This window comes from Nocardia cerradoensis NBRC 101014 (assembly GCF_000308535.1).
GTDB lineage: Bacteria > Actinomycetota > Actinomycetes > Mycobacteriales > Mycobacteriaceae > Nocardia > Nocardia cerradoensis.
Map to the genome: position 1 here is coordinate 1 of NZ_BAFW01000029.1, position 57,671 is coordinate 57,671.

Annotated in this window: 46 protein-coding genes (1 of these 46 running past the window's edge); 35 read left to right on the forward strand and 11 right to left on the reverse strand. The window is 68.0% G+C overall.

Annotation, left to right across the window (positions count from 1 at the left end; translation table 11 throughout):
* On the reverse strand, positions 1-331 hold a 331-nt coding region (locus tag ON23_RS04050), incomplete at its 3' end, for an MTB12 C-terminal domain-containing protein (protein WP_039776471.1).
* A 217-nt stretch (positions 332-548) separates the two neighbouring features.
* Here ON23_RS04050 and ON23_RS04055 point away from each other — a divergent pair.
* The 8 genes from ON23_RS04055 (at position 549) to ON23_RS04090 (ending at position 16,961) form a co-directional block, all read left to right on the forward strand.
* Positions 549-1,838 (forward strand): SidA/IucD/PvdA family monooxygenase, encoded by a 1,290-nt coding sequence (locus ON23_RS04055; protein ID WP_039776472.1) that lies wholly within the window; start codon positions 549-551, stop codon positions 1,836-1,838.
* A gap of 56 nt (positions 1,839-1,894) precedes the next feature.
* The gene (locus ON23_RS04060) at positions 1,895-2,836 is read left to right on the forward strand and encodes a methionyl-tRNA formyltransferase (RefSeq protein ID WP_039776473.1); all 942 of its coding nucleotides are present in this window, start codon (positions 1,895-1,897) and stop codon (positions 2,834-2,836) included.
* Positions 2,833-5,973 carry a non-ribosomal peptide synthetase gene (locus ON23_RS04065; protein WP_051041962.1) on the forward strand — a complete coding sequence of 1,047 codons (3,141 nt, stop codon included), beginning with the start codon at positions 2,833-2,835 and terminating at the stop codon, positions 5,971-5,973. The genes ON23_RS04060 and ON23_RS04065 overlap by 4 nt, the downstream gene beginning before the upstream one ends.
* Before the next feature lie 62 nt (positions 5,974-6,035).
* The gene (locus ON23_RS04070) at positions 6,036-7,037 is read left to right on the forward strand and encodes an ABC transporter substrate-binding protein (RefSeq protein WP_051041963.1); all 1,002 of its coding nucleotides are present in this window, start codon (positions 6,036-6,038) and stop codon (positions 7,035-7,037) included.
* A 13-nt stretch (positions 7,038-7,050) separates the two neighbouring features.
* A complete protein-coding gene (locus ON23_RS04075) occupies positions 7,051-8,748 on the forward strand; it encodes a condensation domain-containing protein (RefSeq protein WP_083903688.1) in 1,698 nt (565 codons plus the stop codon).
* Complete coding sequence (locus ON23_RS04080; protein ID WP_063821218.1) at positions 8,745-13,310, forward strand: non-ribosomal peptide synthetase; 4,566 nt, start codon at positions 8,745-8,747, stop codon at positions 13,308-13,310. The genes ON23_RS04075 and ON23_RS04080 overlap by 4 nt, the downstream gene beginning before the upstream one ends.
* A gap of 22 nt (positions 13,311-13,332) precedes the next feature.
* The gene (locus tag ON23_RS04085) at positions 13,333-15,234 is read left to right on the forward strand and encodes an ABC transporter ATP-binding protein (protein ID WP_083903689.1); all 1,902 of its coding nucleotides are present in this window, start codon (positions 13,333-13,335) and stop codon (positions 15,232-15,234) included.
* Positions 15,231-16,961 carry an ABC transporter ATP-binding protein gene (locus ON23_RS04090; protein ID WP_039776476.1) on the forward strand — a complete coding sequence of 577 codons (1,731 nt, stop codon included), beginning with the start codon at positions 15,231-15,233 and terminating at the stop codon, positions 16,959-16,961. The genes ON23_RS04085 and ON23_RS04090 overlap by 4 nt, the downstream gene beginning before the upstream one ends.
* A gap of 55 nt (positions 16,962-17,016) precedes the next feature.
* Here the strand turns inward: ON23_RS04090 and ON23_RS37705 are convergent, their stop codons facing one another.
* From ON23_RS37705 to ON23_RS04110, 5 genes are read right to left on the reverse strand one after another with little or no spacing between them, the layout of a single operon-like run.
* On the reverse strand, positions 17,017-17,991 hold the full coding sequence (locus ON23_RS37705) for a hypothetical protein (protein WP_157170152.1): 975 nt from the start codon (positions 17,989-17,991) through the stop codon (positions 17,017-17,019).
* A 21-nt stretch (positions 17,992-18,012) separates the two neighbouring features.
* Positions 18,013-18,495 (reverse strand): hypothetical protein, encoded by a 483-nt coding sequence (locus ON23_RS04100; protein WP_039776478.1) that lies wholly within the window; start codon positions 18,493-18,495, stop codon positions 18,013-18,015.
* 48 nt (positions 18,496-18,543) lie between these two features.
* Positions 18,544-18,699 (reverse strand): hypothetical protein, encoded by a 156-nt coding sequence (locus tag ON23_RS37710; RefSeq protein WP_157170153.1) that lies wholly within the window; start codon positions 18,697-18,699, stop codon positions 18,544-18,546.
* Complete coding sequence (locus ON23_RS04105) at positions 18,696-18,941, reverse strand: hypothetical protein (RefSeq protein WP_039776479.1); 246 nt, start codon at positions 18,939-18,941, stop codon at positions 18,696-18,698. Before ON23_RS04105 ends, ON23_RS37710 begins: the two co-directional genes overlap by 4 nt.
* A 9-nt stretch (positions 18,942-18,950) precedes the next feature.
* Positions 18,951-19,490, reverse strand: coding sequence for a hypothetical protein (locus ON23_RS04110; protein WP_157170154.1), 540 nt, complete (start codon positions 19,488-19,490; stop codon positions 18,951-18,953).
* 303 nt (positions 19,491-19,793) lie between these two features.
* Between ON23_RS04110 and ON23_RS04115 the strand changes: the two genes are divergently transcribed.
* A complete protein-coding gene (locus tag ON23_RS04115) occupies positions 19,794-21,011 on the forward strand; it encodes a helix-turn-helix domain-containing protein (RefSeq protein WP_039776481.1) in 1,218 nt (405 codons plus the stop codon).
* A gap of 6 nt (positions 21,012-21,017) precedes the next feature.
* Here the strand turns inward: ON23_RS04115 and ON23_RS04120 are convergent, their stop codons facing one another.
* Positions 21,018-21,332 carry a putative quinol monooxygenase gene (locus tag ON23_RS04120; RefSeq protein ID WP_039776482.1) on the reverse strand — a complete coding sequence of 105 codons (315 nt, stop codon included), beginning with the start codon at positions 21,330-21,332 and terminating at the stop codon, positions 21,018-21,020.
* A gap of 161 nt (positions 21,333-21,493) precedes the next feature.
* Positions 21,494-22,192 (reverse strand): siderophore-interacting protein, encoded by a 699-nt coding sequence (locus tag ON23_RS04125; RefSeq protein WP_039776483.1) that lies wholly within the window; start codon positions 22,190-22,192, stop codon positions 21,494-21,496.
* Between the two features lie 145 nt (positions 22,193-22,337).
* On the opposite strand from ON23_RS04125, the gene ON23_RS04130 reads away from it, so the two are divergent.
* The 12 genes from ON23_RS04130 (at position 22,338) to ON23_RS04185 (ending at position 46,409) form a co-directional block, all read left to right on the forward strand.
* Positions 22,338-25,796 carry a non-ribosomal peptide synthetase gene (locus ON23_RS04130; protein WP_039776484.1) on the forward strand — a complete coding sequence of 1,153 codons (3,459 nt, stop codon included), beginning with the start codon at positions 22,338-22,340 and terminating at the stop codon, positions 25,794-25,796.
* A gap of 50 nt (positions 25,797-25,846) precedes the next feature.
* Entirely contained in the window at positions 25,847-32,020 is a 6,174-nt protein-coding gene (locus tag ON23_RS04135) for a non-ribosomal peptide synthetase (protein ID WP_039776486.1), read from the forward strand.
* A 23-nt stretch (positions 32,021-32,043) separates the two neighbouring features.
* On the forward strand, positions 32,044-32,796 hold the full coding sequence (locus tag ON23_RS04140; RefSeq protein WP_039776487.1) for a thioesterase II family protein: 753 nt from the start codon (positions 32,044-32,046) through the stop codon (positions 32,794-32,796).
* The gene (locus ON23_RS04145; RefSeq protein ID WP_039776488.1) at positions 32,793-34,091 is read left to right on the forward strand and encodes a beta-ketoacyl [acyl carrier protein] synthase domain-containing protein; all 1,299 of its coding nucleotides are present in this window, start codon (positions 32,793-32,795) and stop codon (positions 34,089-34,091) included. Before ON23_RS04140 ends, ON23_RS04145 begins: the two co-directional genes overlap by 4 nt.
* On the forward strand, positions 34,084-37,128 hold the full coding sequence (gene nbtC / locus ON23_RS04150; RefSeq protein ID WP_039776490.1) for a nocobactin polyketide synthase NbtC: 3,045 nt from the start codon (positions 34,084-34,086) through the stop codon (positions 37,126-37,128). The genes ON23_RS04145 and nbtC overlap by 8 nt, the downstream gene beginning before the upstream one ends.
* A gap of 76 nt (positions 37,129-37,204) precedes the next feature.
* Positions 37,205-38,182 (forward strand): ATP-binding cassette domain-containing protein, encoded by a 978-nt coding sequence (locus tag ON23_RS04155; RefSeq protein ID WP_244970184.1) that lies wholly within the window; start codon positions 37,205-37,207, stop codon positions 38,180-38,182.
* The gene (locus tag ON23_RS04160; protein ID WP_039776493.1) at positions 38,179-38,964 is read left to right on the forward strand and encodes an ABC transporter permease; all 786 of its coding nucleotides are present in this window, start codon (positions 38,179-38,181) and stop codon (positions 38,962-38,964) included. The genes ON23_RS04155 and ON23_RS04160 overlap by 4 nt, the downstream gene beginning before the upstream one ends.
* A complete protein-coding gene (locus tag ON23_RS04165; protein WP_244970183.1) occupies positions 38,961-39,770 on the forward strand; it encodes an ABC transporter permease in 810 nt (269 codons plus the stop codon). The genes ON23_RS04160 and ON23_RS04165 overlap by 4 nt, the downstream gene beginning before the upstream one ends.
* Positions 39,771-40,063: 293 nt before the next feature.
* Positions 40,064-41,245, forward strand: a complete 1,182-nt coding sequence (locus tag ON23_RS04170) for a lipase family protein (protein WP_157170155.1) — start codon at positions 40,064-40,066, stop codon at positions 41,243-41,245.
* Positions 41,246-41,294: 49 nt separating this feature from the next.
* Entirely contained in the window at positions 41,295-42,611 is a 1,317-nt protein-coding gene (locus ON23_RS04175) for a lipase family protein (protein WP_157170156.1), read from the forward strand.
* A gap of 268 nt (positions 42,612-42,879) precedes the next feature.
* A complete protein-coding gene (locus tag ON23_RS04180) occupies positions 42,880-44,034 on the forward strand; it encodes an alkane 1-monooxygenase (RefSeq protein WP_039776496.1) in 1,155 nt (384 codons plus the stop codon).
* Between the two features lie 266 nt (positions 44,035-44,300).
* A complete protein-coding gene (locus tag ON23_RS04185) occupies positions 44,301-46,409 on the forward strand; it encodes an amylo-alpha-1,6-glucosidase (RefSeq protein ID WP_039776497.1) in 2,109 nt (702 codons plus the stop codon).
* Positions 46,410-46,424: 15 nt separating this feature from the next.
* Here the strand turns inward: ON23_RS04185 and ON23_RS04190 are convergent, their stop codons facing one another.
* Entirely contained in the window at positions 46,425-48,467 is a 2,043-nt protein-coding gene (locus ON23_RS04190; RefSeq protein WP_306307100.1) for a M13 family metallopeptidase, read from the reverse strand.
* A gap of 404 nt (positions 48,468-48,871) precedes the next feature.
* On the opposite strand from ON23_RS04190, the gene rplN reads away from it, so the two are divergent.
* Genes rplN through ON23_RS04210 form a run of 4 tightly spaced genes read left to right on the forward strand, consistent with a single transcriptional unit; the run spans position 48,872 to position 50,312 of the window.
* Positions 48,872-49,240, forward strand: a complete 369-nt coding sequence (gene rplN / locus ON23_RS04195) for a 50S ribosomal protein L14 (protein WP_030513395.1) — start codon at positions 48,872-48,874, stop codon at positions 49,238-49,240.
* Between the two features lies 1 nt (position 49,241).
* Positions 49,242-49,556: a 50S ribosomal protein L24 gene (gene rplX / locus ON23_RS04200; RefSeq protein ID WP_036498213.1), complete on the forward strand. Its 315-nt coding sequence runs from the start codon at positions 49,242-49,244 to the stop codon at positions 49,554-49,556.
* Positions 49,557-49,558: 2 nt separating this feature from the next.
* Positions 49,559-50,122: a 50S ribosomal protein L5 gene (rplE, locus tag ON23_RS04205; protein WP_036498214.1), complete on the forward strand. Its 564-nt coding sequence runs from the start codon at positions 49,559-49,561 to the stop codon at positions 50,120-50,122.
* A gap of 4 nt (positions 50,123-50,126) precedes the next feature.
* Positions 50,127-50,312: a type Z 30S ribosomal protein S14 gene (locus ON23_RS04210; RefSeq protein ID WP_025347225.1), complete on the forward strand. Its 186-nt coding sequence runs from the start codon at positions 50,127-50,129 to the stop codon at positions 50,310-50,312.
* Positions 50,313-50,494: 182 nt separating this feature from the next.
* On the opposite strand, the gene ON23_RS04215 is transcribed toward ON23_RS04210, so the two are convergent.
* A complete protein-coding gene (locus tag ON23_RS04215; RefSeq protein WP_039776499.1) occupies positions 50,495-50,890 on the reverse strand; it encodes a winged helix-turn-helix transcriptional regulator in 396 nt (131 codons plus the stop codon).
* A gap of 62 nt (positions 50,891-50,952) precedes the next feature.
* Here ON23_RS04215 and ON23_RS04220 point away from each other — a divergent pair, with 62 nt between their 5' ends.
* The 10 genes from ON23_RS04220 to map all read left to right on the forward strand — a co-directional run bounded on the left by ON23_RS04220 (position 50,953) and on the right by map (position 57,580).
* Positions 50,953-51,789, forward strand: a complete 837-nt coding sequence (locus ON23_RS04220) for an NAD(P)H-binding protein (protein WP_039776500.1) — start codon at positions 50,953-50,955, stop codon at positions 51,787-51,789.
* Between the two features lie 229 nt (positions 51,790-52,018).
* A complete protein-coding gene (gene rpsH / locus ON23_RS04225) occupies positions 52,019-52,417 on the forward strand; it encodes a 30S ribosomal protein S8 (protein ID WP_030513400.1) in 399 nt (132 codons plus the stop codon).
* Between the two features lie 14 nt (positions 52,418-52,431).
* Complete coding sequence (gene rplF / locus ON23_RS04230; protein ID WP_030513401.1) at positions 52,432-52,971, forward strand: 50S ribosomal protein L6; 540 nt, start codon at positions 52,432-52,434, stop codon at positions 52,969-52,971.
* Positions 52,972-52,974: 3 nt separating this feature from the next.
* Complete coding sequence (gene rplR / locus ON23_RS04235; RefSeq protein ID WP_036498216.1) at positions 52,975-53,382, forward strand: 50S ribosomal protein L18; 408 nt, start codon at positions 52,975-52,977, stop codon at positions 53,380-53,382.
* A 49-nt stretch (positions 53,383-53,431) separates the two neighbouring features.
* Entirely contained in the window at positions 53,432-54,076 is a 645-nt protein-coding gene (rpsE, locus tag ON23_RS04240) for a 30S ribosomal protein S5 (protein ID WP_039776501.1), read from the forward strand.
* 1 nt (position 54,077) lies between these two features.
* On the forward strand, positions 54,078-54,263 hold the full coding sequence (gene rpmD, locus ON23_RS04245) for a 50S ribosomal protein L30 (RefSeq protein ID WP_030513404.1): 186 nt from the start codon (positions 54,078-54,080) through the stop codon (positions 54,261-54,263).
* Positions 54,260-54,706 (forward strand): 50S ribosomal protein L15, encoded by a 447-nt coding sequence (rplO, locus tag ON23_RS04250; protein ID WP_030513405.1) that lies wholly within the window; start codon positions 54,260-54,262, stop codon positions 54,704-54,706. The genes rpmD and rplO overlap by 4 nt, the downstream gene beginning before the upstream one ends.
* A gap of 194 nt (positions 54,707-54,900) precedes the next feature.
* Positions 54,901-56,220: a preprotein translocase subunit SecY gene (secY, locus tag ON23_RS04255; RefSeq protein ID WP_039776503.1), complete on the forward strand. Its 1,320-nt coding sequence runs from the start codon at positions 54,901-54,903 to the stop codon at positions 56,218-56,220.
* Positions 56,217-56,774 (forward strand): adenylate kinase, encoded by a 558-nt coding sequence (locus tag ON23_RS04260; RefSeq protein WP_039776504.1) that lies wholly within the window; start codon positions 56,217-56,219, stop codon positions 56,772-56,774. The genes secY and ON23_RS04260 overlap by 4 nt, the downstream gene beginning before the upstream one ends.
* 5 nt (positions 56,775-56,779) lie before the next feature.
* A complete protein-coding gene (gene map, locus ON23_RS04265; protein WP_036498219.1) occupies positions 56,780-57,580 on the forward strand; it encodes a type I methionyl aminopeptidase in 801 nt (266 codons plus the stop codon).
* A gap of 61 nt (positions 57,581-57,641) precedes the next feature.
* Here map and ON23_RS04270 read toward each other — a convergent pair whose 3' ends face one another.
* Positions 57,642-57,671: the 3' end of a hypothetical protein gene (locus ON23_RS04270; protein ID WP_039776505.1), read on the reverse strand. The gene runs 168 nt beyond the window's last position; the window shows 30 of its 198 coding nt (coding positions 169-198); its start codon lies beyond the right edge, outside the window; its stop codon occupies positions 57,642-57,644.

Below are 57,671 nucleotides of genomic sequence, written 5' to 3' on the forward strand. Positions count from 1 at the left end.
GGTTGTGGGTGAGGGTGTCGCCCTGCACGTTCACCGGAGCGACGGCCTGCCACTGGAATCCGGGCACCGAGGCCATCACGCCGCCGACCTGGTCGACCAGGCTCAGACCGGCCTCGCCGGCCTCCAGCTCGTTGGCGCGAGCGGACCGCGAACCGTTCGGGTCGAGCACCAACTGCAGCTTGCTCTGCAGCTCGCCGACGCCCGGAGCGGCGGCGTGCGCCGGGGCGGCGATCGGCGCGGCGACGGCCGGGGTCACGGAGGCGACGCCGCCGGCGAAGACCACGGCGGCCAGCGAAAACGCCGCAACGGCACGGGATTTGATCTTGATCATGGTCGTATCCGATCAGTTGTGGGACAGGAGTGCCGTGCCTCGCAATCGTTCCGCAAGGGCTGGCACCACCTAGCAATATAAGGTAAGCCTATGCAAAGGTAGGTAACACTCAGTCGACTTCGGGCGGATCCGCTCTTCCCGATATGTCGGATCTGCGCAGCTGAACGCCCCTGGCGACCGGCTGGGCGGTGGCTGGAATCACAGAACGGGAGTACCAGTGAAGACGCTTCTCGTGGTCGGAGCCGGGCCGAAAGCGATGGCAGTGGCGGCGAAGGCCCGGGTGCTGCGGGACCTGGGGTTACCCGCTCCGCGCGTGGTCGTGGTGGAACCGCATGCGGTGGGCGGTAATTGGCTGCCCAGCGGCGGATGGACCGACGGCCAGCACCGGCTCGGCACCAGCCCCGAAAAGGATGTCGGCTTCCCGTATCACTCCACCTGGGCGCGTGGCCACAACCGCGCGATCGACCAGGCGATGATCGCCTACAGTTGGACGTCGTTCCTGGTCGAGAACGGCACCTATGCCGAATGGGTCGACCGGGGCCGGCCCAGCCCGCATCACCACGTCTGGGCCAACTATCTGCAGTGGGTCGCCCGCAAGGCCGAGGTCGAGATGGTGATGGGCGCGGTGCGCCGGATTCGCCCGGCCGCCGACGGCTGGCTGGTCGCGGTGGCCGACGGTGCCGGCGTGGAGACCGAAATCGATTGCGACGGGCTGATGATCACCGGCCCGGGCGACAGCCGGCGCGCGCTGGCCGACCATCCGAAGGTGCTGAGCATCGCGGACTTCTGGGATCTCGCCGGTAAGCGCCGGCTGCCGGTCTCCTCGCGGGCGGCGGTGATCGGCGGCGGTGAGACCGCGGGGTCGGCGGTGGACGAACTGGTGCGCCACGACGTCCTCACCGTGTCGGTGATCTCGCCCGCGGCCACCATCTACACCCGCGGCGAAAGCTATTTCGAGAATGCGCTGTTCAGCGATCCGGCGAAGTGGCGGGCACTGAGCCTGCAGGAGCGTCGCGACGTCATTCGCCGCACCGATCGTGGCGTGTTCTCGGTGCGGGTGCAGGAGAATGTGCTGGGGGACAATCGCGTTCATCATCTCCAGGGACGCGTGGTGCGGGTGGCCGAGCGCGGCGAGGGGGTGGCCCTCACCTTGCGCAATGAGTTGCGCCCCGATCAGATGCACGCCTTCGATCTGGTGGTCGACGCCACCGGCGGCCAGCCGCTGTGGTTCCTGGACCTGTTCGATGCCGATGCCTCGGATCTGGTGGAGCTCGCGGTGGGCGGGCCCGTCACCCATGCGCGGCTGGAGGCGGCCATCGGCCACGATCTGGCGGTGTCCGGCCTCGACGCCAAGCTCTACCTGCCGAATCTCGCGGGGATGGCGCAGGGGCCCGGCTTCCCCAATCTCAGCTGCCTGGGCGAACTTTCGGATCGGGTGCTGGGTGAGGTGCCGGTGCGCCGGACCGCCGCGGTGGCGCGGATCGGGGCCGGGCAGCGCCCGGAATGATCACGCGGCTAACTGTAGGCTAGGCTACCCTTAGTTCGAGGGAAGAGGTTCGGTTCATGCGTATCGTGTCGTTCGGTTATCAGACCTGGGGTCGTAAAACGCTGCAGGCCCTGATCGATTCGGAACATGAGGTGGTGCTCGCGGTCACCCACCCCGCGAGTGAACACGCCTACAAGGGCATCTGGTCCGATTCGGTCGAGGAACTGGCGCGCGAACACGGCATTCCGGTCCACCTGACCGAGCGCGCGGATGCGGAGACGATCGATCTGGTCAAGCGCGCCGAACCCGACATCATCGTGGTCAACAGCTGGTACACCTGGATGCCGCCGGAGCTGTATCTGATGCCGCCGCACGGCACGCTGAATCTGCACGATTCGCTGCTGCCGAAGTTCACCGGCTTCTCGCCCGTGCTGTGGGCGCTGATCAGCGGCGAATCCGAATTCGGCCTGACCGTGCATCGGATGGACGAACAGCTCGACACCGGCGACATCCTCGTGCAGCGCTCGCTGCCGATCGGCCCGACCGCCACCGGAACCGAACTCGTCCTCGCCGGAATGGAACTGATTCCGGGCGCGCTCCGGGAGGCGCTCAGTGCGATCGAATCCGGCACCGCGGTCTGGCGGCCGCAGGACAAGGCCGAGCGCACCTATTTCCACAAGCGGTCCGAGCGCGACAGCCGCATCGACTGGCACTGGGACGCGGTGGATCTCGAGCGTTTCGTGCGCGCGCTGTCCGAGCCGTATCCGCGGGCGTTCTCCTACTACCGCGGCGAGAAGGTGGAGATCACCGCCGCCACCCTGTCGCAGGCCCGCTACGGCGGAACCCCCGGCCGAGTCGTCGTGCAGGAGGGTGGTGGCGTGGTGATCTGCGGGCCGGACGCACACCGCGGCGGCAATCTCGGCCTGGTCGTCACCCGGGTGCGCACCGCCGACGGCGCCGAGCACGACGGTGCCGAATTCTTCGCTCGCGGTGGTTATCTCACCGACGCCCCGCGATGACCGCGCTGTCGGCGCAGGAGCCGGCCACGGGGCAGCTGTCGGCGGCGCAGCGCCGGATCTGGTTCCTGCAGAACCGCGATCCGGAGGACACCACACTCAACTGCTGTGCGGTTCACCGCCTCGAGGGTGCGGTGGACGCCGTCCGGTTACGGGACGCGATCGCCGAAACCGTTGCGCGGCACCGGGTTCTGCGTACCGTATACACCCTCGACGAGGACGACGAGCCGCGGGCGGTGGTGCGTTCCGACGCGGCACCGACCTGGCAGGAGGTGGATCTGCGCGATCTCGCCGACGCCAGTCGCGAGCGCCGAGCCGAGGTGCTGATCCGCCGCGAGGCGGGGCGCCCCTTCGATCTCTCGTCCGAGACGCCGTTGCGCTGCCTGCTGATTCGCACGGGTGAACGGCAGTATGCCCTCACCCTCGTGGTGCATACGATCGCCTGGGACGACGACTCCTGGCAGATCTTCCTCGACGAGGTCGGTCAGCGCTACGACGCGGTTGCTCACACGCGGGCGTCCCACGACGACCGCCCGGTGCGCATCCGACGCGACGGCGCGCCCGTACCGGTAGCCGAGGCCGATCGCGCGTATTGGCGAAACGCCCTGTCGCCCTTGCCGCAACCGCTGGAGCTGCCCGGCCGTGTCGTCGCGACCGTGCCCTCGTTGCGCACCGGCCACGTCCGCGCCGGGCTCCCGGGCGACCTGGCCGCGCGGGTAACGGAGTTCGCGCACCGGCAGGGCACCACCCCGCTCGTGGTACTTCTCACCGCCTTCGACGCGCTGATCCACCGCTACACCGCCGCAACGGATTTCCTCGTCTGCGTGCCGGCCACTGTCCGGCATGCCGACGACACCGGAATCGGGTATTTCGGCAATACGCTGCTACTGCGTACGACGGTCGACCCGGCGGACCGCGTCCTCGACTGCCTGCGTGCGGTGAACGACCGCGCCGCAGCGGCTTTCGAGCACCGCGGCACACCGATAGATCAGGTCGTCGCCGACCTCAACCCGGAGCGGGGCAGTGGTCGCGACGGACTGGAGCAGCTGGCCCGCATCGAATTCGGCATCCGTCGCACCGCGGCGCTCTCCTTGGACGCCGCCGCGACCGCCGCGGTCGATGTCGGCAGCCCGACGACGCGGATGCCGCTGTCGCTCACCGTGATCACCACCGGCGACCTGCCCGAGCGGGTTGAAATCGCCTATCAGGCAAACGAATTCGACGCCCGCATCATCGAACAGTTCCTCACCCACTATGTGCGCGTGCTCGCGGCGGCGATCGCCGAACCCGAGCGTCGTATCGGCGAGCTGGATTTCTTCGGGGTTCGCGACCGCGAGGCAGTTCTGGAGCAGTCGCACGGTGAACTCGTCGCCGTCGCTCCCACCACGCTGGTCGATCTGTTCGAGCGCCGAGTGACAGCGAATCCCGAGGCGGTCGCACTCGTCGATGCCCGCGACGGAGATCGCGAACTGAGCTACGACCATCTCGACCGGCGCGCGAATCGCCTGGCGCATCACCTGATTCGGCAGGGTATCGGTACCGAGGACGTGGTGGCGCTGCGGCTGAACACCTCGGTGGAGTTCGTGGTCGCCGTCCTCGCGGTGCTGAAGACCGGAGCGGCCTATCTGCCGATCGACCCGGCCTATCCCGCGGATCGGGTGGAATTCCTGCTCGCCGACGCGCGGCCGGCGCTGGTCCTCGATGCCGGCGATCTGCGCGCCGCCGAAGCGGCCGCCCGCACCTCACCTCAGCACGATCCACGCGACAGCGACCGGCTGCGCCCGCTGCGGCCCGGCAATCTCGCCTACGTCATCTACACCTCCGGCTCCACCGGAACCCCGAAGGGGGTCGGGGTCTCCCACGCCGCGATCGCCGAACACGTGGTGGGATTCTGTGCGCAGTGGGGTGTGGGCGCCGAGGATCGGCTGCTGCAATCCTCGTCGATCGGTTTCGACGCCTCGCTGCTCGACATCTTCGTGACCCTCACCCTCGGCGCCGGCCTGGTGATTCCGAAGGTGGACGCCTTCGACGACATACCCCATGTGGCGGAACTGATTTCGCGCTGCGGCGTGACCGTGCTGCATATGGTGCCCTCCATGCTCAGCACCCTGCTGATGCTTCCGGAGGTGAGCCAGTGGCGCGCGTTGCGCCATGTGCCGGTCGGCGGTGAGGCGCTCTACGGTGAGGTCGCCGACCGGTTCGCCGGCATCTTCGAGGCCGAACTCCGCAACCATTACGGGCCCACCGAGGCGGTCGTCTCGGCCACGCATCTCACCGTGGAGGGCCCGCAGGGAACCGGGATCGTGCCCATCGGCCGCCCCAACCGCAATGTCACCCTGTATCTGCTGGACGAGCGGCTGCAACTGGTGCCGACCGGCGTGGTGGGCGAAATCTACCTCGGCGGTGCGCAATTGGCGCGCGGCTATCTCGGCCGGGCCGCCGCCACGGCCGAACGTTTCGTGGCCGACCCGTTCGCGCCCGGGCAACGGCTCTATCGCACCGGAGATCTGGCGCGCCGCAACGGCAATGGCGAACTCGAATTCCTGGGCCGCGCCGACGAACAGGTCAAGGTGCGCGGCTACCGCATCGAACTCGCCGAGGTACAGGCCGCCGTCGCCGCCCATCCGGACGTCGCGCACTGCGTGGCCGCCGCGGTCGCCGACGAGACGCTCGGTACGGTACTCGCCGCCTACCTCGTGCCCGCGCGTAGCGAGAACGGCAGCGCCGCACCGGATGTGGACGCGGTGCGGGCACACGCCGCGGCGGTCCTGCCGCCGTACATGGTTCCGGGAGCCTTCGCGATCATCGACGAGATTCCGCTGACCGAACACGGAAAACTCGACCGCCGCGCGCTGCCGCTGCCACAGCGGTCGCCGGTGGAGTTGTATCGGGAGCCCAATACCGCGGTGGAGACGCGGATCGCGGAGTTGTTCGCGCGGATGTTCGGCCGCGAGCGGATCGGTGCCGAGGATTCGTTCTTCGAACTCGGCGGTCATTCCCTGCTGGCGGTGCGGCTGCTCGCCTGGATCCGAGCCGAATTCGGCGTGCGGATCGGCGTGCGCGCACTGTTCGGCACTCCGACCGTGGCCGGATTGGCGGCCCGGGTCGAGGCATCGACGACCAGTGTTAGCTTAGCCTAAGCTACGATCTCGAGAGGGCCGGGATCGCGAGTCGCCCGGAGCGAAGTACAAGGAGCTGTGCAATGAACCCAGGTCGAACATCCGCGGGCCGCGGTATGCGCGCACGCGGCGCGGTGCTGCGAACCACGTTGCTGGCGCTGATCCTGGGTCTGGTGACGGCCGTGGCCGCCTGCGGATCCGGTTCGGACGACGCCGATTCCGGTGGCGCCGTGACGATCCAGCACAGCATGGGCACCACCACCGTCGACGGCACGCCCAAGCGCGTGGTCACCCTCGGCCCGGCCTGGCTGGACGCGGCCGTCTCCCTCGGGGTCACCCCGGTCGGCTATCTGGTCCCCGGTGCCGGGGCCGGGATGACTGTGCCGTGGCTGCCGTCGTCGCTGCCGCAACAGTCCAAGGCTTTGAACATGGGCGGCGATGTCGTCGAGCAGATCGCGGCGCTCGAGCCCGATCTCATCGTGGCGCCGGGCTACATGATGGACAAGGCCATGTACGACAAGCTGTCCAAGCTGGCCCCGACCATCGGGCCGCTGTCCTCGGCGCAGATCGATCCGTGGGAAGACCAGGTTCAGGCCCTCGGCAAGGCGCTGCACAAGCAGGACCAGGCCGAGAAGGTGGTCGCCGATGTGCACGGCAAGGTCGACGCGGTCGCCGCGAAACATCCCGGCCTGAAGGGCAAGAGCTTCCTCACCTGCATGCTCACCACGCCCACCCAGCTGATGGTGCTGGCGGATCCGAAAGACGGTTCCGCGCAGGTGTTCACGCGGCTCGGGATGACGATGCCGGCGAAACTGGTCGCCGAGGCCCCCTCGGGCGGACGGCTGGCGCTCTCGCCGGAACGGCTCGGCGACCTGACCTCCGATCTGCTGGTGTGCGGCGCCGCTCCGGGCCTGCAGGAGAAGTTCACCCAGCTGCCCGGCTACGCGGATCTGCCGTCGGTGCGCCAGGGCGGCATCTCGTTCGTGGACATGATCACGATCAACGCCATCAACCAGCCGACCGCACTGTCGGTGCCGTATCTGCTGGACAAGCTCGAACCGACATTCTCGACCGTCGGCAAGTAAGGACTGAGTACCCATGTCTGATTCGCCCGTGCCGAATACGACCGCGCCGGCCGCGTCTGCGCCGGAAACCGCTGCGGCCGCGACCCAGTCGCGAACGGGCGGACGGGGCATCCCGTTGTCCCCGGCCCAGCAGGCCGCCCTGCTGCCGGAACGACTGCGCGGCGTCGCGGCGACGAATCTCTTTCTCGCCCTGGAGATCACCGGCGACATAGATCCGGCCGATCTGGACCGGGCCGCGGTCGCCGCGGTGAGCCGGCACGACATTCTGCGCACGGTCTACCCGGACGATCGCCGGATTCCGTACCAGCGTGTCGTCGACGCGCCCGACACGGTGGTCGAGACGGTCGAGACCGCGTCCGCGGACCTCGACGCCGCGCTGCGGTCCGATGCCGCGCACCGCATCGATCCGGTGCGCGAGCTGCCGATCCGGATCAGACTGCACCGCACCCCCGATCGAGACGTCCTGTCCCTCACCGCGCATCCGGTGGCCGCCGACGATCGCAGTCTCGAACTGCTGGTCGCGGAACTGCTCGAGGGATCGGTCGCCGAGCCGGTGGCACAGTACCGGGGCTACGCGATGGCGCAGATGAAGTCGCTGGTCGGCGATGCCGCCGCCGATCCCGACCTCGGGTACTGGCTGGATCGGCTGGCCGATCTGCCGGAGCGGGCGACCGTGGCGGTGGCCGGTGCTTCCGGCGCGCAACCGGGTCCGGCCGCCGCGACGCGCACGCTGCGGGTCCCGGCGGCTGCCTTCGGCGACCACGACGTCGAACTGTCCGTGGTCGCCGCGCTGGCCGCTGTGCTGGGCGCGGCGGGTCTCGGTGATGATGTGCCGATCGGTATCGCCGACGCGGGACGGGCTGGTGCACAAGAGGATTCGGCGCTAGGCGCCTACGCGAACCATCTGGTGCTGCGCATCGACACCGCAGCGGCGGCCACTCCGCGAGCGCTGCTGGCGCAGGTCGCGGAGCTCGCGGTGCCCGCGCGCGCCCATGCCGCGGCCCGGATCGAGCGGATCACGCATCAGCTGCGCGGTGCCGCCGCCGTCGCCGCGGGTGCGCCATTCCAGGCACTGGTCACCACCCGGACCGAGGTGACCGGCGCGAACGCACGCGAGATCGCCCGGCGAGTGGCGCGGCCACACGGAACCGATGTCGTCGCCGATGTCGTCACCGGAGCCGAGGAGGTGGCGGTGACCCTCGAATTCCCGGCGGCATTCGCCGGAAGCGCTGAATTCGACGCGCTCACAAGCGGGATCGAGCGATGGCTGCTGAATTTCGCTGCGGCCTCGGAGAATCCGCTGCGCGAGGTGGAGCTTCCGACGGTGTTCGAACGGGACGCGTTCTACCACGGTGGCACCGGCCTCGGCGGAGAGCCCAGCACGGATGCCGAACGGCTGATCGCCGATACCATACGCGAGGTGCTCGAACTGGATGCGGACGACGAGGTCGGCCGCGCCGACACCTTCTTCTCCCTGGGCGGTGACAGCATCGCCGCACTGCGCATGGTCACTCTGCTCGGTGAGCGAGGCTATGCGCTGGACGTGCAGAAGGTGTTCGAATTCCCGGCTGTGCACGAACTGGCCGCACAGCTGACCGAGGCCGAGGCGGCCCCGGCCGCCGAACAGACCGCCCCCGTCGCGCCGATGAGCGCTTCCGGTCTGGATCCGGCTGCACTGGCCGCACTCGGCAAGAAGTTCGCCGCACGGTGAGCGAGGTGGAGATTCTCGACGTCGTCGCGCTGTCGCCGCTGCAGCGCGGGCTGTATTCGGTCAGTTCGATGGCGCAGGGCATCGACCCCTACCTGGTCACCTTCGCGGTGCGCGTGGAGAATCTGGCCGATCCGGCGGCGCTGCGTGCGGCCTTCGACGGTGTCCTGCGGCGCTACCCGCATCTGGGTGCGGCGGTCCTGGCCGAGGATGTGCCGCATCCGGTGCTGGTCATCACCTCGGAGGGCCGAATCGGCTGGCGCGAGGTCGATCTGCGCTCGGCCCCCGACCCCGAGGCGGCGGCGCGGGATCTCTACTGGGAGGAAGCGCGCCGGCGGCTCGACCTGGACCGCGGTCCGCTGTTCCGGGTCGTCGCGGCGCGGGTCGGCGAGCACGAGTACGAAGTGGTGTGTACCGCACACCATATCGTCGTCGACGGCTGGTCGATTCCGCTTCTGTTCTCCGATCTGATCGCCCTGCACCGCGGGGAGGGCGCGGCGTTGCCCCCGGCTCCGCCGTTGCGGGAACATGCGGCCTGGCTGGCGAGTCGCGACACCGAGGCCTCGGCGCGGGCGTGGGCCGCGGCACTGGAGGGTCTGGCGCCGATGCCGATGCTCGGGCCGCCGGCCCCGGCGGATCTCGACCTGCCCGTCGTGGGCGAGGCGCGGGTGGACGCGGTGGGCACCGACCTGCTCCTGAACTGGGCGCGGGCCAACGGTCTCACCCTGAACACCGTGCTCCAAATGGCTTGGGCGCGTATCCTTTCCGGTCTGACCGGCCGCGACGACGTGGTCTTCGGCCAGACCACCTCGGGCCGCGATGCCTCGCTGCCGAACGCGGAGCGCCTGGTCGGCGCGCTGGTCACCACCATTCCGGTACGGGTGCGGATGGACGAACGCGCGCCCGCGCAGGTCGGCGCCGAACTGCAGCGCTCGGTGGCGCGGCTGCGGGCCCACGAATATCTGGGCATCGCGGAGATCACCCGCCACGCCGGAGCCGGCCAATTGTTCGACAGCCTGCTCGTCTTCGAGAACTCGCCGGTCGGCGCGGTCGCACCGCGCATGCCGATGGGCGGCGGCGCCACCATGACCGCACGCCGCGTCGATTCGCCGAGCCATTATCCGATCGCCGTCGTGCCCGTACTCGAACACGGCGAGCTGATCTGCCGTGTCGAAACCCGCCCCGACCTGATCACCACCTTCGACCCGGACCGAATGGCGCGCCGGTTGCTCGCCGTCGCCACCCGGATCGTGGCGGCGCGGCAGTGCAGTGCGGTCGATGTGCTGCTCGACGACGAGCCCGCCGCGCTGACGGCCGACTACGCCGGTGGCGCAAGGGTTTCCGATGCGCCGAGTTCTGCCGCACCCGCCACGGTTCCGGAGGCGTTGCTCAACGCTGCCGACGCGGCGGCCGATCGGATCGCGGTCGTCGATGCGGCGGGTGAGCAGACCTTCACCGAATTCAGTTCCGCGGTATGCACATTGGCCGCCGAGCTGGCTGCGGCGGGGATCGGTTCCGGTGACTCGGTGGCGGTCATGCTGCCCCGTGACCGCCGAGTCCTGCACGCTCCCTTCGCCATCGGCCTCGCCGGCGCCACGTGTGTGCACGTCGATCCGGCCACCCCGGCCGACCGCGTGGCGTATCTGCTGAGCACCAGCGGGGCGCGCATCGTCCTCGCCGACGCGGATCGCGCCGAGACGCTGGCCGAGGTCCGCGCGCAAGCGGTGGAATGCCGCCACGGGATCACGGACAGCGACGGCCGCCTCCTGTTCCCGGGCTCCGATTCGGTTTCGGCGGGCGGCCGTGGTGTGCCGCGAGTGACGGTTTCGGCCGAAACGGCGACTCCGGGCGTCGCGACGACGGATGAGGCCACGTCGCACGGGTCGCCACTGCCGGCATCGGACGGTGCCGCGGCGAACGGACGGACGGACTCCAGCGCGGAACGGAACCGCGAGTCCGTCAGCGCGTCGGACCCTGTGCCGCAACGGCATTCGGACGCGCCGTGCTATGTGGTGTTCACCTCCGGCACGACCGGCAGGCCCAAGGGGGTCGCGGTATCGCATCGCGCGCTGCTCAACCACTGGGGCAATCACGAGCGGCGGATCTTCGCGCCGATCGCCGCCGCCACCGGGCGCACGCTGCGCGTCGGGCACGGCTGGTCCACCGGATTCGATGCGGCGTGGCAGCCCACGGTCGCCCTGCTGAGCGGCCACACCGTGGTCCTGCTGGGTGACGAGGTTCGCACCGATGCCGAGCGCATCGTCGGGGCCATCGGCGAATTCGGGATCGACATCTTCGACACCTCGCCGTCCATGCTGAACCGGCTGATCGCCGCCGGACTGTTGCGCACCGATCCCGAGACCGGTGCCGAGCGCTGTCCGCTGGCCGTGCTCGCGCTGGGCGGCGAGGCGATCAGCCCGGACACCTGGCGGCGCCTGCAGGGCCTGGCGAGCACTCGGGTCATCAACTTCTACGGCCCGACCGAGGCGACCGTCGAGGCGCTGATGGCCGATGTGCACGACCACGCCGCGCCGACCATCGGCCGCCCGTTCGACGCGATGACCGCCGAGGTGCTCGATCACCGGTTGCGGCCGGTGCCGCCCGGCGGGCAGGGCGAGCTCTACCTTTCCGGACCGCAACTCGCGCTCGGCTATCTGGGGCGGCCCGCCACCACCGCGGCCGCCTTCGTCGCGGGCGAGGCGGGTGAAAGGCGGTATCGCACCGGCGATCTCGTGCGTCGAGCCGACGACGGCACCGTTGCCTACGAGGGTCGCGTCGACCGGCAGGTGAAGATCAACGGATACCGCGTCGAACCCGACGAGGTCAGTGTGGTGCTGCGAGAACTCGACGGCGTCCGCCACGCGGCGGCGCTGGCCTTCACCGAGAACGGGCGGACCCGGCTGGGCGCGCTGGTGGTCGGTGACGGCACCGTCGCACGGCTGCGTTCCGATCTGGCCCGGCGGCTGCCGCAGTTCCTGGTTCCCACCCGCATCGTGTTCGTCGACGAGATTCCGTTGAACCGCAACGACAAACTCGATGTGCACGTCGCGGCCGAACTGCTGGCCCGCCCGGACGGCGCAGGCGCCCGGGCCGAACCGCGCACCGCGACCGAACGCACCCTGCTGGCGCTGATCGAGGCGATGAGCGCAGGTTCGCGGATCGGCATCCTGGACAGCCTGGTGGACCTGGGGATCGACAGTATCGGCGTCATCGATCTGGTGTCGCGGCTGCGCGGCGCCGGCTACCGCGTCTCGGCGCGAGAAGTGCTCGCGGCGGCCGATCTTCGCGATCTCGCCGAGCGTCTGGACGAACCGTCCGAGGACGCCCGGGTCGATGCCGAGGTGACACCCGCGGGAACCGTACTTCCGCTCACTGCCCTGGCGCACGAGATCCTCGGCTACGGCGACTACCGCCGGCTCGCCCAATCGCAGGTGATCTCACTCGATCCGGAGATCACGCCCGAGGCGATCGTGCGCCGGCTCGAGGACTTGGCCACCGCCCATCCCACCCTCCGGTCTCGCCTGGAGGTCGGCGACGACGGGCGGCCGGTGCTGATCGCGCAGGACCGCTCTAGCGCGGCCGCGACGTTCGCCGTCGTGGCGCTGGACGAAAGCCGCAGTGCGGCAGAACATCTGGCGGCGACGGTGCAACGGCTGGATCCGGACGCCGGCCGGATGGTGGCCGCGACCCTGTTGCCCGGCGACCCGCCGCGACTGGTGCTGTCGATCCATCATCTGGCGGTGGACGTGGTGTCCTGGCTGATTCTCGTGGACGATCTGCGCCGGCTCGAACAGGGTGATGACGCGGTGAACGAGACCGGGGCCGAAGAGGTTTCGGATTCCGGCACCGACGACACCCGGCCCGGCATTCCGCCGACGCTGGGCACACCGCTCGGCGGCCGCTACACCGATCCGCGCAGCGATCGGGCCGGTAAGGCCGTCCAGCGCATCGTCGAACTGGGCCCCGACCACACCGAGGCGCTGCTCGCCCGGTGCGCGGACTCCGATGTGCCCCTGGACGATCTGTTACTCGCCGCGTGCGCGCGACTGGTCGCCGATACCGCGGATGACACCGGCCGCATCGCGGTGACCCGCGAATCGCACGGCCGCGACCCCGGCGACGACACCCGCCGCGTCGGCTGGTTCACCGTCGAGGAGACCGCATTGGTGCCGGCGGCCGAACTCGAGACCTGGACGCCGGCCACCGGCCGGGCACCGGTTCACGATCGGACCCTGCACGCGCGCGGGCAGATTCGCCTCAACCACCTGGGCCGCTTCGACGTGCTGCAGTTCGGCAGCGGCCCGTGGACGCCGGTGCCGCTGCCGGAGCTCACCGCCGAATTCGGTGCGGCCGGACATCCGGATCTGCCGCTGCGCTTCACCATCGACCTCAATACCGCGGTGGTGGCGAAGGAGGCGCGCCCCGTTCTGATCGCGCACATCGACGTGAACTCGGCGGTGCTGAACGAGGCCGAGGCCGACGCGCGCGCCGAGCGGTGGCGCACCATACTGTGTGATTTCGCCGCCGGAATGTCCGAATTCGGTGCACAGCGACAGGCAGGGTGACAGCTATGGGAGGGAAGGACTGATGACGGTTCAGACCGTGGATCCGGCCGAGCCGGAGGCGGCGCGGCAGGTGCCGCCGGCCACGCCCGACACACCGCTGGAACCCGACCGGGTCGCGCTGAAACAGCAGCGCCGCGCCGACGGCCTGGCCCGCAAACAGGTGCTCGCGCCGGTGAACGGCGCGCTGTCGCTGGCGAGCCTGGTCGTCGTGGTCTCCTCGATCTGTGCGGTGGTGCCGTTCATCCTGATCGTCGAGGCCTGCCGGGAACTGCTGTCCGCACCGATCGACGAGGGCCGGGTGTGGACGCTGGTGATCGCCGCGGTCGTGGTGCTGGTGCTGCGCGGACTGCTGCAGGCCGCGGCGCTGGTCTGGACCCACATGGTCGACGCGAAATTCCAGCTCACCCTGCGACAACTGCTGGCGGCCAAGCTGACCCGGGTGCCGCTGGGCTGGTTCACCGACCGCAGTTCCGGTGAGGTGAAGAAGTTCCTGCAGGACGATGTCGAGGCCCTGCACTATCTGGTCGCGCACGCGCGACTGGAATTCGTCGGTGCGGTGACGGTGCAACTGGTGGCGCTGGTCTATCTGTTCACCGTCGACTGGCGGCTGACGCTGATCCTGCTGGTGCCGCTGGTGCTCTACACCCGCGGGCTCGCGGCCATGATGGGGAAGGTGCATCAGGAACGCTTCGCCGTCTTCGACGCCAACGAACGCGCCATCGAACAGTCCATCATCGAATTCGTCGACGGCATCCAGGTGGTGCGGGCGTTCGGCCGGGCCCGCAAGGCGCACAGCACCTTCCAGCGCGCGGTCGACAACACCGCCGAGAGTCTGCTGGCGTGGAAGACGCCGATGACCAAACTGCAGTCGGCCGCCGAAATCCTGCTGACTCCGGCGCTGCTCATGCTGGTCGTGGTGGTGGCCGGGGTGGGCTTCGCCGATCTGGGCTGGACCGATCCGGTCGACATCCTGCCGTTCCTGCTGCTCGGCATCGGGCTGGGCAGTGCGCTGCTGGGCATCGGCTTCGGCGGGCAGGCGTTGCGCGCGGGCGGTGCCGCGGCGTTGCGCCTGCACCAGTTGCAGCAGACACCCGAACTCGAGGTGCGGGCCGACGGCGACGACGCTGCCGACGCGGCCGATGACGCTGCCGCCACGGGACTCGCGGTGCGGTTCGAACAGGTGAGTTTCGGCTATCGCGCCGATCGGACCGTCCTGCGCGAGGTCGACTTCGAACTCGCGCCCGGGTCCATCACCGCCCTGGTCGGCCCGAGCGGTTCCGGCAAGTCGACCCTGGCCCGGCTGCTGCCGCGCTTCTACGACGTGACCGCGGGCCGGATCACGATCGGCGGCAAGGATGTTCGCGAGTACTCCACCACGCAGCTCTACCGCACCGTGGGATTCGTCCTGCAGGACGTGCGGATGATTCGCGGCACCATCCGCGACAACATCGCGCTGGCCCGGCCCGACGCGGATGCGGATGCCGTCGAGCGAGCCGCACGCGCCGCCCAGATCCACGATCGGATTCTGGAACTACCGCGCGGCTACGACTCCGAAGTCGGTGTCGACGCGGTGCTGTCCGGTGGTGAGGCGCAGCGCCTGTCGATCGCTCGCACGCTGCTGGCCGATACCCCGGTGCTGGTGCTGGACGAGGCCACGGCCTTCGCCGACCCGGAATCCGAGGCCGCGGTCCAGGACGCGCTCGCCGTCCTGGTCGCCGGGCGCACGGTGCTGGTGATCGCGCATCGGCTGCACACCATCACCGGCGTCGACCGAATTCTGGTGCTGGACAACGGCGAACTCGCCGAAACCGGTGACCACGCGACGCTGTCGGTGGCCGGCGGGCTCTATCAGCGCCTCTGGGAACAGAATCAGGCGTCGGTGGACGTGCTGGGCGTTTCCGACTCCGAAGGAGAACTGCGGTGATCAGGAAGATCTTCGCCCTCGTTCCGCCGGAACTGCGCCGCTACGTGCCGCGCCATCTGGCCCTCATCGGCGCGGGCGCGCTGGGCCAGATCGCGGCCTATCTGCTGCTGATTCCGGTGCTGCAGGCGCTGTTCGACGGTGATTTCGGACGCGCGTGGCGCTGGACCGCGTGGCTGGCGCTCGCGGTGGTCGTCGCCTCGGTGTGCTCGTACCAGCAGTTGCTGGTGGGTTTGCGGATCGGCGTGGGCATGCTGCGCGGCGTGCAGACCCGGCTGGGTGATCATCTGAGCACGCTGCCGCTGGGCTGGTTCGCCACCGCCAACGCCGGATCCCTGTCCCGCATGGTGGTCGGCGGCGTGCGCGAAATCCTCAGCGTCGTCAACTATCTGCTCGCACCCGTGCTGACCGCGGTCCTGGTCCCGGTGGGCGTCGCGATCGGGGTCGCCTTCATCGACTGGCGGATCGCGCTGGTCATGCTGGTCAGCCTGCCGGTGCTGCTGCTGGTCAGCAGCTGGGCCAACAACAGCTACACCCGCGCCGACCGCAGGCTCGATGCCGCTGCGGCAGAAGCCAATTCGCGAGTCGTGGAGTTCGCGCAGGCGCAGCCCGTACTGCGGGCCTTCGGTGCGGTGGGCGCGGGCAACCGGGCACTCACCCGGGCACTGCGCGACCAGGAGGCCGCGTCCAAGCGCATGATCGTGGCCAGTGTGCCGGGGCTGATGGTGTTCGCGCTGTGCGTGCAGATCGTCTTCCTGATCGTGGTGTCGGTGGTGGTGGCCCGCGGGACCGGCGGCGACCTCTCCATCCCGGCCACGATCGCGCTGATCGCGGTGACCTCCCGGTTCATCGAACCGATCAACCGCGCCGCGCAGCTGAGCACCGCGATCCGCAGCGCCGGCGACGCCGCCGACCGGATCACGGACTTCCTGTCCGAGCACGATCTGGCCGAGGCCACCGAACCGGTGACCCCCGGTGCGCCCGAGATCGTCTTCAACGATGTCGAATTCGGTTACCGCGAGGGTGAAAAGGTCATCGACGGCGTCTCGTTCACCGTGCCGAGCGGCACCACCACGGCGATCGTGGGCCCCTCCGGCGGCGGTAAGACCACGCTGCTCAAGCTGGCCTCCCGGTTCTATGACGTCGGCTCCGGCAGCATCACCGTCGGCGGCCACGATGTGCGCCGGCAGCCCTCGGAAACCCTGCTGCGCCAGGTGTCGCTGGTGTTCCAGGACGTCTATCTGTTCGACGAGACCATCTCCGACAACATCCGCATCGGAAATCCGGACGCCACCGCCGAACAGGTGCGCCGGGCCGGGGAGATCGCCCGGGTGGACGAGATCGTCGACCGGCTGCCCGACGGCTGGGATTCGGCGGTGGGCGAGGGCGGCGCGGCGCTGTCCGGTGGTGAGCGCCAACGGGTGTCGATCGCCCGCGCGCTGCTCAAGGACGCGCCGATCGTGCTGCTCGACGAGGCGACCAGCGCCCTCGACCCGCACAGCGAGTCGGCGGTGGTGCGCGGCATTCACGAACTGACGCGGGACAAAACCGTCGTCGTGGTGGCGCATCGGCTCGACACCATCGCCCACGCCGATCAGATTCTGTTCGTGGAGGCGGGCCGGATCGTCGAACGGGGCACGCACGCCGAACTTCTCGAACTCGGCGGCCGCTATGCCGGGTTCTGGTCCGAGCGGTCCCGCGCGACCGGCTGGCATCTGGTGCCGGCCTGAGGTTTTCGCACCGGACCGGCGGCGGTCACGGATCGATACCGTGATCGCCGCCGCGCTACCGGTGTTCGCGCCCGCCGCGTCCACGTTCGTCCCGCATGCGTGCCCGCTCCTCCCGGCCGGCCCGGGTCTTCCCTGGGGATGGTGGTTGCCGATGCAGGTGTTCCAGGCCCGGTGTCGGGCGACTCCTGATCAGGAGCTCCGCCACGTCGGGAGGGAATCTCCCTCGTGTCTGCGCGTCGGCCAGGTCCCTCTCCCGCTGTTTTCGCTCCCGTTCGTCTCGCTCCAGTCGTGCACGCTCTTCTGCTTTGACGTTCTCCTGGTGGCGAGCCTGTTCGGCGGCGTCGGCTGCCTCGCGCGCCTGCTGCACCTGCGCGGCGTACGCGCTCAGCTCGTTCAATTCCGCGAGCGCGCGCGCTTCGCGTAATTCACGCGCTTCCTGGGCCGCACGCTCTTCGCGTTTGATGCCCTTCATGACATTCCCGAATACGCGTGCAACCCGCTGTGCGGCTTCGCGGGCTGTTCGTTCGCGCCGCTGTCTTTCTTCGTTCTGCCGCAACCGTTCTGCCGCTTCGCGGACTTTAGGAAGTCGTGAAGCCAACGACCGGCCGAGCTCGAGTGCGCGCGCTGCGTCGGCTCTCGACAACACCTCGTGTTCGAACCGCCCCGGGAAATCCCGTGTCATTGCTCGTAACTCGTCGCCGACCGAACGGGGAATCTTCTCGCCGGCCACAGTTTCCCAGCGGCTGTGGGTCAGCTTCCCGGATTCGAGAGCGCTTCGTTCACGACGCAATTGTTCCAGCGTGGACCGTTCATGGATTCGACCGGATTTGCGTTCGACACCGCGTGTTCCACGGCCATCGGTCCGAGCCGAATCCAGAATGCGCGCCCTATTGCCAACCTGCAATTGGAACTGGCGGACCCAGCCCCGTTCGGCTGTTTCTCCCCGGATGTGTGCTCTGCCTAATTCGAAATACAGGCCACGTTCATAATTCGACAATCCACCTCGGATGCCGTCGTATTCGTCCGGCACACGCCCCCCTGATGCTCATGATCAGATAGGTACTCCGGCCTTCTGGATGCTGTACTCGACCATCCGAGGGCCGTAGTTCTCCATGAACAGTTCCCGGGCCAGCGAGATGACGTTCTCGCCGAGTCCGGAGTCGACGAAGTGCACGGCTGGGCCGAAGTCGGTGTAGAGCGGAGCTCCCGACCCGGGATCGTTGGTCCATGCCATGCCGGGATGCTGTTTGACACAGCATTCACCCAGGAAACGAACGAATTGATCTGCGCGATCACGATTTTCCGGCGTGCTGAATGTGTCCCAGTCGCCGAACAGTTCCAGCGTCGCGTCCAGGACGCGCGTCAGCACCGCAGGCTTCCACCACGGGTCTTCGTAGTCGGCAATGCCCGGAACGGTGTTGGAGAGAAAGGACCGCACCTGCGACTCCATACGCTGCGGCGCGACCCAATCCAGGAAGGCTTGGGTCTTTTCGTCGAATTCGATGTCGAATCCCATCTGCTCGGCGTCGCTCATCTCCGGCTCCCCTCGTCGGTAGGCTGCTGCTGGTCAGACTATCCCGCCTCACTGTCGTGTTCGGTCGTCCTCGTCTTCGATGCGCTGGCGGATTTCGTCCACGGAACGGCCTCTCGGGATCCGGGTCGGCCAGCACCACACCGCGACTGAGACGATCATCAGAACACCGAGCGCGGTGGCGCCGAAGACCCAGATGTCACTCACGGAAGTGTCCACAGCCGTTCACAGGGCAGCCGCCGGCGCTGCGGATCCGGCGGCTCGAACGTCACCGACACCGCGGGGTAGTCGGCGACACAATGCAATGCGAAGCGGATCGCGGCCGGTATGCACGCGACGAACTTCAGCTCGTGTCTGCCCGGTACGGTGATGAGCACGCAGAGCCCGATGTCCGGTTCGTGCGGTAGCGGCGATTCGGGTTGAGCTTCAGTGGGTCCGGTGAAGCTCATCGCGGCTCGCTATCGGTTACCGGTCGACGCGTAGTCGGCGAGCCCGCTCAAGATGTCGAGCAGGGTCTCCAGGTTCACTCCGTCCGGTAGCGGACAGTCGTTGGTGCGCCGCGGCCGGAACCGCAGCCCGCGCGCCGCCGCACGCTCGCGAGGGCTGTCGACCGGCGGGACGATTTTGCCGGCGCGGACCAGGCAGCTGTATGCGCTCGCTTTGCGCGGGCATTCGACCGCGCGGCAATTCACGTGCTCCTGCATGATCTGTTGCGCCGACGCGACAGTGAGCGGTTGCTCCGGGTGCGAGTGTTCGGGATCGGCGAAGCCCGGCAGGGTCACCGCCCATGTCGCTGGGGGACAGACCGTTTCGAGGTCGAACATGTCGCAGACCCGGCTCGGGCTGTTGCCGACGGTCTCCAGGTCGTAGACGACGATCGCGTCGACATTCAGGCTGGCGGCCAGTCCCAGCGCGTAACCCACCGGATCGGCGGCGTCGGCCGGCGGCCGCACCGTGTACAGGTGGAGATAGCCGAGACGTTCTGCGTGGCGCTGCACCTCCATCGCGTGCCGCGGGGCGTTGGGGCCGGAGACTTCTGCACGTACGAGGCATATCGCGGTCGGCTTCGCGTTCGCTTCACCGGAATCCATTGTGTGCCCTTCCATCTCGTGTGTGTGAGCGGCTCCCGCCGCCGGAGATCCATTCCTGTCGATCCGGCGTCGCCGTGGGTTGGATCGATGAGCGAAAGGGTGGCGGTTCGACCCGGCGGCGGGGCCTGGGTAGACATTGGACGAAGAGGAAGGCATGGAGTACGAAGAAATTTCGTATCGAACGCTTCGCGACCGAGTGACAATGACCCCGTGGGCAAAGTTGGCGAGCAGCATGCGGGAGTAGCGGTACGCGTCGCGCAGGCGCGGAAGTTGGCAGGTCTCACTCAGAGTCAGCTGGCGGACCGGGCAAATATCTCGGTGGGATTGGTGCGTTCGGTCGAACAGCGAAGAGTTCCAGCGACCGCGGCGTTCGTGGGTGCGGTGTCCAAAGCGCTACGCGTTAGTGTCACCGACCTGACTGGTCAGCCCTACCCGCCGGCTCCGGGCGCGGACACGGCGATGCATTCGGTTGTGGCGGTGTTGCGGACGGAGTTGGCGGCCTTTGACATCGACAATGCGAACATATCCTGGGTTCGGCCGATGACGAACATCGCCACCGACGTCGAGCGCATTTCCCGCTACCGTCGCAACGCGTCCTTCCATAAGCTCGCCGAGGAACTCCCTGCCCTATTGGGCGAGGTACGGGCGACTGTGCACCGTACCAGCGGGCAAATACGTGATCAGGCATTGATGATGATGTGCGAGCTGTACTACTCGTCTCACAGCCTCGCTCACAAGCTCGGTTACACCGATCTCGCCACTGTTGCCGTCGATCGAATCGCCTGGGCTGCAGGAGAATCGACAAGTCAGCTGTGGAAAGCGACAAGCCAGTTCCAACGGGCGGCGCTATTGTCCTCGGGTGGGGACTGGGCCGCTGCGCTGACGTTTCTCGAACAGTGCCGCGTCGAGATCGAGCCACGCCTCGGCGCAGGCCGACGGTCCGACCTCATCGCCTGGGGCGGACTTCATCTTCAGTCTGGGTTGGCCGCCGCGCGGTCCGGAAAACGGGGTCTTGCCGATGCGCATCTCTCGGAAGCGCGTGAGACCGCGTCTCGGTTGGGTGATGATCGGGATACGATTCTCTCGTTCGGTCCAACGAACGTGGGGATCTGGTCCGTCGCTCTGGCTGTGGAGGCGATGGACGGCACCGAGGCTCTGAACAGGGCGAAAGCGCTGGTGATCCCCTCTGATGCGCCTAAAGAACGCGCCGGGCATCATTACATCGATCTGTCGCGAGCATTCCTTCTTCACGGCAATCGGCGACATGCATTCACGGCCCTGCAAACCGCGAAATCCATCGCGCCGGCGCAGACCCGCTACAACCCGATGGTTCACGAAACCGTGCGGGCACTGGCGCGCGCGGAAGCTCGCAGTGTCGAGACCGTGCGTGGGTTCGCGGTGTGGTGTGGAATCGCGGACCGACTCTGACTCGCACTACTGCACAGCAGCAGGCCCCTTTGCCGCTGTGGGAGTGAGGAATTCGACGCGGAACGACTCAACGTACTCTGATCGCTGCTCGAGGAACCGTCGAGTGTGGGGCTGGCGTTCGTGCTCGTTGAACGCCTCACGGTCCCGGTACACCTCATAGAAGATCCGGGAGAGTGGTTCGTCGACAACCGTGTGAGTCGCATAGACGAGGGTCCCGGGTTCCTTGGCTGTGATCGTTCGGACAGTTTCGGCGACCAAGGCGTCGAAGGCGGTTGCCTTCTCCTCATTCTCCAGATCGAACCTCACGACGAGCGCGAACATCGGACTCCTTCGAGCGCTGTTGTGGCAACCGACAGAGAGTAACCCCGAAGCCGGGCGGCGTGCTCGGAGTATTCGAGCTCGTACCACCTGTCGTAATCCTCAGGTCGGGTGCACGTTCCACACCGCGAGCCGCCGCCCCGACGTCCCCGGCCGCGTGCGAATCATCGCCAGTATCCGCGTGCTGCGACATTCCCCTTGGGCAGTTTGGATTTCAGTGATTTGGCGACGGCCCGGGTCGTGGCGGCGTCGCACGCGGCCCAGCCGAAGGCATCCGGGGAGCAGGTGACCGATTCGGCGGCTTGCCGGAGCAGCTGGCCGTAGTTGACGCGCTCGACCCAGGTGACCTCCGTCTTGGGGCCGCTGCGCACGGGCAGCGACTGTTCGGATTCGTGCTGCCATTCCAGCCAGACCCGGGCGGGAGTTTCGCCGATCGCGTCCAGGAGCGAGTTGACGGCGGGCAGGGAGGCACTGTCGCCGAAGATCAGAAACTCGGAGGGGACCGGTTCGGGCACAGCGAATTTCGAGCCCATAACCGTCGCGTCGATGACATCGCCGACCGCGGCTTTCTCGGCCCAGCGCGAGGCGGGTCCACCGTGCAGGGCGAATTCGATATCGAAGGTGTCGGCCTCAGGATTCGGGTCGACCAGGGTGTAGCCCCGCTGGACGAGATTGCCGCTGTCCTCGGCGAACCAGATCCGTACCCATTGGGTGGGGTGGACCGGGTGCTCGGTCAGCAGGCCGCCGCCGGTGAAGCCGATGCGCAAGTATCTGTCGCTGATCTGTCGCGTCGAGGTCACTGTGAACCGGTAGTCGTCGGCGCCGAGCGCCTTCAGCACGATGCCATTGAACCCTTTGCCCATGTGGCTAGAGTAGCGGAGTTAGGTTAGCCAAACCACATCCCTACGCAGTCGGGGTCGCCTGGGCTACTATGCTTGGAGGTTAGGCAAGCCTAGCCTTTGAATTAGGTGGTGAGGCCCGATTTCCGGCCGGTGAGGAGTTTGTCTGATGCTCGGCAAGGCTGACGTTCGTGACATCGTGGCGGCGGAGCTGGGGATCCGACCCGACGAGATCGGATACGACGACGATCTGGTCGGCCTGGGCATGCATTCGATGAAGCTGATGCGCCTCGCCGGTCGCTGGCGCAAACAGGGCCATGAGGTCCGCAGCTCCGAACTCGCACTCGCGCCCACGATTTCCGCGTGGGCCGAATTGCTCGGCGCCACTGCCGAACCCACGCCGACCGCTACTCCTGCCACCTCGGCCGAAGCCGGTGCCGCATTCGCCGACGGCGAGGAATTCCCCCTCGCCACCATGCAGCACGCCTACTGGGTGGGCCGCCGCCAGGATCAGCAGCTCGGCGGTGTCGCCGCCCATCTCTACGTCGAATTCGACGGCCGCGGCCTCGATGCCGAGCGCATGGGCCGTGCGGTCGAACGCCTGGTCCGTCGCCATCCCCAGTTGCGCGTGCAGTTCACCGACGCCGGCACGCAGCGCGTACTGCCCGAGCCGCTGCTCCCGGTGTTCCGGGTGGAGGATCTGCGCGCGGCCGCCGATCCGGACGCGGAACTGGAACGGCTGCGCCAGGACAAGAGTCATCAGCGGATGGACGTCGAGGCCGGACAGGTCGTCGACATCACCCTCACCCTGCTGCCCGGCGACGCCCACCGCGTGCACGTCGATGTGGACATGCTCGCCGGAGATGCCTTGAGCTATCGGCGAATTCTCGACGATCTGGCCGCGCTCTACGACAGCGACGCCGATCCGGCCGATACCGTCGGCTACACCTTCCGCGAATATCTCGACGCCAGAGCGCGCCACACGCCGGACAATTCGGCCGCCCAGGCCTGGTGGGAGCAGCGACTCGCCGACCTGCCCGATATCCCGTCGTTGCCGGTACTGGCCGAGGACGAGCGCGCCGACCCGAGCCGCAGCATCCGGTTGCACCACTGGTTCGAACCCGAGGCCAAGGCCGGATTCGACAAGCTCGCCCACAGCCACGGTGTCACCCCGGCGGTGGCGCTGGCCACGGTGTTCGCCGAGGCCATCGCGCGCTGGTCCGCGCGGCAGCGCTTCCTGCTGAACGTCCCGCTCTTCGACCGGGAGCCGCTGCACGACGATATCGACCGCGTGGTCGGCGACTTCACCAATTCGGTCCTGGTCGACGTCGACGCTCGCGCGCCGGAATCGATGGTCGCCCGCGCCAAGCGCCTGCAACGCGAATTGCACACCTGCGCCGTGCATTCCGTATACGAGGGCCTGGATGTGCTGCGCGACCTCGGCCGCCTGCGCGGCGGTCCGGTGACGCCGTCGGTGGTCTTCACCTCCGGCCTGGACCTGGGCGAGCTCTTCTCCGAGCGGGTCACCACCCGGTTCGGCGAGCCGGTGTGGATTCTGTCGCAGGGCCCGCAGGTCGATCTCGACGCTCAGGTCGCCGAACTGGGCGGCGGTCTGCTGGTCAATTGGGATGTGCGCCGCGACGCCATGCCCGAGGGCGTGGTCGCGGCGATGTTCGCCGAATTCCGCCGCCTGCTGCTGGCCCTCGCCGAGCCGGGTGCGGACTGGAACGCACCGCTGTCGATCGAGCTGCCGGCGCAGCAGCGTGCGGTGCGCGAGCGGGTGAACGACACCTTCACCGACTGGCAGGCCCGCACCCTGCATGGTGACTTCTTCGACCGCGCCCGGCGCAAGCCGGAGCCCGAGGCCCTGCGCTGGCGCGGCGGTGCCTGCGACTACGGCGATCTGGCCGATCAGGCGCTCGCGGTGGCCGCCGCGCTCACCGATGCCGGCGTGCGGCCGGGCGATACCGTCGCCGTGGTGATTCCCAAGGGCCACCGGCAGATTCCGGCCGTCCTCGGTGTGCTGGCCGCGGGGGCGGCCTACGTGCCGATCGGCACCGGTCAGCCGCCGGCGCGGCGTGACCGCATTCTGGCGCGCGCCGGTGCCCGGGTCGCGCTCACCGATGCGGCGCTCGACCTGCCGGCCGACGTCACCGCCGTCGAATTGACGACCGCGCTGGCCGGGCGTCGCCTCGAGCGCGCCCACGCGAGCGATCCGGACGCCGTCGCCTACGTGTTGTTCACGTCCGGATCCACGGGTGAACCCAAGGGTGTCGAGGTCAGCCATCGCGCCGCCGCCAACACCATCGACGCCCTCGCCGCGTATTTCCGCCTGGACGCGAGCGCTCGGCTGCTGGGCCTGTCGTCGCTGGAATTCGATCTGTCGGTCTTCGACATCTTCGCCCCGCTCGCCCTGGGCGGTGCGCTGGTGTGCGTGGACGGCGAGATCGAGCGGGACGCCCAGGCGTGGGCCCGGCTGATCGCCGAACACGAAGTGAGCGTGCTCAATTGCGCGCCCGGCTTGATCGGGATGCTGCTGGACTCCGCCGACGCGGCGGCCTTGCGCACCCTGCGGGTGGTCGTCACCGGCGGTGACCGGGTCGACGCCGAACTCGCGCATCGCCTGCGCGCCCTGGTTCCGGACCTGCGTTTCGCCGGTCTCGGCGGTGCCACCGAGGCCGCGATCCACTCGACCGTCTGCGAAGTGACCGACGACTTCCCGGCCGACCGCGCCACCGTGCCCTACGGCACGCCGCTGGCGAATGTGGCGATGCGGGTGGTGAACGAGCGCGGCGAGGACTGCCCGGACTGGGTCGTCGGCGAATTGTGGATCGGCGGAACCAGTGTGGCCGACGGCTACCGCGGCGACCCGGAACGCACCGCCCAGCGCTTCGTCGAATACGGCGGCCTGCGCTGGTACCGCACCGGCGACCTGGCCCGGTATCTGCCCGACGGCACCGTCGACTTCCTCGGTCGCGCCGACCATCAGGTCAAGATCCGCGGCTACCGCGTGGAACTCGGTGAGGTCGAGACCGCGCTGACCACACTGCCGTCCGTCCAGCAGGCCGTCGCGTTGGTGACCGGTTCCGGCCGGTTGGCCGCCGCGGTGCGGGCCGGCGGTGTCACCGCCGACGAGTTGCGGGTAGCGCTGCGGGATCTGCTTCCCGCCCACATGATCCCGGACCTGATCGAGATCGTGGCCGAGATCCCGCTGACTCCCAACGGGAAACTGGACCGGACCGCGATCCGGCGGCTGGTCGAGGCCGGCGCCCCCGATGCCGGCGCGGCCGCGGTGGCGCCCGCGAACGAGATCGAGGCGGCGCTGGCCTATATCGCGGCGCAGATCCTCGGTGTCGAGACGGTCGGTGTGGAAACCGATTTCTTCGAGATCGGCGGCAACTCGATCCTGGCCACCACGTTCACCGCCAAGGTGCGCGGACTGCTCGCGATCGAGAAATTCGGTGTCACCGCGGTCTTCGGCGGACGGACCGTGCGCCGCATCGCCGCACAACTGCAGGCCGACGAGACCACCCCCGGGCGCTTGGCGCAGGTGTCGCGGATCCTGCTGGAACTGGCCGAAGTGCCGGTGCCCCAGCCGGATTCGGCCCTCGCCCCGGCGGGGAACTGACCGCAGCACCGGGCATCCGAGTTTTCGTTGTAGACAGATTGGTTCGTCAGATGCGTTCGCTGGAAGACCTGCAGGTAGCGATGGCGGCTCGGCTCGCCGAGGAAGGTTTGGCCACCGCCGCGGCCGTGCCGGTACGCCGGAATCCGCAGCGGGCGCCGTTGTCGTTCGGGCAGCGTTACGTGTGGGCGCATCAGCAGATCTCGCCCGGCAGCTCCGCCTACAACCTGTGCCTGGCGCTGACCTTCGAGGGCGCGGCGGACGCCGAGCCGATCGATGCGGGCGCGCTGCGCGCGGCCTTCGCCGCGCTCGCCGAGCGGCACGAGGTGCTGCGCACCACCTATCACACCGATGCGGACGGTGAGCCCTATCAGCGGATCCACGCCGACCTGCCGCCCCGGCTGATGGAGGAGGATCTGTCCGGTCTCGCCGGGGAACAGGCCCGGCGGCGGTTGCGCGAGCTGACCGAGGCGGCGGCCCGCGAAACCTTCGATCTGACCGCGGAATCCTCGCTGCGGGTGACCTTCGTCCGGATGTCGGCCGTTGAACTGGTCGCGGTGGTGGTGATTCAGCACATCGCGTGGGACGGGATGACGCTGCCGGCCCTCTCCCGGGACGTGGAGAACTTCTACCGGCAGGCCCTCACCGGCCCGGTCACGGTGGAGCCGCTGCGGTTGCAGGTCGCCGATTTCGCCGAATGGGAGGCCGACCGGTTCGCGGCCGAGGATCATGCCGAGGATATTCGCTTCTGGCAGAGCCGCTTCGACGGGGAACTTCCGGAGCTGCAACTGCCCTACGATCGCCGCCCCGTGGCGGCCACCGAACGCGGCGCCCGCTGCGATCGCCCGCTGAGTGCGGCCGCCGACACCGCGCTGCGCCGCCTCACCGCCGAACTGCGCACCACCCCGTTCTCGGTATTCCTCGCCGCCTACTACGTCGCGCTGCGGGAGATGACCGGGCGCGGCGACATGGTCATCGGCACCACCGTGGCCAACCGGGAAGAGTCCGGGATGGAGCTGCTGATCGGCAATCTCAGCAATATGCTCCCGCTGCACATCGCCGGCCGTGACGATCAGCGCTTCGCCGAGCTGGTCGAACAGGTGCGCGGCGTGATCACCGACGCGTTCGGGCACAAGCATTTTCCGCAGGAAGGCATCGTCCGCGCGGTGAACGCCGCGACCGGCAACGTCGGCTCGAACCTGTTCGACACGATGGTGCTGTTCCTGCACCAGAAGATCGACGGCCCCCAGCTGCCGGGCGTCACCACCAGCTGGGAGCTGATGGACAACGGCGCCGCCCTGCTGCCGCTGGTGGTGGAGACATTCATGCACGGTGATCGGACCGACGTCCAGATCACCTATCGCACCGACCTTTTCGACGCCGTCACGATCGATCGCCTGCACGAGTACATCGACCTGGTGCTCGCCGCCGCGACCGCCGACCGGCGGGTATCGGAGCTGGCCACGCTGTCGCCGACCGACCGCGCGGCGCTGGCACAGTGGTCGCACGGCGCCGCGGTGCCGATCGAGGCGGAGACCGCCGACGCGATGATCCGCGCCTCCGCGCGCACCTACCCGGACCGCACGGCCGTGGTGTTCGGTGACATCGAGCTGAGCTACCGCGAATTCGATACCCGGGTGAACCGGCTCGCGCGGTTGCTGCTGGAAGACGGGGTGCGGCCCGGCGATCGCGTCGGTGTCTACGCCGAACGCAGTGAACGGCTGCCGATCGCGTTCGCTGCGGTGCTGCGCGTCGGCGCGGTGTATTTCCCGATCGACCCCAGCTACCCGATCGACCGCATCGAGTACATGCTCGGCGATGCCGAACCGGCGCTGCTGCTGACCTCTGCCGACAAGGCGCTGAGCGTCGAGACCGCGTTTCCCACAGTCGATCTCGTGGACCCGCACGTGATCGAACGCCTGTCCGCACTCGACGGCTCGGAGCTGTCGCCGGCCGCACTGCCGCGGCCGCTGCATCCGCTCGATCCCGCCTATCTGCTCTACACCTCCGGCACCACCGGCCGCCCCAAAGGTGTCGTGATCCATCACCGCGGCATCGCCAACCACGTGCAGTGGATGCGCGACTATCTCGGCTTCGGCGCGGAGCGCATCCTGCAGAAGGCGCCGATCGGCTTCGACGTCTCGGTCTTCGAGCTGGTGAACGCGCTGTGCACCGGATCGGCGACGGTGCTGCCGCCGCCGCAGTGGTGGCAGGCCGACGTGGAGGCCCTCGCCGAGATCATCCACCGGCATCGCATCACACAGATCTCGTTGGTGCCCAGCGTGGTTCGCGCCTTCATCGACGCCGGACCGGATCCGGCGCGGCTGCAGTCCATGCGCTACGTGTACCTGGGCGGCGAGGCGGTACCACCCGCTCTGGTCGAGGAATCGAGCCGGTTCTTCGGTGGCACGGTGCTCGGCCTCTACGGCCCCACCGAGGGCTCGATGGACCTCATGCACGAGGACTTCGCCGGCCGTACGAATACCGAAGCCACGGCCGGCACTGCGCTCGAACCGGCGCTCATCGGCCTGCCCGAATGGAATTCGTCGGTGTACGTGCTGGACGAGCGGTTGCGGCAGGTCCCGCCCGGCGTGATCGGTGAGCTCTACCTCGGCGGCGTGCAGCTCGCGCAGGGCTACCACCGCCGCCCCGATCTGACCGCCGGAGCCTTCGTGGCGTGCCCGTTCGCCGGTGATCCCGGTGCCCGGATGTATCGCACCGGCGATATCGTGCGCTGGAATTCGCAGGGCCGCATGGAATATCTGGGCCGGGTCGACGATCAGGTCAAGGTACGCGGGCATCGCATCGAACTCGGTGAGATCGGCACCGTGCTGCGCCGCGTACCCGGCATCGCCTCCGCCGTGGCGATCACCGTGCCGCAGAGTGCGCAGAGCCACGACCTGGCGCTGGTGGCCTACTATGTGCCCGAAGCGAATTCGGAATTCGCCACCGGCGGCGACGCCGAGAACACCGAGCGCATCAAAGCCGCACTGGCGCAACGCCTGCCGGAATACATGATCCCCACGGCACTGGTGAAACTGGCGGCACTGCCGCTGACCGCCAACGGCAAACTCGACCGCCGGGCACTGCCGCAGCCGGATCTCGGTGGCAGCACCGGCCACGGCCGGCAACTGCGCGCGGGCGCCGAAGCCGCGGTCGCGGAGGTGGTGCGCGCGGTGCTGCACCTCGGCGATTCCACCGCGCTGGCCGCCGACGACGACTTCCTGGCCCTGGGCGGCGATTCCATCAGCGCGATCCGGATGGCGTCGGCGCTGAAGAAGTACGGATTGCTGATCACCACCAGCGCCCTGTTCGACGCGCGCACGATCGCCCGCATCGCCGCGGCGTGCGAGCCGATCGTCGAGAGCAGCGGCCCGGCCCTGGTCGAGGCGGAGAGCCCGGCCGGCTGGATCCCGCTCAATCCCATCGCGGCCCTGCTCACCGAACAATCCGGCGACTACCACGCCTACACCCAGGCCACCGCGGTCGTGGCGCCCGCGCACAGCACTCGCGAACAGATCGCCGAGGTGGTCTCGGCGCTGGCCGCACGCCATCCGATGCTGCGTGCCCGGCTCGGCACCGATCCCCAGGGCGCCACGGCATATTACGTGCCGGAACCGGACGAGCCGACCGCCGCGCCCGCCGTCGCGGAGATCGTGATCGGCGACGAGAGCTGGGACCGCACCGCGGGTGCGCGCCTGAACGAGCAGTTGGCCGAGTTGAGCGCGCGGCTGGACCCCGCCGCGGGCCGCATGCTCGCCGCCGCCTGGGTGCACTCCGCCGACGGCACGCAGGGGCGGCTGCTGCTGGTCGTGCACCACCTGGTGGTCGACGGTGTGTCCTGGCGGGTTCTGCACGACGATCTGCGCGGCCTGTGGGGCGTCGCGGCCGCGACGGTCGAACCGCAACCGGGGACCTCGGTCAAGACCTGGAACACCAGCCTGGTGCACGTGGCGAACAGCGACGCCGTCCTCGCGACGCTGCCGTACTGGCGCGCGGCCGCCGAGGCGGTGGATCCGCTGCTCGGCGGCCGCGCCCTGGACCCGGCCGTAGACACCGTCGCGACGGTCCGCGAGGTCACCGCCACCCTCGACGCGGACGACACCGCGTTCCTGATGAGCACGGCCACCACGGCTTTCGGCTGCGACTTCCTCGACATCCAGGTCGCCTCGCTGGCCGTGGCGATCCATCGCTTCCGCCGCCGTCGCGACCGGGACGCGGAGGCGGTGGCGGTGACGATGGAACGGCACGGCCGGGTCGAAACCCTGTTCAGCGGAGTCGATCTGGCCAACACCGTCGGCTGGTTCACCACCACCTATCCGGTGTCGCTGCGTATCCCGGATGCGGGCGAGCAGGTCGAATCCGCGGTGAAAGCGGTCAAGGAGCAACTGCTCGCGGTGCCCGAATCGGGAATCGGCTGGGGACTGCTGAGCCGGCTCAACCCCGCGACCCGAGCCGAGCTGGCGGATTCACCCTCGCCGCAGGTGAGTTTCAACTACATGGGCCGCTTCGCCGCCTCCGGCGCCGCCGACCGCGAATCGGTCCGAACCTGGGATGCCGCACCGGAATTCGGCTATATGGGCGGTCATGCGGATCCGGCCATGCCGGCCCCCGCCCTGCTGGACATCAACACCGTGGCACTGGCCGACGGTGACAGCGTGCGGTTGCATGCCTCCTTCCGCTTCCCGGCGGGACCACTGTCCGACGACGAGGCGGGCGAACTGGCTCAGCTGTGGGCCGAGGGCCTCGGTGAACTCGTGAAGTCGGTGCGCGACAACCCCGTTCGCCGCCTCACACCCAGCGACGTCGTCGCCGACGAGGTGACCCAGCTGGACCTGGATCGCTGGCAGGCGCTGTATCCCGGCTGCGTGGACATCTATCCGCTGGCGCCGTTGCAGGCCGGCTTGTACTTCACCGCGCTCGGCTCCGCGGGTAACGACGTCTACAACGTGCAGACGCTGATCGGGGTGCGCGGCGCACTCGACCTGCCGCTGCTGGCCGCGTCCTTCGACACCGTGCTGAACCGCTACCCCAATCTGCGCGTATCGATTTCGGTATCACATGCCGGACAGCCGTACGCGGTGGTCGCCGACCACATGCGAATCCCGGTGCGCGAGATCGACTTCGCGGACCTGCCCGACGCGCGCCAGCGGTTGCAGGAGTTCTTCCGCGCCGACCAGGCCGAGCATTTCGATCTCACAGACGGACCGCTGCTGCGGGTGACGGTGGCGCATCTTCCCGACGACCACCACATGGTGGTACTGACCTCGCACCATCTGCTCACCGACGGCTGGTCGGGTCAGCTGCTGCCGCGCGAGATCTTCGCCGAATACGCCGGTCGCGGCGGGCAGCCGCTCGGCGATCCGGAAACCTTCGCGCGCTTCCTGCGCCTCACCCGGGATCGGGAGCAGGCCACCGAGGCGGCCTGGCAGAGCTATCTCGAGGATGTGCGACCGTGCCTCGTCGCCCCGGCCCGCACGCCCGACAGCGGCGGTGTGCCGGAGGGGCGCACATTCGTCCTCGACGACGACACGGTCGCGCGCGCCACCGAACTGGCCGCGGCGCAGGGCACCACGTTCAGCCTGGTCTGCCAGCTCGCCTGGGCCAACGCGCTGCGGTACGTCACCGGCGAGCAGGCAACGGTGTTCGGTGAGGTGGTGTCGGGCCGGCCCGCCGATCTCGACGGCGTCGACCATGCCGTCGGCTGTTTCGCCAACACCATCCCGGTCGCGATCGACCTGGCCGGCGACCGCACCTGGCGCGACCACCTCGCCGAGATGCAACGGCACCGCGTGGAACTGATGGAGTACCACCAGTACCGGCTCACCTCGGCGATGCGGGCGGCGGGAGGATCCGGTCCGGCGGCGCGCAAGCTGTTCGACAGCATGTTCGTCTTCCAGTCCTATCCGCCGGGCCGCGACGAGCTGGAAACGTCGTTGCGCGAGGGCGGTTTGGAGCTGGTGTCGTTCGAGGGCGGCGGCGCCACCGACAACGCCCTGCTGCTGATGATCTTCCCGGCGAATTCCCTGCTGCCCGGCGACGCCGTGCAGGCCGTGGTGTTCTACGCCGAGGACAGCTTCGAAGCCGACGATGCCCGCATCGTCGAGACCGCCTTCCGGAATACGTTGCGCGCCATCGCCGAACAGCCCGACCGCGCCGTCGCCGACACCACGGTGATCGACGACGAGGATCAGGGCCTGCTGGTGATGCGGCGGATGTGGCAGTGACAGACATGAGGAGTCAGACGAGCATGGCAGCAGCACCCGGTTGGATCCGGCAGTTCCACGCACCGCGCGGCGCGAGCGCACCGCTGATCATCTGCCCGCACGCGGGCGGCGGCGCATCGACCTACCGGCCCTTCTCGAAGCAGTTGCGCGAACATTTCGATGTCGGTGTGCTGCAGTACCCCGGGCGCCAGGACCGGGCTCGCGAGGCCGCGTTGCGGACGTTGCCCGAGATCGCCGAGGGCGCCTTCGACGAATTCGCGCTCTCCCCGTGGAATCGCGACGAGCCGATCACGGTGCTGGGCCACAGCATGGGGTCGATCGTGGCCTTCGAATTCGTGCGCATCGCCGAATCCGAAGGCGTGCCGGTGCGATTGCTGGCGGTTTCGGGTGCGGTGCCCCCGGGACGGGTCGCCGAGATGCCGAACCATCCCACCGAGGACGAACAGCTGCTCGACCATATGGCCGGGCTGGAGGGCACCGGCTCCGATCTGCTCGGCAATCGCGAGCTGATGCGGATGGCGCTCCCGGCGCTGAAGGCCGACTACGCCGCCTTCGACCGTTATTCCTGCCCGGCGGACGTGCGCGTGCAGGCCCCCGTCCAGGCGATGGGCGGCAGCGACGACGACTACGTCACCATGGGCGACCTCTACGGCTGGCAGCAGCACACCGAATCGCACCTGCGGGTGTCGATGTTCGACGGTGGCCACTTCTATCTGCACGACCACGTCGAGGGCATCGCGGAGCTGCTGGTCGCGGAAATGGAGACCACATCATGAGCGACGCGGATCCGATCGTCGTCAGCGGCTTCGCCGTCGAGGCGCCCGGTGGCATCGAGACGCCCGGACAGTACTGGGCGGCGCTGTCGCAGGCCCGCGATCTGACCGGGCCGTTCCCACGCGACCGCGGCTGGCCGCTGGCCGAACTGCTGAACCTGTCGCGCCACGAAGGCTGGGCGGCGGTCTGCGACGCCGGCGGATTCCTCGATCGCGCAGCGGAATTCGATCCGATGTTCTTCGGTATCACCCCGCGCGAGGCCGTCGCGATGGATCCGCAGCAGCGGGTGGCGCTGCGGGTGGCCTGGCGCGCGCTGGAGAACGCCGGTATCGATCCCGCGGCTGTCGACGGTGACGAGGTGGGCTGCTATATGGGCGCCTCACCGACCGAATACGGTCCGCACGGCGCCGAGGTCAACGACTACTCCGGCTACCGCGCGGCCGGTGCCGCGCTCGGTGCGGTCGCGGGGCGGATCTCCAACTGTCTCGGTCTCGGCGGCCCGTCGATCGTGGTCGACACCGCCTGTGCCTCGTCACTGTCGGCGGTGCATATGGCGGCGGCGGCGATCCGCGCCGGGGAATGCGACTGGGCGCTGGCCGGAGCCGTGTGCGTGATGGGTTCGCCCGCCGCGTTCTTCGAATTCTCCAAGAACAACGCGCTGGCCGCGGACGGGCAGTGCAAACCGTATTCCGATGCCGCCGACGGCACGCTGTGGGGCGAGGGCGCGGGCGTTCTCGTACTCGAACGCGAATCGCGGGCCCGCGCGGCCGGTCGCCGGATCTATGCCCGGGTGCTCGCCACCCGGGTCAATCACAACGGCGCGGGGGCGCCGATCGCCGTGCCGAGCAGCCGTGCGCAGGAGCGGCTGATCCGCGCGACCGTGGCCGCAGCGGGGATTTCGCCCGAGGTCGTCGGCATGATCGAGGGACACGGCACCGCGACCGCGGTCGGGGACCCACTGGAACTCGAGGCGCTGGACCGCGTCTACGGTTCGGGCTCCGCGCGCCTGGGCTCGGTGAAATCGAATCTGGGCCACGCCCAAGCGGCGGCGGGCATGCTCGGCCTGATCAAGGTGCTGCTCAGCGGTCTGCACGGACAGATCGCGCCGACCCGCTTCGCCGACAATCCGACCGCCGAGGTGGATTGGGACGCCACCGGCTTGCGGCTGGCCGCGAAGCTCGAGGACTGGCAGCCGCACGACGGTGTGCGCTACGCGGCGGTGTCGTCGTTCGGCGTCTCGGGCACGAATGCCCATGCGCTGCTGGCCGTTCCGGCCGAAGAGGAGAGTCATGTCTAGCTATCGCCTGCCCGACGGCAGCATTCCGATCCTGCTGTCCAGCGACAACCCGGATCTGCTGGGAGCGGAGGCGGCCGCGATCGCGGACTACCTCGCCGGTCATCCCGAGGTGACGCCGGATCGGGTGGCCGACATGCTGTTTCGCACCCGGTCGCCGCGCCGCCACCGCGCCCTGGTCATGGCCGGCGCGCAGACCGATGTGATCGCCGCACTGCGCGCCGTGGCCGACGGCCACCCGCATCCGGCGGTGGTGCGCTCGGAGCGCGCCGCGAGCGCGCAGCGCGTGGCCTACGTCTTTCCCGGTCAGGGCAGCCAGCGGCCCGGCATGGGCGCGATGCTCTACGAGCACTCCTCGGCCTACCGCGACGCGGTCGACGAGTGCGACAAGGTTTTTCACGATCTCTACGGCTGGTCGCCGCGCGCCTATCTGCTCGAGGCCGACCGGCAGGCCGACGACAAGGCGCTGACCGTGCAACCGGCACTGTTCATGCAGATGGTCGGTGTGGCCGCGATGTGGCAGGCCGCCGGGGTCACCCCACGTGTGACGGTGGGGCATTCGCAGGGGGAGATCGCCGCCGCCTACGTGAGCGGGGCCCAGACCCTGCGGGACGCGGTGCGGATCGTCACCACGCGGGCGCAGATCGTCGACAGCATGGAGTTGACCGGCTATTCGATGGCGGTGCTCGGCGTCGACCGGGACGAATGCGAAGACCTGATCGCCCGGCAGGCCGATTTCGTGGAACTGTCGGTGATCAATTCCCGGCATATCATCGCGATCTCCGGTGAACGCACCGCCGTGGTCGACATCGTCGAAACCCTCAATGCCGCAGGCAAATTCGCGAAAGAGATCCGGGTGCAGTATCCCGCGCACACCTCCTTCGTGGCCACCGCGCGCGAACCGCTGTCCGGCACGGTGAGTTCGGAGATGGACAATGCCGCATTCCTCGACGCCGATATCGAGTGTTTCGGAGCCACCTTCGGCGACCGGCTGCACTCCGGACTGTCGATCGTGGACTACTGGTATCTGAATCTGCGCAACCGCGTGCGGTTCGACCTGGCCGTCAAGAAGGCCGCCGCCGCCGGTGCGACCACCTTCGTCGAGATCTCCGAACATCCCACGCTGATGCTCGCGATCCAGGAGAACCTGAGCGAAATCCCCGGACAGCGGGAATTCCAGGCGCTGGGCACCTCGCGCCGCACCGCCGAGGATCTGCGGGAGTTCACCCGCAATCTGGCGACCGTCGCGGTGCACGACGCGAATTATCGATGGGAGGCGCTGCGCGAACCCGGCGACGGTGGTGTGCCGGCACTGCCGCTGCTCGACTTCCCCAATACGCGGATGAGCGCCAAATCGCTGTGGGCGCCGTTCGATTACGCACGCGCCGCGCACAAGCCGCTCGCCGACAGCGATTCCGACGACTCGACGGTCGCCCCGCAACGGGTGGTGGAGACCTGGACCCGGTTGCAACGGCGAACGATGGTGCCGCCGCGGACCTTCGCGGTGATCGATCCGGCCGGCGCGAACGAGGACCTCGCGGCGGCCGTCCGCGCCGCCGCACCACGCCAGGGCGCCACGGTCGCGGAGCCGGGTTCCGGCACACGGCCGGACACCGTGGTGGTGCTGGCCCCGCCGTCGTCGGCGGACGGGCCCGTGCACGACGTCGCCGAATTCCTCGGTGCCCGAGCCTGGTTGGACGACCTGGACGGCATCGGCGATATCTGGCTGGTGACCAGCGGCGGCGAGCAGGTGGTCGAATCCGATCTGCCGGATCCGTTCCATGCCGCGGTGCAGGCCGGATTCCGTTGTCTGGCAGCCGAACACGTGGGTGTCGCCTTCCGGCATGCCGATCTGGGCGCCGGGGCCGACGCTGCCGCGGCGGCCAAGGCGCTGCTCGGTGCGATCCATATCGCCGCGGAACCCGAACTGGCCGTGCGTGACGGCGGCTTCTACGCCAAACGGCTGATCCTCGACGACACCGCGGGCGATGCGCCGTTGCGGGCGGAGGAATTGTGCGAGGTCGTGATCGTCGGCGGCACCGGCAAACTGGGACTGGATTTCTGTGCGCAGTTCGCCGCCGCGGGCGCGGGCCGGATCACGCTGATCAGCAGATCCGGTGGTACGGCCGCCGCCGGGGCGCGCATCGCCGAGATCGGAGCCCGGTACGACACCGAGGTCGTCGTGCGGCGCTGCGACGCCGGTGATGCGGAGGCGCTCGGCGCCCTGGCGGCGGAATACGCCGCGAGTCCGGCGACGCTGATCGTGCACGCCGCCGTGGACTACGAGGCGGCGGCCGCCGATCCGGACCCGGCCACGATCCGCGCGGCGGCGGCCGCCAAATCCGTTGTGCTGCACAATCTCGTGCGTATCTTCCCGCGCACCGACGACGGCCGCGTCGTGGTGTGCTCCTCGCTGTCGGCCACGCTGGGCGGGCGCGGGCACATGGTCTATTCGGCGATCAACCGGATGCTGGACGCGCAGGCCGCGCACTACCGGGCCGAGGGCATCCGATGCTCGTCGGTGCAGTGGGGCCTGTGGCGGGCGGTCGGCGCCGACCACGCCGAGGCGCTGGCTCGCATCAGCGGCACCGGGCTACTGCCGATGGACCCGGCGGTGGCGGTCGCCGCCGGTTTCGCACCGCGCGCCGCCAACGTGCTGGTCGCCGCCGCGCAGTGGGGACGGATCCGAGACCTGTTCTCGGTCTTCGGTTTCGCGCCGCTGTTCGCCGAACTACCCGAGGACGAGCCGGCCCCGGTGTCACCGGTCGCCGAGCCCGCCGCCGCACCCGTGCCCGCCGCCGACGTCGCGGCCGGGTCACGCGACGTCGCCGACTCCGTGCGCGATGCGCTGCGCGTGGTGATGGGGCTGGAGCCGGAGGAAGCCGTCGACGGCTCGGTTCCGCTGGTGGCGCTGGGCCTGGATTCGCTGCAGGCGCTCGATCTCCGCAAGCGGGTCGAGGCCGAGTTGCGGCGGGATCTGCCCGTCACCGCCATCCTCGGCGGCGCCTCCCTGGACGAGGTGGTGGCGCTGCTCGGCTGATGCCGAGGCGGTGGAGTTCGTCGAATGATTAAGTTAGCCTTACCAAAGTAAATGGGTGGGCGCTCGGACGGAGAGCATGGTGTCGAATTCAATGGGTGGTCCGGCGGATACGGACGACGCGATCGTCGTCGACGGTGTGGAGAAGACCTTCGGCGCGGTGCGCGCGCTGAGAGGTATCAGCTTCAGCGCTCCCGCGGGCAGTGTGCTGGGCGTGCTCGGACCCAACGGCGCGGGTAAGACCACCACGGTGTCGGTGTTGTCGACGCTGATCCGGCCCGATGCCGGCCGTGCGCGGGTGGCCGGTTTCGACGTGGTCACCCAGGCCGCGCAGGTGCGGTCGTCGATCATGCTGACCGGGCAGTACGCGGCGCTCGACGAAATGCTCACCGGCCGGGAGAATCTGGTGCTCTTCGCCCGGCTGATGGGGATGCGGCGCAAGGCCGCCGCGCAGCGCGCCGAGGAGTTGCTCGAACAGTTCGCGCTCACCGAGGCAGCGGAACGACGGGTCGGCCAGTACTCCGGCGGTATGCGCCGGCGCATCGACATCGCCTGCGGCTTGGTCCGCCCGCCACGCGTCGTATTCCTCGACGAACCCACCACCGGCCTGGACCCGGTCAGCCGCCAGAGCCTGTGGGCGCTGGTGCGCTCGCTCAAGGAACAGGGCGTGACGATCCTGCTCACCACCCAATACCTCGAGGAGGCGGATGCGTTGAGCGACAACATCATCGTCGTGGACAAGGGCACCGTGATCGCCGAGGGAACCGCCGATCAGCTCAAGGCCCGATCCGGCGACAGCTACTGCGAGGTCGTTCCGGTCGACGCCGCGGATGTGCCGGCCGTGGCCGCCGCGCTGGCGAACCTGGGCGAGGTCACCATCGCCGAATCGCGGGACCGGGTGTCGGTGCCGGCGCCCGGCGGCGCGGTGACGCTGTCGGAGGCACTCGACCGAATCAACACCGCGGGAATCGAATTGATCGACATCGCGCTGCGCCGCCCGTCCCTCGACGAGGTCTTCATTCAGCTGACCAAACCGGCCGAAGGGATATCGGCATGACCGCGGCGACCACCGAAACGCCGGAGCTGTTCCGGGTTCCGGCCGGTCTGCAGTGGTCCGCCCTGAGCGGGCGCATGATTCGCAGCGCCCTGCGCGAAGGCGATCTCGTGCTGGCCTTCGCGGCGCCCGTGGTGTTCTTCGTCTGCTTCTACGTGCCGCTGCGGCATTCCATGGAAGCCGGCGGTATCGACTACGCCCAGTACCTGCTTCCGCTGATCGCGGTCTTCGCCATGTTCTTCACCTCCATGTTCGCCGGTGACCGGGCGGCGCGAGAGGTCGTCGGCGGCATGGCCACACGGTTGCGGGCGATGCCGGTGCCGCCGTGGGTTCCGGTGACCGCGCGGATGTCGGCGAATCTGGTACGTGCCATCGCCGCCTTCGCCGGCGCGCTGGTCATCGGCACGAGTTTCGGATTCCGGTTCCACAGCGCGGATTCCGCGCTGGTCTTCGTGCTGGTGGTCCTGGCTTTCGGGGCCACCCTGGTGATCGCCACCGACGCGCTCGGCACCATCACCCGCAACAGTGAACTCAGCGGCACCGTCTTGTTCGGCCCCCAGCTGCTGCTGGTGATGACCTCCACCGGATTCGTTCCGGTGCAGGGCTTCCCGGGCTGGATCCAGCCGTACGTGCGCAATCAGCCCGTCTCCCAGATCACCGACGCGCTGCGCGGACTGGCCACGGGGGAGTACACCTCCGAACTCGGCGTGGCCGCGATCTGGATCGCGGTGCTGCTGATGGTGGCCGCGGTTCTGGCGGTGCGAGCGGAAGGACGCCGGGCATGAGCGAGATGGTGATGGGCGATTCTCCCGTGCTCGGCACCCGGATCGGCGATCTGGGATCGCAGACCCTGGTCGAGACCGGACGCCTGCTGCGGCGCTGGTCGCGGCAGCCGGAGGTGATCACCAGCACGCTGGTGCTGCCGATTCTGCTGCTGCTCATGTACGACCTGGTGCTGGACAAATCCCTCGGCGCCACCGGCGGGGCCGACCCGATCTACGGTTTCGTGCCGATGATCGCCGTGGCCGGAGCCATGTACGGCGCGATGGGTACCGGCATGTCGTTGTACGCCGAGCGGGAAAGCGGTCTGCTGCGCCGGTTCTGGGTGCTCCCGATGCACCGCTGGGCCGGACTGTCGGGCCGGCTCGTCGCCGAATGCGCCCGTGCTTTCGCGGCGACGATCGTGGTCGTCGCCGTCGGTATGGCGCTGGGCCTGCGTTTCCAGCAGGGCTGGGGCGGAGCGATCGGTGTCCTGCTGGTGCCGGTGATCGTGATCGCCGGATTCACGCCGCTGGTCGTCGCGGTCGGGGTGAGCAGTGCCGGCGACAAGGTGGTGCAGTTGTTCGCGATCGTCGTGCTGGTCGGCATGTTCTTCAATTCCGGATTCGTACCGGTGCAGAACTATCCGGGCTGGTTGCAGCCGATCGTGCGGGCCCAGCCGATGAGTTGCGCCATCGAGGCCATGCGCAACTTCACCCTCGGTGGTCCGCTGCTGGTTCCGGTGTTGCAGACCGTCGCGTGGTCGGCGGGGCTGATCGTCGTTTTCGGCGCCATGGCCATTCGCGGTTATCGGCGGGCCGTTCGGAGTTGACCGGTTCGCGCCTCCGGACAACCCGTTAGCCATTCGATAGCGAGACACGCCGACCGTCATTCTGATTCCCCGAAGATCGATACGTCTTTTTCGGTACTGTCGAGATCCGTTTGTTCGTTCCGATAGGCATCCCGAAGCTCAGGAAAGGACGAATCGTGCGGAGCCGGATTCGCAGTTGTACCGCTGTCTTGTTCGGAGCTCTCATCGCAGTCGCGGGCGGAATGGTTTCGGCGCCGCATGCCTGGACGCAGCCGCCGGCGCCGGCCGCCGCCGATGACTTCTACATTCCCCCGGTGCCGTTGCCCGCGGGGCCTCCGGGTGCCATCGTGCGGGCTCAGCCTGCGTCGTTGCTGTTCTCGGCGCCGGGACAACCCGGCGTCGTCCCGGCGATCTCGACCCGCATGATGTATCTCAGCAACGACACGCACGACGCGCCGACCGCGGTGACGGGCACGTATCTGCAGCCGACGCTGCCGTGGACCGGCCCCGGCGATCGCCCACTGGTCGCGTACGCCGTCGGCACACAGGGGCAGGGCGATCAATGCGCGCCCTCGAAATTGCTTCCGCAGCTCGCCCAATACCAGCCGCCGTTCGACGTCATCGCCGAATACGATGTGTTGGCGCTGTATTCGCTGCTGTCGCGTGGGATGGCCGTCGTGGTCACCGATTACCACGGGCTCGGCACCCCGGAAATGCACGACTTCCTGAACCGGAAAGCGCAATCCTATGCGGTCCTCGATTCGGCGCGGGCCGCGGAGCAGTTGCCGAACAACGGCCTGGGGCCCCGGCCGCCGGTCATCGTGTACGGCTACTCCCAGGGTGGTATGGCTTCGGCCGGTGCGGCCGAACTACAACCGAGCTATGCGCCCGAGCTGAATATGCGTGGCGCGTACATCGGCGGGCCGGTGGTGGACCCCGAATATTTCATCGGCTTCAACGAGGGTCAGCCGAGCCTGTCCGGTGCGGTCGGCTTCACGCTCAACGGCATCGCCGCCGACTATCCCGAGACCGGCCCGGAAATCGACGCGGAACTCAACGACGCGGGCAAGGCGCTGCTGCGCGATGCCGCGGGCAAATGCGCCATCGCGGTATCGATCGACAATCCGCAGCGGCAGACGGCCCAATTCACTTCCAGCGGACAGCCACTCACCGCCGTGATCGACCGGTCCCCGGCGTTGAGCCAGGCGTTCGCCGATCAGCGCATCGGTGGCGGCACGCCGTCGGCGCCGGTGCTCATCGCCTCGGCGAGGAACGACGAGGGTGCGCCGTTCGCGCCCATCCGAGATGTGGCCGCCGCGTGGTGCAGCCGTGGCGTGCCGGTGCAGATGGACGCGAACTCCCAGCTGCCACCGATTTCCGGTGTCATCGGCACCCACGATCTCGCGTTCTTCCCGTCGTTGGCGGCGTCGCAGATGTGGCTGACCGATCGGCTCGCGGCCGCGCCTGCGGCCAGCAATTGCGCCGCGCTGCCGTAGCGGCCCGACGCTCGACAACTATCCGCTGAAACGCAGGGAAGGATCGATCGTGAGGGGCTTGATCCGCAGATGGAACGCAGTTCTGTTCGGCTCGCTCGTCGTCATCGCGGGCGCGGCGATCTCCGCGCCACCCGCGTCGCCGCAACCGGCTGCGGAGGTCGCCGCCGATGATTTCTACATGCCGCCGCCGGTACCGCCGATGCCGCCGGGCGCGATTCTTCGCGCCCAACCGGCAGCGCTGGTGATGTCGGCGCCCGGCCGGCCGGGTGTCGTGCCGGCGGCGTCGACGCGAATGATGTACATCAGCAGCGATACTCACGACGCTCCGACCGCGGTGGTGGCGACCTATCTGCAGCCGACGCTGCCGTGGACCGGCCCGGGTGAACGTCCGCTGGTCGCATACGGAGTCGGCTCGCAGGGCCAAGGCGATCAGTGCGCGCCGTCGAAGGTGCTGCCGCAGCTGGCCCAGTTCCAGCCGCCGTACGACCTCATCGCCGAATACGACGTCATCGCGCTGACGTCGCTGCTCGCGCGCGGTATGGCCGTGGTGCTGACCGATTATCACGGGCTGGGCACACCCGATGTGCACGACTTCCTGAACCGGAAAGCGCAGGCGTATGCCGTACTCGACTCCGCGCGTGCCGCATTGCAGCTTCCGGGCACCGGGCTGAATCCGAACTCGCCGGTCATTCTGTTCGGCTACTCCCAGGGCGGCATGGCCTCGGCCGGCGCGGCCGAACTGCAATCGAAATACGCGCCCGAACTGAACGTGCGCGGTGCCTACATCGGCGGTCCGATCGTCGACCCGGAGAGTTTCATCGGCTACAACTACGGCCAACACGGAGTCGGATCCTCCGCGCCGTTCACCCTCAACGGCATCGCCGCCGACTATCCCGAAACGCGTCCGATTCTCGATGCCGAAATCAACGACGCCGGTAAAGGACTGATGAACGACGCTCTGGGTAAGTGCGCCATTGCGGCGTCAGTGGACATTCAAATACGGCGAATCACCCAAATCACCAATAGCGGAGAGCCTCTCACCGCGGTCATCGACCGATCCCCGGCGCTGAAAGCGGCATTCGACGAGCAGCGCATCGGAACCATGGCGCCCTCGATGCCGGTGCTCATCGCCTCGGCGGCGAACGACGAGGGCACGCCGTATCCGCCGGTTCGTGCCGTGGCCGCCGGTTGGTGCGCCGGTGGCACTCCGGTTCAGCTGGACGCGAATCCGCAGCTGCCCGCTGTCACCGGCGTCGTGGGCACTCACGACCTGGCCTATTTCCCGTCGCTGGCGACCGCGCATTCCTGGATGACCGATCGGCTGGCCGGGCTGCCCGCGCCCAGTAACTGCGCCGCCCTGCCGTAGCGAGCCCGACAGACGCCGCCCGCCGACCGGGGTGGGCGGCGTCGCGTCGTCTCGTGGCGAAGACCCGGCCCGGCGAAAATTCGTTGTCATACCCTGGTGATTGCGGGGTATATGCACGTCGGCAGGTCTTTTTCGCCGATCTCTGGACAGCCTGGCACGAACGGCTACTCTGAATATTTCAGGCCTACGCCGCTTCATATTCCAGGCCGGCGCCGCTTCGCGCGGCCGCATTCTCGATCTGGTGTCACTCCTTGACAGCGAGAAGAATATGGCGATTTTCGAACAATCCCGAGCTCGCGACCCCAAGCGCTACCTGTGGATGCTGGGGTTGATCGCACCGGCTTGTGCTCTGCTCCCCGGGCCACTGGTGGTCCTCACCGGATCGCCGGTGTTCTGGTGGATCGGGCCGATCATCGTGTTCGTGGCCATTCCGTTGCTGGACTGGACGATCGGGAACGACGGCAGCAATCCGCACGACGAGGACTACGAGGCGCTCTCCAACGACCGCTACTACCGTTGGTGCACTTACCTGTTCCTGCCGATGCAATTCTTCGGCCTGTTCATCGCCGGTTTTCTGTGGGCCGACACCGCGCTGTCGTTCGTCGACAAACTCGGCCTCACCGTCACACTCGGGGTGGTGTCCGGCATCGGCATCAATGCCGCGCACGAACTGGGCCACCGGTCCGAACATCTGGAACGATGGCTGTCGAAGATCGCGCTCGCGCAGTCCGCGTACGGGCACTTCTTCGTCGAGCACAACCGCGGCCACCACGCCCGCGTCGCGACGCCGGAGGACCCGGCCAGCGCCCGCTTCGGCGAGTCCCTGTGGGTGTTTCTGCCGCGCAGCATGTTCGGCGGGCTCCGTTCGGCGTTCCGGCTCGAACGGGACCGGCTGGCACGCCGGGGCAAGCGGTGGTTCAGCTACGAGAATCATCTGCTGCAGGCCTGGTCGATGAGCGTCGTGCTGTTCGGCGCCATGATCCTGTACTTCGGCCCGCGGGTGATCCCGTGGCTGGCCTTGCAGGCGTTGATCGGCGCCCTCCTGCTCGAGACGGTGAACTATGTCGAGCACTACGGCCTGCTGCGCGCGCGGCGCGCCGACGGCACATTCGGGCGCTGCTCGCCGCGCGACAGTTGGAACAGCGACAGTCTGGTCACCAACATCTTCCTGTTCCATCTGCAGCGCCACAGCGACCACCACGCGAATCCGGGTCGCCGCTACCAGACCCTGCGCAGCGTCGACCACGCGCCACAGCTTCCGATGGGTTATGCCGGGATGGTCCTGCTGGCCGCGGTGCCGCCGCTGTGGCGCGCGGTGATCGACCCTCGGGTGCTGGCCCACTACGGCGGTGACCGCAGCCTGGTCAACGTCAAACCGCCGCGCAAACGGCCGGTCGAGGGAGTCGGCGATCGCGCGCGCTGAGTCCCGTCCGCGATTCGCCCTGCTGTGCCGCAGCGCGGATTTGCGACGTGGTCGGGGGATTGGCCGTGCCGAGCACCGTCCAGCGGTTACTCTCGATGATCGAGACGTTCTCGCACGAACGTTGTCGGATAGGCCCACGCACACCTCGAGCCGGATCGGTTGTCGCCGGTGATCAGGGAGGAGCCGTTCGCGATGGTGATGTTCGAGTCGACGAAACGATCTACCGCGCCCGCGGCGCCGCGACACCCCCGAGGGGGTGATGCGCGATGACCGGGCCCTCACCTCTCAACGGCGGCGAACCCGCCCTGCTGAACGGTTCGGTGACGCTGGTCGAGGGCAGCACCTTCTGCCTGTCCGACCGGGTCGGCGATGTGGAATCGGGAACCTCCCAGGGCCTGTTCTATCGCGATGCCCGGGTGGTGTCGCGCTGGGAGTTGCGGGTGGACGGGCAGCGGCTCGAACCGCTGTCGGTGCTCAGTCCGGAGGCCTTCACCGCGCGGTTCATCCTGCGGCGGCCGCCGCGGTCCGGCGCCGCCGATTCCAGTCTGCTGGTGGTGCGCGAACGCCTCGTCGCCGACGGGATGCGGGAGACGGTCATCCTGGAGAATCTCGGCCGCGAACCCACGGCCGTGGTGCTGGAACTGCGCGCCGACGCCGACTTCGTGGATCTGTTCGCCGTCAAGGAGGGCCGGGCCGGGCACGGCCGCGCCGAAATACTGGTCACCGACAACGAACTGCTGCTCAACGACCGCTCCGATCGCGCTCGCGGCCTGGCGGTCTCGTCCTCGGAACTGCCGATCGTGCTGCCCGGCTCGCTGACCTGGCGCATCGTCGTGCCCGCCACCGGGCGCTGGCAGACCGAGATCCTGGCCCAGCCGACGGTCGCCAATCAGCGGGTGCATGTCGCGCTACGCCCCGGCGAGCACTATCGCAGCAGCGAACCGGGCCGCAAGATGGCCGCGTGGCGTGACACCGCCACCAAGCTCACCACCGGAGATCCGCAGCTCACCGCCATTCTGCAGCGCACCGAAAGCGACCTGGGGGCCTTGCAGATTCGCGAGGAACGCCGCCATCGCACGTTCGTCGCCGCCGGTGCCCCGTGGTTCATGACGCTGTTCGGCCGCGACTCGCTGCTCACCGCGTGGATGGCGCTGCCGCTGGACTCCTCGCTCGCCCTGGGCACCATGCAGCAGTTGGCCGAAATGCAGGGCCAGCAGGTCGACGCGCTCACCGAGGAGGAACCGGGCCGGATCATGCACGAGATCCGCCGCGGCCCGGCGGGCGGACTGGCCCTGGGCGGCGAGGTGTACTACGGAACCGTCGATGCCACACCGCTTTTCGTGATGCTGCTGGCCGAGACCCGGCGGTGGGGTGCGTCGCCGGAGGCCGTGCAGACGCTGCTGCCGGCGGCCGACGCGGCCCTGGACTGGATGTCGCATTTCGGCGACCGCGACGGCGACGGCTTCGTGGAATATCAGCGCGCGACCGACCGCGGCCTGATCAACCAGGGCTGGAAGGACAGCTTCGACGGCATCAACGACGCGGCCGGACATCTCGCCCAGGCGCCGATCGCGCTGTGCGAGGTGCAGAGCTACGTCTACGCGGCGATCCTGGCCCGCGCCGAACTGGCCGAGGAATTCGGGCAGTCGGACAAGGCCGAGAAGCTGCGCGAACACGCCGCCGAACTGCGGACGAAATTCTCCGAAGCGTTCTGGATTCCCGAAAAGGGCTGGTACGCCATCGCTCTGGACGGCAACAAACGCCGCGTCGACGCGCTCACCAGCAATGTCGGGCATTGCCTGTGGTCGGGCATCGTGACCGACGAACATGCCGAACAGTTGGTGCACCATCTGGCGACCGCCGAGATGGACTCCGGATTCGGTTTGCGCACACTGTCTTCCGGCATGGGCGCGTTCAATCCGATGAGCTATCACAACGGTTCGGTCTGGCCGCACGACACCGCCATCGCCGTCGCCGGCCTGCTGCGTTACCGTCACATCCCGGGTGCGGTCGGACTGGCCACCCGGCTGTCCAACGGATTGCTCGACGCCGCAACCGCTTTCGGCGGCCGCCTGCCCGAGCTGTTCTGTGGTTTCCAGCGTTCTCGGTTCTCGGCGCCGGTGCCGTACCCGACCTCGTGTTCCCCGCAGGCCTGGGCCAGTGCCGCGCCGTTGCTGCTGGTCCGTTCCTTCCTCGGACTCGAACCGGATGTGCCGCACCGCACGGTGACCGTGCTGCCGCACGTCCCCGCGCGCTGGGGCAGGGTAGAACTCACCGATCTGCGTCTCGGCGGTACCGCGGTGGATCTGGCGGTGGACGGCGAGCAGGTGACGGCCGCCAACCTCCCCGAGGATTGGCGATTGATCACCCACTGACCGGCCGCGCGGGGCTCACAGAGCGACGCGCTGATCCTCGGGAAGGAAGAGTTTGTCCGACGGCTGGACGCCGAAGGTCGTGTAGAACTCCGGCAGGTTGCGCACCACCTGGTTGCAACGGAATTCGCCGGGGGAGTGCGGATCCGTGGCGACCTGCTGTTCGAGCGACTGCTGGGTCTGCTTCTCCCGCCAATTGCGGCCCCAGGACTGGAACATCGGGGTGTAGTCCGGGGCGTTGCGGCCGCTCTTGGCTTCCTCGATGCGGAAGGCGGCCAGCGCGATCATCAGTCCGCGCAGGTCGGCGAGGTTCTCGCCGACGGTCAGCTGACCGTTGACGTGATCGCTGGGCGGCAGTCCCTCGGGCACCAGCGCGTTGTACTGATCGATCAACTGTTTGGTCTTGGCGTCGAAGGCGGCCCGGTCCTCCGGGGTCCACCAGTCCTCGCGATTGCCCTCGCCGTTGTACTTCGAGCCCTGGTCGTCGAAGCCGTGACCGATCTCGTGGCCGATGGTCGCGCCGATCGCGCCGTAGTTCACCGCCGGTTCGGCGTCGGTGTCGAAGAACGGGGCCTGCAGGATCGCGGCGGGGAAGTTGATCGAATTGGAGGTGGCCTCGTAGTAGGCGTTGACGGTCTGCGGCGACATGCCCCATTCGGCCTTGTCCACCGGCGTCCCCAGCTTGTCCATCGACCGCTTCGCCTCGAAAGCCTCGATGGCGAGCAGGGATTCGACCAGTTGGCCGCGGGTGACCTTCAGCTTCGAATAGTCCACCCACTTGTCCGGATACCCGATCTTGACCGTGATCTTGTCGAGCTTCGCGATGGCGGCCTCGCGGGTCCGCGGCGACATCCACGACGAGTTGCGGAAGTTGTCGCGGTAGGCGGCGAGCAGATTGTCGACCAGTTCCTTGGCTCGTGTCTTCGCCTGCGGCGGAAAGTATTTCGCCGCGTACAGCTTGCCCAGCTGCTCACCGAGATTCGCGTCGACCACCGCGACCGCCGACTTCCACAGCTCCGGCCGCTGCTCGATTCCACTGGTGGCCTTCAGGAAATCGAAATTCGCGTCCGAGAGTTCCTTGTTCATGTACTTGGCGTATTTGCGCAACAGGCTGAGCTTCAGCCATTCCCGCCAGACATTGATATCCACCTCGGTCCACAGCTGACCCGCCGCGGTGACGAACGACGGTTCGCCGACGACCATCTTCGTGAACAGATCCTTGGGCCGGTCGGTGCTGCCGGCGAGCCACGGCTCCCAGTCGAAACCCGGTGCCAGCGCGGTCATCTCGTTCCACGCCATGAGGTTGTAGGTGGCGTCGGCGTCGCGAGTGCGGACGTTGTCCCAGTAACCGGCGGCGATGCGCTTCTCCAGGTCCAGGGTGCGTTCGGCCGCACCGTCCGGATCCGGAAGGCCGGCGCCGGTCGCCAATTTGTGCAGCAACGTCTGATACGCCGAAAGATATTGCCCGAATTCGGGTTTCCGGTAATACTGCTCGCTCATGCCGAGGCCGGACTGTCCCACCGCCGGGATGTAGGCATTCGAATTCTTGCGGTCGATGCTCACGCCCAGCCCGATCAGGCCGCCCAGTGGCAGCGTGCCCATGACCTTCGCGAGATCGGCCCGGTTCTGTGCCCCGTCGATCCGGGCGAACAGCGGTTGCAGCGGGGCGGTGCCGAGCTTCTCGAGCGTGTCCAGATCCATCCGCGCGTCGTAGAGGTCGCGGATCTGCTGGCCCTCCGACCCGTCCTTCGGATCGTGGATCCCGTCGATGACCTCGCGCAGCTGTCCCTCGACCCGATCGGACACCTCGGCGAAGGTGCCGTAGGACACCTTGTCCGGCGGCAGCTGGTAGGTGCGCAGCCAGGTGCCGTTGATATTGCGGTACAGATCGTCCTGCGGTCGCACCGCGGGGTCGACGCCCGACAGGTCGGGACCGGTGAGAGGTTTCGGCTTCGCGTCGTCGCTGTTGCACGCCACCAGGGCGGTGGCCACCGGCACCGCGCCGAGGGCGATCAGGAACGAGCGGCGACCCAGGCGGACCTGGCGACCGGACGATGTCACAGAAAATCCTCTCCCCGACTTCATCGTGCACCTGCGCGACGCTCATCACGACGACTCCACCCGGAGGCGGGCCGGTTGCGTCGGTGAGAGGCTAACCGAACCCGCTGAGTAACGCCTGAGTTCGGCCGCCACGCGTGGGGTGGCCACGCCGCACTCCCGGCTCGACCCTGATTTGGGTGCGACCTGCGGCTTCGCTACACTTGACCGGTTGCCTGCGGGCATTGTGCCCGCACTTCGGCCGCGAACCCACAGTGGTTGATCCTTCCGATCATGCAAAACCGCTGGCAGGCGCTGCCCCGCTGCTGTGCGGGAGCGGGCCGTCAAGGTCCGTCGAAGGGCAACTGACCATGCCCGTCGGGTCGGTAATCCGGCGTGCATTACGTCCAGGTCTAGGAGGAGCTGAAGTGATTCAGCAGGAGTCGCGACTGCGCGTCGCCGACAACACGGGTGCCAAGGAGATTCTGTGCATCCGCGTGCTCGGCGGGTCGTCGCGTCGCTATGCCGGTATCGGCGACGTCATCGTCGCCACCGTCAAGGACGCCATCCCCGGCGGCAACGTCAAGAAGGGTGATGTCGTCAAGGCGGTCGTCGTGCGCACCGTCAAGGAGCGTCGTCGTCCGGATGGTTCGTACATCAAGTTCGACGAGAACGCCGCGGTGCTGATCAAGGCGGACAACGATCCGCGTGGCACCCGCATCTTCGGCCCCGTCGGCCGCGAGCTGCGCGACAAGCGGTTCATGAAGATCGTTTCGCTGGCCCCGGAGGTGCTCTGACATGAAGGTGCACAAGGGCGACACCGTGATCGTCGTCTCGGGTAAGGACAAGGGCGCCAAGGGCAAGGTCATCCAGGCCTACCCGGCGACCGACAAGGTCCTGGTCGAGGGCGTGAACCGGATCAAGAAGCACGTCGCGAACTCCGCGAACCAGCGCGGCGCCAGCTCCGGCGGCATCGTGACCCAGGAGGCGCCCATCCACGTGTCCAACGTGATGGTTGTCGACTCCGACGGCAAGCCGACCCGGGTGGGTTACCGCACCGACGAGAACGGCAAGCGGGTGCGCATCTCCCGTCGCAACGGGAAGGACATCTGAGCATGACCACCGCAGAGAACATTCAGCCTCGCCTCAAGCTGCGCTACCGCGCGGAAATCAAGGACGCGCTGAACAACGAATTCAACTACGCCAACGTGATGCAGATTCCGGGCGTGGTGAAGGTCGTCGTCAACATGGGTGTCGGTGACGCCGCCCGCGACGCCAAGCTGATCAACGGCGCCGTCAACGACCTGGCCCTGATCACCGGTCAGAAGCCGGAGATCCGCAAGGCCCGCAAGTCCATCGCGCAGTTCAAGCTGCGTGAGGGTATGCCGATCGGTGCGCGCGTCACGCTGCGTGGCGACCGCATGTGGGAGTTCCTGGACCGCCTGGTGTCCATCGCGCTGCCCCGCATCCGCGACTTCCGCGGCCTGTCGCCGAAGCAGTTCGACGGCAACGGCAACTACACGTTCGGCCTGAGCGAGCAGTCGATGTTCCACGAGATCGACGTGGACTCCATCGACCGTCCGCGCGGTATGGACATCACGGTCGTCACCACGGCGACCAACGATGAGGAGGGCCGCGCCCTGCTCAAGCACCTCGGCTTCCCGTTCAAGGAGAACTGAGCACATGGCTAAGAAAGCTCTCGTCAACAAAGCCGCCGCGAAGCCGAAGTTCGCCGTTCGTGGCTACACCCGCTGCCAGCGCTGCGGCCGCCCCCGCGCGGTCTACCGCAAGTTCGGCCTGTGCCGCGTCTGCGTCCGTGAGATGGCGCACCGCGGTGAGCTGCCGGGCGTGCACAAGAGCTCCTGGTGAGCTCGCGCTGCTGAGGCAGCGCCCGCGCTGAGCGCGACAATCGAATCGAGAAAGGGTACGGACTCCGGCGAGTCCGTACCCTTTCTTGCGTTGGGCGTCTATGCGGGTGGAAGTCCTGCGGCGGGTAAGAGTAGCGCTGCTTCACCGGCCAGAACGAGTAGTGCCGCTCCATCCACTTCCGATCAGCGCTGCCGGTCGTAGCGGCGCTGAGCGGTGACGACCTGGGCGGTGTGCGCGCGAATCCAGTCGAGGAACGGTTGCATCGATTCGGTGAGCCCCCGGCCGAGCGGGGTGAGGTCGTAGGTGACCCGCGGAGGCAGGGACGGTTCGACCGTGCGCGCCACGAGTCCGTCGCGGACCAGCGCGCGCAACGTCTGCGACAGCATCTTCTCGCTGATCCCGCCGATCGTCGCGTGCAGTTCGGAGTAGCGCCGGGGGCCCGCGCCCAGTGCGGCCAGGATCAGGATTCCCCACCGCCCGGTGATGTGCTCGAGGAGTTCGCGCGCCGGGCATTCGGTGTTGAACGCGTCACTGATACCGCGCCAGGCATCGTGTCCTGGCTGAGAACCGACCGTCACGTGCGGAGCTTACCTGGAGGTAGGAGCTTTCTCCGAGTAAGTTCCAAACCTACGCTGCGTACATGGTCACAGTTGTTTTCGGAGCCAGAGGTAATGTCGGCCGGCACGTCGCGGCGGGCCTGATCGCGGCGGGGGAGAAGATTCGCGTCACGAGCAGACGGCCCGGCGACGCGTCCTTCACTCCCGAAGTGGAGGTCGTCGCGGCCGATCTGGAACGCCCCGAAACCTTCCCCGCCGCACTGGACGGGGCCCGGCGGGTATTTCTCTACGCCAAGCCGGCGGGCATCGACGGGTTCGTGGCGGCGGCCGAGGCCGCCGGTGTGCGGCAGGTGGTGCTGCTGTCCTCCGGGGCCGTCCTGCACGCCGATACCGGCAATCCGATCGCCCGGGACCACCTCGCTGTCGAATCGGCGATCGAAAAGTCCGGTCTGCCTTGGACTTTCATCCGGCCCGGAATGTTCGCCACCAATACGCTGTGGTGGTGGCGCACGTCGATCCGCGACGAGGGGGTCGTCCGGGTGCCGTATCCGGAGGCGCGGACCGCTCCGATCCATGAGAAGGATCTGGCATCGCTCGCGGTCACCGCGCTGACCGAACCGGGACACGAGGGCCGGGCCTATCCCGTCTACGGTCCCGAAGCCGTGACGGTCCGGGAGCAGGTCGAGCAGATAGGTGCGGCCCTCGGCCGCGACATCGCGCTCGAGGTGATCTCACCCGAGCGGGCGCGTATCGAACTGGGAAAAACCATGCCGCCGGTCGGCGTGGAGGCGATTCTGGGCGGATGGCGGGCCGGGACTGTTACACCGCCGCAGATATCGACGGTGATCGCCGATATCACCGGCCGACCGGCCCGCACATTCGCGCAGTGGGCCGCGGATCACCGCGACGATTTCCGCTGAGGCAGAAGGCGGTGGTACCCGATTTTGCCCGCTCATACCGCTCGCCTACACTAGACCGGTTGCTCGGGCACCCTCGTGCCCATATGCGTGCGCGTTGCTCCGGGTGACAGCATTCCGAATCCGGTCGGCAAAGGTGTCGGCCGGACCAGCCGAAATTGTCGTAGGCCCACGACCGCCCCGCGTGACGGTGCTGTATGGGAACCGCGGCGAGAAAGGTAACGGTCAACACATGACCATGACTGATCCGATCGCAGACTTTCTGACCCGTCTGCGCAACGCCAACTCGGCGTACCACGATCAGGTGAAGGCTCCGCACTCGAAGCTCAAGGCGAACATCGCCGAGATCCTCAAGCGTGAGGGCTACATCGCCGACTACCGCACCGAGGATGCGCCCGTCGGCCAGACCCTGATCGTCGACCTGAAGTACGGCCAGAGCCGGGAGCGCAGCCTGCAGGGTGTGCGCCGCGTCTCGAAGCCGGGTCTGCGGGTGTACGCGAAATCCACCAACCTGCCCAAGGTGCTGGGCGGTCTGGGCGTGGCAATTATCTCCACGTCGAAGGGCCTGCTCACCGACCGTCAGGCCAAGCAGCAGGGTGTGGGCGGGGAAGTCCTCGCCTACGTCTGGTAAGGGAGGTAGGAACAATGTCGCGTATCGGTAAGAAGCCGATCTCGGTTCCCGCCGGCGTCGAGGTGACCATCGACGGCCAGCAGGTGTCGGTGAAGGGTCCCAAGGGCACCCTCTCGCACACCGTCGCCGAGCCGATCACCGTCACCAAGGCCGAGAACGGTGAGCTGGAGGTGGGCCGTCCGGACGACGAGCGCCGCAACCGCTCGCTGCACGGCCTGAGCCGCACTCTGATCAACAACATGATCGTCGGCGTGACCCAGGGCTACGAGAAGAAGATGGAAATCTTCGGCGTCGGTTACCGCGTGCAGCAGAAGGGTTCGAACCTCGAGTTCGCCCTCGGCTACAGCCACCCGGTTCCGATCGAGGCCCCCGAGGGCATCACCTTCCAGGTCGAGGCCCCCACCAAGTTCTCGGTGTCCGGCATCGACAAGCAGAAGGTCGGCCAGATCGCCGCAGTGATCCACGGCCTGCGCAAGCCCGACCCGTACAAGGGCAAGGGCATCCGCTACGCCGGTGAGGTCGTTCGCCGCAAGGTCGGAAAGACGGGTAAGTAAGCCATGGCACAAACTGAAGCTCAGAAAGCCGCCCGCAAGCCGGTCGGCAAGGATGCGTCGACTCGTCGCCGGGTGTCGAAGACCCGTCGGCACTTCCGTCTGCGCAAGAAGGTCCTCGGCACCGCCGAGCGTCCGCGTCTGGTCGTGTTCCGCTCCTCGCGGCACCTGCACGCCCAGGTGATCGACGATTCCGTCGGCAAGACCGTCGCCTCGGCGTCCTCGATCGAGGCCGATGTGCGCGCGCTCGACGGTGACAAGTCCGCGAAGGGCAAGAAGGTCGGCGAGCTGCTGGCCGCCCGCGCGAAGGCTGCCGGTGTGGAGGCCGTGGTGTTCGACCGCGGTGGCCACGACTACCACGGCCGCATCGCCGCTCTGGCGGATGCTGCTCGCGAAGGTGGGTTGAAATTCTGATGCAGATTCAGCTCATGGACCGAATGAACATGAACGGAAGGAACGTCTGATGCCGGGACGTCAGCGGCGTGACGGCGGCAGCGGACCCGCCGGACAGGGTGGCAGTGGCAACGAGCGCGATCAGCGCGGCGGTGGCCGCGACCGTCGCGGCGGCGGTGACCGTCGCGACAATGCCGCCGAGAAGAACCAGCTCGAGCGCGTCGTAGCGATCAACCGCGTCTCCAAGGTCGTGAAGGGTGGTCGTCGCTTCAGCTTCACCGCCCTGGTGATCGTGGGCGACGGCAACGGCCTGGTCGGTGTCGGATACGGCAAGGCCAAGGAAGTTCCCGCGGCCATCCAGAAGGGTGTCGAGGAGGCTCGCAAGGGCTTCTTCCGCGTCCCGATGATCGGCAGCACCATCACGCACCCGGTGCAGGGTGAGGCTGCCGCCGGTGTCGTCATGCTGCGTCCGGCCTCGCCCGGTACCGGTGTGATCGCCGGTGGTGCGGCGCGTGCCGTGCTGGAGTGCGCCGGTATCCACGACATCCTGGCCAAGTCGCTCGGTAGCGACAACGCCATCAACGTCGTGCACGCGACCGTCGCTGCCCTGAAGATGCTGCAGCGTCCGGAGGAGGTGGCCGCTCGCCGCGGTCTGCCGATCGAGGACGTTGCCCCGGCGGGCATGCTGCGTGCGCGTGCCGGACAGGGAGTCTGACATGGCACAGCTCAAGGTGACCCAGATCAAGTCCACGATCGGCGCCAAGAAGAATCAGCGGGAGTCGCTTCGCACCCTCGGCCTGCGCGGTATCCGCCAGACCGTGGTCCGCGAGGACAACGCCCAGAACCGCGGGCTGATCAACGTCGTGCGCCACCTCGTTTCCGTTGAGGAGGAAACCGCATGACCCCCATCAAGCTCCACCACCTGCGGCCCGCCCCGGGCGCCAAGACCGAGAAGATCCGTGTGGGTCGCGGTGAAGGCTCCAAGGGTAAGACCGCCGGTCGCGGTACCAAGGGTACGAAGGCTCGCAAGAACGTGCCGGCCCGTTTCGAGGGCGGCCAGATGCCGATCCACATGCGCCTGCCGAAGCTGAAGGGGTTCACCAACCCGTTCCGCGTCGAGTACCAGGTCGTGAACGTCGGCGATATCGCGCGCCTGTTCCCGCAGGGCGGCACCATCGGCAAGGACGAGCTCGTCGCTGCCGGTGCCGTGCGTAAGAACCAGTTGGTGAAGGTGCTCGGCGAGGGCGAGATCGGTGTGGCCGTTCAGGTCAGCGCCGACAAGTTCTCCGGCTCCGCCAAGGAGAAGATCACCGCCGCCGGTGGTACCGCCACCGAACTGGGCTGACAGTTACTGGTAATACAGTCGGGGCGCCGGACGGGTGAGAGCCCGTCCGGCGTCGCTGTTAGAGTTCAAGTGTTGTCTGCCAACCAGTCTGCCCCGTTGTCGTGGCACAGGACCGGCTCTGCCCTGTAGGGCACCGGTATGTGCCGAGGTGACGGAAGTGGGCGTGACCCCCGTGTCGTCAGCCAGGAGGATCTGTGCTTTCCGCCTTCGTGTCGGCCTTCCGGACCCCGGACTTGCGGCGGAAGATTCTCTTCACGCTGGGCCTGATCGCGCTGTACCGCGTCGGCGCCTCGCTACCGTCGCCGGGCGTCGACTACAAGGCGATCCGCCATTGCATCGACGTCGTCTCCGGCGGTGACAATGCCGGCATCTACCAGCTGATCAACCTGTTCTCGGGTGGTGCGCTGCTGCAGCTGTCGGTGTTCGCGATCGGGATCATGCCCTACATCACCGCGAGCATCATCATCCAGCTGCTGACGGTGGTCATCCCGCGGTTCGAGGAACTGCGAAAAGAAGGCCAGTCCGGCCAGAACAAGATGACGCAGTACACGCGGTATCTGTCGGTCGCGCTCGCGATTCTGCAGGCCACGGGTCTGGTCGCCCTGGCCGCGCGCGGTCAGCTGCTGCGCGGCTGCCCGCAGGACATCCTCGCCGACACCAGCATCTTCGGCATGATCATCATCGTGCTGGTGATGACCGCCGGCGCGGCGCTGGTGATGTGGTTCGGCGAGCAGATCACCGAGCGCGGTATCGGCAACGGTATGTCGCTGCTGATCTTCGCCGGTATCGCCGCCCGCATCCCGAGCGAGGGCAAGCAGATCCTCGACAGCAAGGGCGGGCTGATCTTCGGCCTGGTGTGTGTCGCCGCCTTCGTGGTGATCGTCGGCGTGATCTTCGTCGAACAGGGCCAACGCCGAATACCGGTGCAGTACGCCAAGCGCGTGGTCGGCCGCAAGATGTACGGCGGGTCGTCGACCTACCTACCGCTGAAGGTCAACCAGGCGGGCGTGATCCCGGTGATCTTCGCCTCCTCGCTGCTGTATCTGCCGAACCTGGTCGCCCAGCTGACCCAGTCGACCAACTCCGACAGCTGGTGGCAGAAGATCATCCAGAAGTATCTGGTGAACCCGGGTAACCCGGTGTACGTCGTGATCTATTTCGCGTTGATCGTGTTCTTCACCTACTTCTACGTCGCGATCACCTTCAACCCGGAGGAGCGCGCGGACGAGATGAAGAAGTTCGGCGGCTTCATTCCCGGTTACCGTCCGGGTAAGCCGACCGCCGACTATCTGAACTATGTACTGAGCCGAATCACCCTCCCCGGTTCGATCTACCTCGGTGCTGTTGCCGTACTGCCCAACCTGCTGTTGCACATCGGTGGCGGCGGTGGCGGTTCGAACTTCTTGCCGTTCGGCGGCACGTCGGTGCTGATCGTCGTGAGCGTCGGCCTCGATACGGTCAAACAGATCGAGAGCCAACTGATGAACAGAAATTACGAAGGGTTCCTCAAGTGAGACTCGTACTGCTCGGACCGCCGGGTGCCGGTAAAGGGACACAGGCCGAACTGCTGTCGGACAAGCTGGGCGTTCCGCACATCTCCACGGGGAATTTGTTCCGTGCGAACATCTCCCAGCAGACCCCGCTCGGCCGCGAGGCGCAGAAGTACCTCGACGCGGGCAATCTGGTGCCCAGTGATGTGACCAATCGCATGGTGGAGTCGCGTATCGCCGAGCCCGACGCCGTCAACGGTTTCGTGCTCGACGGCTACCCGCGCACCGTCGACCAGGCCGAGGCCCTGGAGAAGATGCTCAAGGAATCCGGCCACGCGCTGGACGCGGTGCTGAGTTTCGAGGTTCCCGAGGAGACGCTCGTCGAGCGTCTGGTCGAGCGCGGCCGCACCAGCGGACGCACCGACGACAACGAGACGATCATCCGGAACCGGATGAACGTGTATCGCGAGGAAACCGAGCCGCTGCTCGAGCACTACGACGGTCTCGTGGTCGCCGTCGACGGTGTCGGCGAGATCGCCGAGGTCAACACTCGCGCGCTCCGAGCCCTGGGTCGCTGAGGCGAATGGTTTTCGGCCTCAAGCAGAAGAAGGTGGTGCCGTTCCGCACCGCCGGTGAGCTCGATGCCATGGCCGCGGCCGGCGCGATCGTCGGCCGCGCGCTGGTCGCCGTGCGCGCGGCCGCCAAGCCCGGCGTGTCGACGTTGGAATTGGACGAGGTCGCCGAGCAGACCATCCGCGAAGCGGGCGCCGTCCCGTCCTTCAAGGGCTATCACGGTTTCCCGGGCTCGATCTGCTCCTCGGTGAACGACCGTGTGGTGCACGGGATTCCGTCGAAGGACGAGGTGCTCGCCGAGGGCGATCTGGTCTCCATCGACTGCGGTGCGATTCTCGAGGGCTGGCACGGCGATTCGGCGTGGACGTTCGGCATCGGCGAGGTCATCGAGGCCGACCGGCTGCTCAGCGAGGCCACCCGGCTGTCGATGGACGCCGGTATCGCGGCCATGCTGCCGGGCAATCGCCTGACCGACGTCTCGCACGCGATCGAGCTGGGCACGCGCGCCGCGGAGAAGGAACACGGCCGCGCCTACGGCATCGTCGACGGCTACGGCGGACACGGCATCGGCCGTCAGATGCATATGGATCCGTTCCTCGCCAATGAGGGCGCACCCGGACGCGGTCCGAAACTGGTGGTCGGGTCGGTGCTGGCCATCGAGCCGATGTTGACCCTCGGCACCACGGAAACCACTGTGCTGGAAGACGATTGGACCGTCGTTACCACCGACGGCAGTCGCGCCGCGCACTGGGAGCACACCGTGGCGGTCACCGAGGACGGCCCGCGAATCCTGACCGTCCGCCCCGAATAATTCTCTTCGCGACGCACCCGTGGCCTCGTCGGCGCGGGTGCGTCGTGCTGTCGGAGGGCTGTTACGCCGTACGCCCGGTCATGGTGGTGAG

What these genes read in the sequence shown, in the direction of transcription:
- ON23_RS04060 (WP_039776473.1), top strand. Translation starts at nt 1,895, where the DNA reads ATGCGTATCGTGTCGTTCGGTTATCAGACCTGGGGTCGTAAAACGCTG.
- ON23_RS04065 (WP_051041962.1), top strand. Translation starts at nt 2,833, where the DNA reads ATGACCGCGCTGTCGGCGCAGGAGCCGGCCACGGGGCAGCTGTCGGCG.
- ON23_RS04070 (WP_051041963.1), top strand. Translation starts at nt 6,036, where the DNA reads ATGAACCCAGGTCGAACATCCGCGGGCCGCGGTATGCGCGCACGCGGC.
- ON23_RS04075 (WP_083903688.1), top strand. Translation starts at nt 7,051, where the DNA reads ATGTCTGATTCGCCCGTGCCGAATACGACCGCGCCGGCCGCGTCTGCG.
- ON23_RS04085 (WP_083903689.1), top strand. Translation starts at nt 13,333, where the DNA reads ATGACGGTTCAGACCGTGGATCCGGCCGAGCCGGAGGCGGCGCGGCAG.
- ON23_RS04100 (WP_039776478.1), bottom strand. Translation starts at nt 18,495, where the DNA reads ATGAGCGACGCCGAGCAGATGGGATTCGACATCGAATTCGACGAAAAG.
- ON23_RS04105 (WP_039776479.1), bottom strand. Translation starts at nt 18,941, where the DNA reads ATGAGCTTCACCGGACCCACTGAAGCTCAACCCGAATCGCCGCTACCG.
- ON23_RS04120 (WP_039776482.1), bottom strand. Translation starts at nt 21,332, where the DNA reads ATGTTCGCGCTCGTCGTGAGGTTCGATCTGGAGAATGAGGAGAAGGCA.
- ON23_RS04125 (WP_039776483.1), bottom strand. Translation starts at nt 22,192, where the DNA reads ATGGGCAAAGGGTTCAATGGCATCGTGCTGAAGGCGCTCGGCGCCGAC.
- ON23_RS04130 (WP_039776484.1), top strand. Translation starts at nt 22,338, where the DNA reads ATGCTCGGCAAGGCTGACGTTCGTGACATCGTGGCGGCGGAGCTGGGG.
- ON23_RS04135 (WP_039776486.1), top strand. Translation starts at nt 25,847, where the DNA reads ATGCGTTCGCTGGAAGACCTGCAGGTAGCGATGGCGGCTCGGCTCGCC.
- ON23_RS04140 (WP_039776487.1), top strand. Translation starts at nt 32,044, where the DNA reads ATGGCAGCAGCACCCGGTTGGATCCGGCAGTTCCACGCACCGCGCGGC.
- ON23_RS04145 (WP_039776488.1), top strand. Translation starts at nt 32,793, where the DNA reads ATGAGCGACGCGGATCCGATCGTCGTCAGCGGCTTCGCCGTCGAGGCG.
- nbtC (WP_039776490.1), top strand. Translation starts at nt 34,084, where the DNA reads ATGTCTAGCTATCGCCTGCCCGACGGCAGCATTCCGATCCTGCTGTCC.
- ON23_RS04155 (WP_244970184.1), top strand. Translation starts at nt 37,205, where the DNA reads ATGGTGTCGAATTCAATGGGTGGTCCGGCGGATACGGACGACGCGATC.
- ON23_RS04160 (WP_039776493.1), top strand. Translation starts at nt 38,179, where the DNA reads ATGACCGCGGCGACCACCGAAACGCCGGAGCTGTTCCGGGTTCCGGCC.
- ON23_RS04165 (WP_244970183.1), top strand. Translation starts at nt 38,961, where the DNA reads ATGAGCGAGATGGTGATGGGCGATTCTCCCGTGCTCGGCACCCGGATC.
- ON23_RS04180 (WP_039776496.1), top strand. Translation starts at nt 42,880, where the DNA reads ATGGCGATTTTCGAACAATCCCGAGCTCGCGACCCCAAGCGCTACCTG.
- ON23_RS04185 (WP_039776497.1), top strand. Translation starts at nt 44,301, where the DNA reads ATGACCGGGCCCTCACCTCTCAACGGCGGCGAACCCGCCCTGCTGAAC.
- rplX (WP_036498213.1), top strand. Translation starts at nt 49,242, where the DNA reads ATGAAGGTGCACAAGGGCGACACCGTGATCGTCGTCTCGGGTAAGGAC.
- rplE (WP_036498214.1), top strand. Translation starts at nt 49,559, where the DNA reads ATGACCACCGCAGAGAACATTCAGCCTCGCCTCAAGCTGCGCTACCGC.
- ON23_RS04210 (WP_025347225.1), top strand. Translation starts at nt 50,127, where the DNA reads ATGGCTAAGAAAGCTCTCGTCAACAAAGCCGCCGCGAAGCCGAAGTTC.
- ON23_RS04220 (WP_039776500.1), top strand. Translation starts at nt 50,953, where the DNA reads ATGGTCACAGTTGTTTTCGGAGCCAGAGGTAATGTCGGCCGGCACGTC.
- rpsH (WP_030513400.1), top strand. Translation starts at nt 52,019, where the DNA reads ATGACCATGACTGATCCGATCGCAGACTTTCTGACCCGTCTGCGCAAC.
- rplF (WP_030513401.1), top strand. Translation starts at nt 52,432, where the DNA reads ATGTCGCGTATCGGTAAGAAGCCGATCTCGGTTCCCGCCGGCGTCGAG.
- rplR (WP_036498216.1), top strand. Translation starts at nt 52,975, where the DNA reads ATGGCACAAACTGAAGCTCAGAAAGCCGCCCGCAAGCCGGTCGGCAAG.
- rpsE (WP_039776501.1), top strand. Translation starts at nt 53,432, where the DNA reads ATGCCGGGACGTCAGCGGCGTGACGGCGGCAGCGGACCCGCCGGACAG.
- rpmD (WP_030513404.1), top strand. Translation starts at nt 54,078, where the DNA reads ATGGCACAGCTCAAGGTGACCCAGATCAAGTCCACGATCGGCGCCAAG.
- rplO (WP_030513405.1), top strand. Translation starts at nt 54,260, where the DNA reads ATGACCCCCATCAAGCTCCACCACCTGCGGCCCGCCCCGGGCGCCAAG.
- map (WP_036498219.1), top strand. Translation starts at nt 56,780, where the DNA reads ATGGTTTTCGGCCTCAAGCAGAAGAAGGTGGTGCCGTTCCGCACCGCC.